This is a genomic window from Paracoccus zhejiangensis, assembly GCF_002847445.1.
Taxonomy (GTDB): domain Bacteria; phylum Pseudomonadota; class Alphaproteobacteria; order Rhodobacterales; family Rhodobacteraceae; genus Paracoccus; species Paracoccus zhejiangensis.
This window is the reverse complement of the sequence record NZ_CP025430.1, coordinates 2811374-2865719: the sequence shown is the minus strand read 5'-3', so window position 1 is coordinate 2865719 and position 54346 is coordinate 2811374. Positions and strand designations below refer to the sequence as shown.

The window sequence follows — 54346 nt, the reverse complement described above, 5'->3', positions numbered from 1 at the left end:
CATTCCCCGAACTCATCTACTTGTCCTGATCGCGCAGCTGCTGCAGCAAGGCAACGAACCGGTCGGGAATGTCATTGGCGGTTTCCTGCTCGTAGACGCGACGCAGATTCTCGTCGATCTGCTTCTCGATCTCGGCCCGTCGGCGGGTTTCCCGTTTTTCGGTCATGCTTTTGTTAAATCCAACAAGCTTGTGCGCATCATGCCCAACATGTAGGGGTTTCTCAGAGTTCCCGGGGTCCGGGCCTTTTTTTGAGGTAGTACACCTATGCCATCTGTCGATCTTGCGCAATCCATCGGTCGCGAACTGCCGTTCCTGCGGCGCTATGCCCGTGCGCTGACAGGCACGCAATCCGTTGGCGACAACTATGCTGCAGCGACGCTGGAGGCGATCCTGTCGGACCGCTCGCTGATCGAGGGTGCCAGCGACACCCGGATCGGGCTGTTCAAGACCTTCCATGCCATCTGGCAAAGCTCGGGCCAGCCGGTCGAGCAGGGTGAAACCACGGCCCGCGAAGCCCGCGCGCAGGCGCATCTGCAGGCGCTAACGCCGAACTCGCGCGAGGCGCTGCTGCTGCGCACGATCGAGGAGCTGCGTTACGACCAGATCGCCGAAGTGATGCAGATCTCGCAGGACGAGGCCGAGGAACTGATCCAGATCGCCCTGAACGAGATGGGCAGCGCGCTGCGCGGCCGAGTCATGGTGATCGAGGACGAAACGATCATCGCCATGGACCTGAAGGGCATCGTTCAGGCCATGGGGCATGAGGTGACGGGCGTCGCCCGCACGCACAGCGCCGCCGTCGATCTCGGCCGGAACAAGCGTCCCGACCTGATCCTGGCCGATATCCAGCTGGCCGACGGCTCCTCGGGCATCGACGCGGTAAACGAATTGCTGGGCGAATTGGGCGATCTGCCGGTGATCTTCATCACCGCGTTCCCCGAGCGTCTCCTGACCGGCGACCGGCCCGAGCCGGCCTTCCTGATCTCGAAGCCCTATTCCGAGGAACAGGTGCGTTCGGCGGTGTCGCAAGCGATGTTCTTTTCGTCGACCGAGGGTCTGGACGCCTGACGGCTTCGCCATCGGCGAACCTTCATAACGACAATCGGCGCGTCAGGACTGACGCGCCTGCCGCGCAGCGGCGACGCGGCGGCGGCGGGCGATCTCGACATTGATCAGCGCGCCCAGAAGCACCGAGAAGCCGGCCAGGTAGAACCACATCAGCAGCGCGATCACCGCGCCGATCGAGCCGTAGATGCGGTTATAGCTGTTGAAGCTGCTGAGATAGGCCGAAAACCCGATCGAAGCGGCGGCCCAGACCAGGGCCGCCACCAGCGCCCCCCAGGTGAAGATCGGCGTGCGCGGCGATTTCACGTTCGGGCCGTAGCGGTAGAGAATGCCGATCCCCATGATCACGATGACGAACATCGCCACCCAGGGCAGGGCCGAGACCAGCCAGGACCGGAGCGGGCCGAAGGTCATGAAATTGATGATGATCGGCAGGATGACAATGGTCGCCAGCCCCATCAGCACGATCCCGACGATGGCCAGCGTCAGCACATAGGCCAGAAAGAAGCCGAAGATGGTGGAATGCGAGCGAACGCCATAGGCAGCGTTCAGCCCGCGCACCAGCGCATCGACACCTGCACGGGCGGCGACGGTGGCGACGAGGAAAGACAGGATCGAGGCCCAGCCAATGCTGGTGCGCCCGCCCGAGAGCAGCGAGTTGATCTGGCTGTCGAGGATGTCCTGCGCGCTGTCGGGGATGAACTCATGGGCCACGCGCAGGTATTCGTTGATCACCGCCGGATCGAACCACAGGCTCCACAGCGCGATGATGGCGGCAAGGCCGGGAAAGACCGCGAACATGGCATAGAAGGCAACGCCGGCGGCGATCAGACCCATGTGGATCTTGTCCATGCGGGTCATCACCGCCGAGAGGAAGGCCCATGCGTCGCTGAAAAAGCTCAGCATGGGCGCTCCGGGGTGCGTGACACCCTCATCCGAAGCGCAGCCACAGGGCGTCGGCGCCCAGCTTGGTGACGAATTCCGCGTGTGCAGCGGCCTCGTCCTCGGTCAGGCGCGAGGGCAAGGGTTGCGGGCGGGGGCGCTGCGCGCCGGTTTGCTGGGTGGCATCTGTGCTGTCCTGCGACACCGCCGGCCCGCCAAGGATCAAGTCGGGCTGCCGGCCGCCGATCAGTTCCAGGTAGACCTCGGCCAGCAGTTCGCTGTCCAGCAGCGCCCCGTGCAGCGTGCGGTTCGAGTTGTCGATGCCGAAGCGGCGGCAGAGCGCATCGAGCGAGGCCGGAGAGCCGGGGAATTTCTCGCGCGCCAGCGCAACCGTATCGAGCGCGCGCGACCAGGGCAGGGTGGCGTGACCGGCGCGCTTCAGCTCGGCATTGAGGAATTTCATGTCGAACTTGGCGTTATGGATGACCAGCTTGGCATCCTCGCCGATGAAACCGATGAATTTCTGCGCGATCTCGGCGAATTTCGGTTTGCCGCGCAGGAAGTCGTCGCCAAGCCCGTGAACGTCGAAGGCCTCTTTCGGCATCGAGCGTTCGGGGTCGATATACTCGTGAAAGGTCCGCCCGGTCGGCAGGTGGTTCACCAGCTCGATGGCGCCGATCTCGACGATGCGGTCACCTTGTTCGGCCTCGAAGCCGGTGGTTTCCGTATCCAGAACGATTTCACGCATTGCTCAGTATGTCCTTGCAGATCTGGTCCACGGCGGCCCTTGCACCCTCGAGCGTCTCGGTCGGGATCACCCAGTCCGCCCGCGCCCTCTTTTCCGCATCCGGCATCTGCCGGTCAAGGATCATGGCAAAACTATGCTCGGTCATGCCGGGGCGGGCCAGCACCCGCTGGCGCTGCAACTCGGCGCCCGCCGAGACCACGGCGATCCCGTCCATGCCCTTTTCGCCCCCGGTCTCGAAAAGCAGCGGAATGTCGAGAACCACGATCGGCGCGTCACGGTGCTGGCGGATGAAATCGGCGCGGTCGGCGGCCACCAGCGGGTGAACGATGCGCTCGAGCCGGGCGAAGCCGGTTTCGTCCTCGGCCAGAAGCGCCTTGAGCCGGGCGCGGTCGACAGCACCATCCGTAACCGCGCCGGGAAAAGCCTGCCCCAGCGGAGCGACTGCCGCGCCACCGGTCGCATAGAGCCGGTGCACCGCCGCATCGGCATCCCAGACCGGATGGCCCAGATCTCGGAACATCTGCGCCGTGGTGGACTTGCCCATGCCGATGCTGCCGGTGAGGCCGAGACGGAAGCTCATCCGAGGACGGCAGCGCGAGTGGCGGCATCAACCTCGGGGCGCTGGCCGAACCAGCGTTCAAAGCCCGGTGCGGCTTGGTGCAGCAGCATCCCGAGCCCGTCGACAACCCGGCATCCGCGCTGCTGCGCCTCGGTCAGGAAGGGGGTCATCAGCGGCGTATAGACCAGATCGGTCGCCACCGCATCGGGTGACAACGCATCGAGCGGCACCCGCAAAGGCTGCTTGCCGGTCATGCCAAGCGAGGTGGAATTGACCACCGTCGCCGCGCCGTCCAGCATGTTGCCGACCTGCGCCCAGTCATAGACGACGACGCGGGCACCAAATTCGGCCTTGATCTGCTCGGCCCGGATCTTGGTACGGTTCGAGATGCGCAATTCCTGCACGCCGCTGTCGAGAAGCGAGGCGACCACCGCGCGGGCCGCGCCGCCCGCGCCGATGACGGCGGCGGGGCCGGCATCTGCCTGCCAGTCGGGCAGGTTCTGGCGCAGGTTGGCAATGAAACCGTAACCGTCGGTGTTGTCGGCATGGATCTTGCCGTCGGGGCGGAAGATCAGCGTATTCGCCGCGCCGATCAGCGCGGCGCGATCTGTCACCACGTCGGCCAGCGTCAACACGGCCTCTTTATGCGGAATGGTGACATTCAAACCGACGAAGCCGGCATAGGGCAGGATGCGCAGCACCTCGGCCAGATGCTCGGGCATGACCGGCATCGGGACGTAGTGACCGGCAATGCCATAGCGATTCAGCCAGTGGCGGTGGAGGCGCGGTGATTTGGAATGGGCGATGGGCATCCCGATCACGCCCGAAAGCGGGACATTGGCGATCGGCGCCGCGGAAGATGTCTCAGTCATGCTTGCGCGATGGGTCCTGGCAGCTGGGTCTGGCCGTGAAGGTAAGCGGCATTCACCCGTGGCGAAAGCGAAAACTCGCATTTCCGTGAAGCCTTTACCGTGACGGGCGAACCTGTGGATAAGTCTGTGGACGGAGAATGGTCTGAGCTTGGGATTTTTCTCCTGCCGCGGCGGGCTGTGGAAAAAGGGGCGGGACCAAAGGTGAACGCGCGGACCCAATCCACAGGAAGATGAAATCTCTCGGTGCGCTGGGGATGATGTGGACAAACCGAGTCATTCAGAGATTCTCCACAAGGCTCTCCCGTCGCAAGAATTTGGATTTAGGGGTGATTTCGCGTTATCAACAACCGCGTCCGAGATCTGCGTCAGATCGCCGTCTTGTGGATGAAATGGTCTGGAGTCCTCCTGTCCAGACTATCCACGGGCCCTACAACATCATCATTCCTTTTCTTTCTTTCTTTATGTTAGAGGGCCGGGGTCGAAAGGTGGCGCCATGACCGAGCTGTTGAGTACTTTCTATCCTTGGATCAAATCCCTGCATGTCATGGCGGTGATTTCCTGGATGGCGGGGCTGTTCTATCTGCCGAGACTGTTCGTCTACCATGCCGAGCGCGGCATGAGCGAAGGCGAACCGGGCAGCAGTTTCGTCACCATGGAGCAGAAACTGCTGCGACTGATCATGAACCCCGCGATGATCGTGACATGGATTGCTGGTCTTTGCCTCGTCTTCACGCCCGGCATCGTCGACTGGGGCTATGCATGGCCCTGGGTGAAGGCGGCGGCGGTGTTGGCGATGACCTGGTTCCATCACTGGCTGGGACGGCAACGCAAGCTGCTGAGAGATGGGCAGTCCCTGGGCGGACGCCGCTATCGGCTGATGAACGAGGTGCCGACCCTTCTGATGGCGCTGATCGTCGTCTCGGTGATCGTCAAGTTCTGAACGGTTGACTTTTCGACCCGGCTCACCTATCTCCGCTGCCAAGCCCGGCCGTCCGGTACGGGGATTTCCATACATTGATGCATGACCGATCCTGATGGGCGGGACGTGCCATATTGGTCCGAATGATGAACGAAGAACGCTTGAACCTGTCCGACCTGAAGGCCAAGAGCCCGGCTGACCTGCTGGCCATGGCCGAGGAATGGGAGATCGAGAACGCCTCGACCATGCGCAAGGGCGAGATGATGTTCTCGCTGTTGAAAGAACATGCCGAGGATGGCTGGGACATCGGCGGCGACGGGGTGCTTGAGGTCGTGCAGGATGGCTTTGGCTTCCTGCGCTCGACCGGTGCCAACTATCTGCCCGGTCCCGACGATATCTATGTCAGCCCCGACATGATCCGCCAGCACAGCCTGCGCACCGGCGACACGGTCGAGGGTGTCATCCGCGCACCCGGCGAGAATGAACGCTATTTCGCCCTGACCAAGGTCGAGCGGATCAATTTCGAGGATCCCGAGAAGGCCCGCCACAAGGTCGCCTTCGACAACCTGACGCCGCTTTATCCCAATGAGCGGCTGAAGATGGAAATCGAGGACCCGACGATCAAGGACCGCTCGGCCCGGATCATCGACCTGGTCGCGCCGATCGGCAAGGGCCAGCGCTCGCTGATCGTGGCGCCGCCGCGCACGGGTAAGACCGTTCTGCTGCAGAATATCGCGCATTCGATCGAGAAGAATCACCCGGAATGCTACCTGATCGTTCTGCTGATCGACGAGCGCCCGGAAGAGGTCACCGACATGCAGCGCAGCGTGAAGGGCGAGGTGATTTCCTCGACCTTCGACGAACCGGCCACCCGGCACGTTGCGGTCAGTGAAATGGTGATCGAGAAGGCCAAGCGCCTGGTCGAACACAAGCGCGACGTTGTCATCCTGCTCGATTCGATCACCCGCCTTGGCCGGGCCTTCAACACCACTGTCCCGTCCTCGGGTAAGGTGCTGACCGGTGGTGTGGACGCGAACGCCCTGCAGCGCCCCAAGCGCTTCTTCGGGGCCGCGCGGAACATCGAGGAGGGCGGATCGCTGACCATCATCGCGACCGCGCTGATCGATACCGGCTCGCGCATGGACGAGGTGATCTTTGAGGAATTCAAAGGCACGGGCAACAGCGAGATCGTGCTGGACCGCAAGGTCGCTGACAAGCGCGTCTTCCCGGCCATGGATATCCTGAAATCGGGCACGCGGAAGGAAGAATTGCTTGTTGATTCCAAAGACTTGCAGAAAACTTACCTGCTGCGCCGTATCCTGAACCCGATGGGCACGACCGATGCGATCGAGTTCCTGATCTCGAAGCTGAAGCAGACCAAGACCAACAGCGAGTTCTTCGATTCGATGAACGCCTGACGGGATAGGTCTTACGGGGAACCGACCGGACTGCCATGGACACGATCTTTGCAGAAGCAACGCCGCCCGGCCGGGGTGGCGTTTCCGTTTTGAGGATCAGCGGTCCCGGGGCGCGGTCGGCGGCCGAGCGGCTGGCCGGGCCGTTGCCGGTGGCGCGGCGGGCCGAGTTGCGTAATCTGCTAGACGGGGGCGAGGTACTGGACCAGGCACTGGTCCTGTGGTTCGAATCTGGGCGCAGCTTTACCGGTGAGGAAGTTGCCGAACTGCATTTGCACGGCGCGCCGGTGGTGGCGCGGCGGGTGATGGCGGCTTTGCGCGCCGCCGGGCTGCGCGAGGCAGAGGCCGGCGAATTCACCCGGCGCGCCTTCCTGAACGGCCGGCTGGATCTGGCCGAGGTCGAGGGCCTGTCGGATCTTCTGGCCGCCGAGACGGAATCGCAGCGGCGGCAGGCGATGCGGGCGGCCGGCGGCGAGATCGCCCGGATCGTCGAGGGTTGGCGCGAGCTGCTGATCCGCGCCGGGGCGCTGGTCGAGGCCAGCATCGACTTCGCCGATGAGGAGGTGCCGGAGGAAGTACCGGAGGAGGTTTTCAACCTGCTCGAGCGCCTGCGCGGCGAGATCGAGCGCGAGTTGAACGGCTATCCGGCGAGCGAGCGGCTGCGCGAGGGTTTTGAAATTGCTGTGGTTGGGCCGCCGAACTCGGGTAAATCCAGCCTGATCAATCGGCTGGCGCGGCGCGAGGTGGCCATCGTCTCGGCGATTCCGGGTACGACGCGGGATATCATCGAGCTGCGGATGGACCTGCGCGGGTTGGCCGTGACCTTCCTGGATACGGCGGGCCTGCGCGAAACCGAGGACCAGATCGAGGCGGTTGGCGTCGATCGCGCGCGGATGCGGGCCGAGGCGGCGGATCTGCGGATCTTCTTGTCGGAAAGCGGCGAGCACGATCTGACGATGTTTCGTGACGGCGATTTGACGCTCTGGTCGAAGGCGGACCTTTCGGAAGGGCGGGGCGACCTGTCGGCGGTGACGGGCGAGGGGGTCGAGACGCTGCTGCAGTCGGTCTTTGAGACCCTTTCGGTTCGCGTCGCCGATGCAGGGATCGTCAGTCACAGGCGGCAGGCCGATGCGCTGCGGGATGCCTTGCGGGCGCTGGACGGATCGCGCGCGCAACCGGAACTGCTTGCCGAATCCATCCGCCAGACGGCATTATCGCTGGAACGACTGGTCGGGCGCGTGGGGGCCGAAGATTATCTGGACGTGATTTTCTCGTCCTTCTGTATCGGAAAATAGGGATGTTTCACGTGAAACATTACGATGTCATCGTCATTGGCGGCGGCCACGCCGGCACCGAGGCTGCTGCTGCCGCGGCGCGCATGGGGGCCAGTACCGCACTGGTGACCATGCAGGAAAGCGATATCGGCACACTGTCCTGCAATCCGGCCATTGGCGGGCTGGGCAAGGGCCACCTGGTGCGCGAGATTGATGCGCTGGACGGCTGCATGGGCCGGATCGCCGATCGGGCGGGCATCCAGTTTCGGCTGCTGAACCGCCGCAAGGGCCCGGCTGTTCGGGGGCCTCGGGCGCAAATGGACCGTGCGGCCTATCGCCGTGAGGCGCGGGCCTACCTTGACGCGATTTCCGGGCTGGATCTGCTGTTCGCCGAAGTCATGTCCTTCATCCGCGACGGCCAGACGATCCGGGGCGTCACGCTTGCCGACGGCACCGAACTCAGGGCGCCGTCCGTCGTGCTGACCACCGGCACGTTCCTCAATGGACTGATCCATATCGGGGACGAGACCCACAAGGCCGGTCGCTGGGGTGACGAGGCCTCCTATGGCCTTGCTGCATCGCTGGCCGAGCTGGATCTTCCGCGCGGGCGGCTGAAGACCGGCACACCGCCGCGCCTTGATGGTCGGACCATTGACTGGTCGGTGCTGGAGAATCAGCCGGGTGATGACGAGCCGGCACTGTTCTCGGATCTGAGCAGCGAACCGGCACTGAGGCAGATCTCCTGCGGCATTACCCATACAAACGAGCGGACGCACCAGATCATCCAGGACAACCTGGGCCGTTCCGCCATGTATGGCGGGCGCATTCATGGTGTCGGGCCGCGCTACTGCCCCTCGATCGAAGACAAGGTGACGCGCTTTGCCGACAAGACCTCGCACCAGGTCTTTCTCGAGCCCGAGGGGCTGGACGATCCGACGGTCTATCCGAACGGCATCTCGACCTCGCTGCCGCGTGACGTGCAGGAGGCCTATGTTCGCACGATCAAAGGCCTTGAAAACGTTGTGATTCTGCAGCCCGGCTACGCGGTCGAGTACGACTATATCGACCCGCGCGCGCTCGAGCCGACCCTGCAGGTGTCGACCATCACGGGGCTGTATCTTGCCGGCCAGATCAATGGCACCACCGGCTATGAAGAGGCCGGCGCGCAGGGCCTGGTCGCCGGACTGAACGCGGCGGCAGCAGCAACGGGGCGCGAGCCGATCGTCTTCAGCCGGACCGACAGCTATATCGGTGTGATGATCGATGACCTGACGACGCGCGGCGTCACCGAACCCTACCGCATGTTCACCTCGCGGGCTGAATTCCGGCTGACGCTGCGGGCCGACAACGCCGATCAGCGGCTGACACCACTCGGGATCAAGCTGGGCTGCGTCGGTGCGGAACGGCAGGCGCAGTTCACCGAGAAGATGGAGATGTACGCTTTCGCCCGCACCATAGCCGAAAACGCGCGCTTTTCGCCGAGCGAGCTTGTAAAGCGCGGCATTTCGGTGCGTCAGGATGGGCAGGCCCGGTCGGTTTTCGACCTGATGTCCTATGCCGATCTGGAGGACACGGCGATGCTGGACCTCGCGCCTGAGCTGTCCGCATATCCGCCTTCGATCATCGAGCAACTGCGCAATGACGCCATCTATCACCAGTACACCGACCGCCAGGCGCGCGATGCGGCGATGCTGAAGGCCGAGGAACAGATCCTGCTGCCGGCTGACCTTGATTATGCCAGTCTCTCTGGCCTGTCCGCCGAGCTTCAGCGCAAGCTGACGGCGCAGCGACCGCGCAGTCTGGCCGAAGCCTCGCGGCTTGAGGGGATGACCCCGGCAGCGCTGACGCTGATCCTGGCGACAACCCGCAACCTCGCCCGGAAGCGCGCGGGATGAGCGATGTTTCACGTGAAACATCGGAAAGGCTTCACGACTACGCCCGCCTGATCGAGAAGTGGAACCCGAGGATCAACCTTGTCGCCCGCTCGACGCTGCAGGACATTTCTGACCGCCATATCCGGGACAGCACCCAACTTGCGGCATTGGCCGGCCCGGTGACGGGGAAATGGGTCGATCTCGGCAGCGGGGGAGGGCTGCCGGGGCTGGTGGCCGCGATCCACTATGCCGATCAGCCGGTCGATTTTCATCTCGTCGAAAGCGATCAGCGCAAGGCCACCTTCCTTAGAACCTGCAGCCGCGAACTGAGCCTTGGCCGCGTCACAGTCCACGCGGCGCGCATAGAATCGCTCATTCCCGCTGCTGCCGATATTGTCAGCGCCCGCGCGCTTGCCCCGCTGCCGCTCCTCATGTCATATGTGGATCGACACCTGAAACAGGGCGGGACGGCTTGGCTGATGAAGGGCGAGAACTGGCAGGACGAACTGCGCGATGCCCAAGCCCAATGGCAGTTCCGCTACGATGCGCATCCGAGCCAAACCCATCAAAACGCGGCAATTCTTGAGATAGGCGATATTTCCCATGTCTGAACCGATCATCATTGCAATTGCCAACCAGAAGGGCGGGGTGGGCAAGACGACCTCGGCCATCAATCTCGGTGCGGCGCTGGCCGATGCGGGGCAGCGCACCATCCTCATCGACCTAGATCCGCAGGGAAACGCGTCGACCGGCCTCGGCATCGACCCGGACCGCCGTGAAATTACCTCCTATGACCTTCTGGGAGGGCAGGCGACGCTGGCGGCGGCCGCGCTGACCACCGATGTCGAGAACCTGCGCATCGTTCCCTCGACGCCCGACCTCTCCTCGGCCGATATCGATTTCTCGCGCAGCGCCGACCGAACCCGGTTGCTGCGCCGCAGCCTGCGCGCCGAAGCCGGCGCCGACCTGGTGCTGATCGATTGCCCGCCGGCGCTTGGCCTGCTGACCGTCAATGCCATGGTGGCCGCCGATGCGGTACTTGTGCCGCTGCAGGCCGAGTTCTATGCGCTCGAAGGTCTCTCGCAACTCCTGATGACCGTCCGGCAGATACGCCAGACCGCCAATCCCGATCTGCGGGTCAATGGCGTGCTGCTGACCATGGCCGACAGCCGCAACAACCTGTCCCAGCAGGTCGAGGCCGATGCCCGCGCCACTCTGGGCGATCTGGTCTATCGCACCACCATTCCGCGCAATGTCCGCGTGTCCGAGGCGCCGTCTTTCGGCAAGCCCGTGGTGCATTATGACCCAAGCTCAAAGGGCGGCATCGCTTATCGGGAATTTGCCAAGGAATTCGCCGGGCGACTGAAGAAGATCGAGACCAAGGAGGCTGTAAATGGCTGATTCCAAACTGGGAAAACGTGGCCTCGGTCGCGGCTTGTCGGCGCTGATGGCCGATGTGGACCTGGTTCCGGCGACGGAGGCGGCCAATCGTCCCGCGACCAGCTCTGACCGCAACATGATCCCGATCGAGCAGATTTCGCCCAACCCCGATCAGCCGCGCCGCAGCTTCGAGCCCGAGGCGCTGCAGGAGCTGGCGCAATCGTTGAAGGCCCGCGGTGTGCTGCAGCCGCTGATCGTGCGGCCGCATCCGCGCGATGAGGGACTTTACCAGATCGTTGCCGGCGAACGCCGCTGGCGCGCGGCGCAGCAGGCGCAGCTGCATGAATTGCCGGTCATCATTCGCGATCTCAGCGATACCGAGGTGCTCGAGATCGCGCTGATCGAGAATATCCAGCGCGCTGACCTGAATGCCATCGAAGAGGCGGCCTCGTTCCGGCAGCTGATGGACCGTTTTGGTCACACGCAGGAGCAACTGGCCGAGGCGCTGAACAAAAGCCGCAGCCATATCGCCAACCTGCTGCGCCTCCTGAACCTGCCCGAACAGGTACAGATCTGGCTGAAAGAGGGCAAGCTGAGTGCAAGCCACGCGCGCGCGCTGGTGCCGGCACCGAATGCCGCGCAACTGGCCCGGCGGGTGATCGAGCGTGGTTTGTCGGTCCGCGAAACCGAGAAGCTGGTGCGCGACCTGATCAACCCGCCCGCCGCCAAGCCGGCCAATCGCCGTTCGGGCGAGAAGGATGCCGATACGCGGGTGCTCGAATCCGATCTCTCCGCCCATCTCAAGATGCGGGTGGCGATCAACCATGCCGCCAATGCCGATGGCGGGCAGCTGGTGGTGACCTACAAGGATCTGGACCAGCTCGACCGGCTCTGTCAGGTCCTCGGCGGCAGCGCCTGACGCAGCCGGAGCGACGGTCTAGACCGAGGGCCGGGTGACTACATAGGCGGCGATGCTGGTGCAGATGACGGCTTGCGCCAGCACCAGCCGCGGATCGATCCCCAGCCACCAGGACAGGCCAACGCCGAAGCTCATCGCGGTAACGGCCCAGAGCTTCGCTAGCCGCGAGACCGCGCCGCGCTCCTGCCAGGCACGTACAGCGGGGCCGTATTTAGGGTGATTGCGGATCTTCTCCCGCAGCCGCGGCGAGGATCGCGAGAAGGCCCAGGCCGCGACCAGCAGGAAGGGCACGGTCGGGACCACGGGCAGGGCGAGGCCGATGACGCCAAGGCCCGTGCTGAACCAGCCGATGCCAAGCCATAGCATCTTCATCTCAGTCCACCGCCAGTTCGCGCAGGATGGCGTTCAGCACCGGCCGCCCGGCTTGGGTGGCCATCACCCGGCCATCCCGAACCGTGACCATGCCCCAGTCCTGCAGCCGCTCCAGTGCCGCCGCGTCCAGTGGGCGCCCGGCCAGTTGCTCATAACGTGCCGCCGACAGCCCCTCGGCAAGCCGCATCGACATCAGCAGATATTCCGTCGCCTGATCTTCGAAGCTCAAGACGCTGCGTTCGCTCTCGCCCGAACCACGCTCCTCGACCGCCGCCAGCCAGGCGCCCGGCTGGCGATGCGCCTCGGTTGCCACCCGTCCGCCGGGCAGCGTCAGCCGACCATGCGCTCCGGGGCCGACGGCGGCCCAATCGCCCTGACGCCAGTAGATCAGGTTGTGCCGGCTTTCCGAGCCGGGCCGGGCATGGTTGGAAATTTCATAGCAGGGCAGGCCGGCAGCATCACAAATATCCTGCGTTTCCAGATACATATCTGCAGATACATCATCATCCGGCAGGCCCTTCAGCCCGCCAGCCGCATGTCTCGCGCCAAAGGCGGTGCCCGGCTCGATCGTCAGTTGGTACAGCGACAGGTGGTCGACTGCCATGCTCAGCGCCTCGTTCAGTTCGGCGCGCCAGTCCTCAATTCCCTGATCCTGCCGCGCATAGATCAGATCAAAGCTCACACGGCCAAAACAGTTCCGCGCAATGTCGAAGGCGGCTCGGGCCTCGGCCACCGAATGCAGCCGCCCCAACCGCCGCAGATCGGCGTCGCGCAGCGATTGCACCCCCATGGACAGCCGGTTCACCCCGGCATCGGCAAAGCCGCGAAACCGGCCCTGCTCGACGCTGGTGGGATTGGCCTCCAGCGTGATCTCGATGTCATTGGCAAAGCCCCAGGCGGCGCGGGCGGCGCGGATCACCGCATCCACCGTCTCGGGCAGCATCAGCGAGGGCGTGCCGCCACCAAAGAAGATGCTGTCCAGCTGCCGCGCCGGTCCCTGAACCTCTTGCCCCAGCCGGGCGATCTCGGCCGACAGCGCATCGGCCCAGCGCCGCTGGTCGATCTGGCCGGCGACATGGCTGTTGAAGTCGCAATAGGGGCATTTGGCGGCGCAGAAGGGCCAGTGGACATAAAGCCCGAACCCGCCCTGACGCCAATCCTCGCCCGCCGCTGCGGCCTCAACCAAGCCGGTCTCAGGCAAAACTGCCCTCCATCATCTTCGCCACGGCCCGCGCCCGGTGGCTCAGCGAGTTCTTCTGCTCCACCGTCATCTCGCCCAAGGTGATCTGATGCCCGTCCGGCATGAAGATCGGGTCATAGCCATGGCCCTCGGCCCCGCGCGGCGGCCAGACGACCTGACCGGGCAGGACGCCCTCGAAGACCTCGTCATGGCCATCGGGCCACATCAGCACCAGCGTGCAGCGGAACTGCGCGCTCCGGGGCAGGGGGGCGTTCACCGCCTCCAACTCGCGCCATGCGCGTTCCATCGCCATGCCGAAGTCGCGGCCTTGGCCGGTCTCGGCCCAATCGGCGGTATAGACGCCCGGCGCGCCGTCCAGCGCATCGATGCTGATGCCGCTGTCATCGGCGAGGACCGGCAGGCCGGTGGCCTCCATCGCCGCCCGGGCCTTGATCCGGGCATTGCCGAGGAAATTGTCCTCGGTCTCGACCGGCTCGCCCAGTCCCGCCTCGGCGGCGCCGGTGACGGTGATCCCCAAGGGTGCCAGCAGTGCCCGCATCTCGGCCAGCTTGCCGGCGTTATGCGTGGCGACCAGCAGGGCCTTGCCCTCGAAAGGCCTCATGCCACAGCCGCTTTCTGCGCGGCGACCAACCCCGCAACGCCGGCCTCGGCCAGATCCAGCAAGCCACCCATCTCGTCGCGCGAGAAGGTCGCGCCCTCGGCCGACATCTGCACCTCGATCAGCCGACCGGCGCCGGTCATGACGAAATTGCCGTCGGTCCCGGCCTCGCTATCCTCGGCATAGTCGAGATCGGCCACCAGCTGCCCGGCATAGATACCGCAGGAGATCGCCGCCACGTGGTCGATGATCGGATCGCTGGTCAGCACCCCGGCCTTCAGCATCTTGTTGACGGCGATGCGCAACGCCACCCAGCCGCCGGTGATCGAGGCGCAGCGGGTGCCGCCATCGGCCTGGATCACGTCGCAATCGACGGTGATCTGCCGCTCGTTCAGCGCCCTGAGGTCGACACCCGCGCGCAGGCTGCGCCCGATCAGCCGCTGAATCTCGACCGTGCGGCCACCCTGTTTGCCCACGGCGGCCTCGCGGCGGTTGCGGGTATTGGTGGCGCGCGGCAGCATGCCGTATTCCGCCGTGACCCAGCCCTTGCCGCTGCCCTTCAGCCAGCGCGGCGGGCTTTCCTCGATACTGGCGGCACACAGCACATGCGTCCCGCCCATCTTGATCAGGCACGAGCCCTCGGCATGGCCCATGATGCCGGTCTCGATTGTAATCGGGCGCAATTCGCTTAAATTCCTGCCAGAGGGGCGCATGGGCGGTCATCCTTTCCAGTGTTTCCTGCCCCATACAGGCCCGCCCCGTCATGACGCAACCCGCGAGAGGCCCGGTTGAGCCAGCAGACACAGCTTTCCGAACTCAATGAACGCTCGCGCGAGGTGTTTCGCCGCGTCGTGGAATCCTATCTGCAGACCGGCGAGCCGGTGGGTTCGCGCACGCTCACGCGCGACATGTCCGAACGGGTCAGCGCGGCCACGATCCGCAACGTCATGCAGGACCTGGAATATCTGGGGCTGCTCGACAGCCCGCATGTCTCGGCCGGGCGCTTGCCGACGCAGCTTGGCCTGCGGCTGTTCGTCGATGGCATGATGGAGGTCGATGCCGTAGATCCCGTCGACCGTGCCCGGATCGAGCAGACCATCGGCAATGACAATCCCGATACCGGCACGCTTCTGGACCGGGTCAGCACGGCGCTCAGCAGCATCACCCATGGCGCCTCGCTGGTGCTGATGCCAAAGCACGAGGCGCCGGTGCGCCATATCGACTTCGTCACGCTTGGCCCCGACCGGGCGCTGGTGGTGCTGGTCTTCGCCGACGGTCATGTCGAGAACCGGGTCTTCACCCCGCCGCTTGGCCAGACGCCCTCGTCGATGCGCGAGGCGGCGAATTTCCTCAACGCGATCGCCGAGGGCCGGACGCTGTCCGAGCTGCGCGGCCATATCGCGGCCGAGATCACCGCCCGCCGGCAGCAGCTCGACGGGCTGGCGGCGCAGCTGGTGGAATCCGGGCTCGCGCTGTGGGACACGGCGGACAATGACCCCCGGCTGATCGTGCGCGGGCGGGCCAACCTGCTGGACAGCCAGGAAGCCGATATCGACCGGGTGCGCGAGCTTTTCGACGACCTCGAGCGCAAGCGCGACATTGCCCAGTTCCTGGAACTGGCCGAGCAGGGCGAGGGGGTGCGCATTTTTATCGGCTCCGAGAACAAACTTTTCTCTCTTTCGGGTTCCTCTCTGGTGGTTTCGCCCTATATGAATGCCGACCGAAAGATTGTGGGTGCCGTTGGTGTCATCGGGCCGACGCGGCTGAATTACGGCCGCATCGTTCCGATCGTCGACTACACGGCTCAATTGGTCGGCCGGGTCCTGTCTGGCCGAAAAGGATGATGCGATGACCGATCAGAACGAATTTGCCAGTGAAGAACCGATTGAAGACCCGCTGGCCGACCCGGTGGACGAGATCGAGCGTCTGACGGTCGAACGCGACGAGATGCGCGACAAGTTCATGCGGGCGCTGGCCGATGCCGAGAACGCCCGCAAGCGCGCCGACAAGGAGCGCCGCGATGCCGAGCAATATGGCGGCACCCGCCTTGCCCGCGACCTTCTGCCGGTCCATGACGCGCTGACCCGCGCGCTGGACACCGCCGGCGACGAACAGCGCGCCGCCGCGCCCGGGCTGATCGAAGGGGTCGAACTGACCCTGCGCGAACTGGCGAACGTGTTCAAGAAGCACGGCATCACCATCCTGGCGCCCGAGATCGGCGAGCGGTTCGACCCGCAGAACCACGAGGCCATGTTCGAGGCCCCGGTGCCCGGCACCCGCGCCGGCGACATCATTCAGGTCATGGATAACGGCTTCAAGCTGCATGACCGCCTGCTGCGCCCGGCCAAGGTCGGCGTGAGCTCGACCCCGGCAAGCTAGGCCTGCAATCAGCCGAACGCCGTTCCACCTGACCGCTCGGTCAGCGAACGGCGTTCCGGCTGACGCGGTTGCTTGGCAAATGCTGATCCTTTCTGTTTAACTTCCCGGCATCTCCCCTTGCGAGCGGCAGACAGTCGTCACATCTGTCTGCTGAAAATTAAGGAGTTTCCGATGCTGAAACCGCTGTTTGCCGCGCTGGCCCTGACCGCTGCCAGCCTTGCCCCCGTGAGCGCCGAGACCATCCGGGTCGGCATGTCGGGCGGCTATTTCCCCTTCACCTTCACCGAGCAGGACAAGCTGCAGGGCTTCGAAGTCGACTTCATGAACGCCATTGGCGAAGTCACCGGCGACGAGATCGAATTCGTCACCATGTCCTTCTCGGGTCAGGTCGGCGCGCTGGAATCGAACCGCATCGACACCATTGCCAACCAGCTGACCATCACCCCCGAACGCGAGGCGAAATTCGTCTTCACCCAGCCCTATGTCTATGACGGTGCGCAGGTTGTCGTGCGCGAGGGCAACGAGGTCGGGATCAACAGCACCGACGATCTGTCGGGGAAATCGGTCGCGGTGAACCTCGGCTCGAACTTCGAGGAACTGCTGCGCGGTCTGCCCAATGCCGCCGATATCGACATCCGCACCTACGAGTCGAACATCGAGCAGGACGTTGCCCTTGGCCGCGTCGATGCCTTCGTGATGGACCGGGTGTCCACCGCACAGGTCATCGCCAAAAGCCCGGCGCCGCTGGAGCAGGCCGGTCAGCCCTTCAGCGAGATCCGCAACGCGCTGCCCTTCCGCAATGACGAGGCCGGGATCGCCATGCGCGACAAGGTCGATGCCGCCATCACCACGCTGAAGGAGAACGGCAAGCTGGCCGAGATCTCGCAGAAATGGCTGGATGCCGATGTGACCCGGCCGGCCGGTGAGGCCGCCCCCGCCAACTGATGCGCGGTCTCGACCTCGATTACATGGCCGGCCTTGTGCCGGTCATCCTGGGCTATGTCCCCAAGACCATGGCGATGGCTTCCGTCGCCATGGTTCTTGCCTTGGCTCTGGGGGCGTTGCTGGCCATTGTCCGGGTGCTGAAGCTGCCGGTGATCGACCAATTCGTCGCCGTTTTCATCAGCTTCTTCCGCGGCACCCCGCTGCTCGTCCAGCTGTTCCTGTTCTATTACGGCCTGCCGCAGCTTCTGCCGACGCTCTCCAAGATCGACGGCGTCACCGCCGCGATCATCGGACTGACGCTGCATTTCGCGGCCTATATGGCCGAATCGATCCGCGCCGCGATCCTTGGCGTCGACCGCAGCCAATGGGAGGCCGCCGAGTCGATCGGCATGACCCGCGCCCAGATGCTGCGCCGGATCATCCTGCCGCAGGCCGCCCGCATCGCCGCACCGACGCTGATGAATTACTACATCGACATCATCAAAAGCACCTCGCTGGCCTTCACCCTCGGCGTGACCGAGATGATGGGCGCCGCGCAGAAAGAGGCCGCCGGCAGCTTTCTCTATCTCGAGGCCTTCCTTGTCGTGGCGGTGATCTATTGGCTTCTGGTCGAGGCGCTGTCCTTTGTGCAGCGCGCGCTGGAACGCAACATGCAGAAGGCCTTTGCCCGATGACCACCGATTGCCACATCAGCATCGCCGGGCTGACCAAGCGCTTCGGCACGAATACCGTGCTGAACGACATCAACCTGAACCTGACGCCGGGCGAGCGCGTGGCGATCATCGGGCCGTCGGGCACCGGCAAGTCGACGCTGCTGCGCTGCCTGAACTTCCTAGACCGCCCCGATGCCGCCCGCATCACCATTGGCGATCTGTCGGTCGACGCCGCCAGCGCCACGCGCACCGAGATCCTGGCACTGCGCCGCCGCACCGGCTTCGTGTTCCAGAATTACGCGCTTTTCGCCAACAAGACCGCCCGCCAGAACATCACCGAGGGGCTGGTCACCGTGCGCGGCTGGTCCCGCGCCAAGGCCGATGCCCGCGCTGACGAGGTGCTGGCCAGCATCGGTCTGACCGACAAGGCTGACAGCTATCCCGCGGCGCTGTCGGGCGGCCAGCAGCAGCGAATCGGCATTGGCCGAGCGATGGCGCTCGACGGCGATCTTCTGCTCTTCGACGAGCCGACCAGTGCGCTCGACCCGGAATGGGTGGGCGAGGTGCTGGACCTGATCCGGCAGATCGCCGATGGTCGCCAGACCATGCTGATCGTCACGCACGAGATGCAATTCGCCCGCGAGATCGCCGACCGGGTGGTTTTCATGGAGGGCGGTCGGATCGTCGAGCAAGGCCCTCCGGCGCAGATCTTCGATGCGCCCGAGGACGAGCGCACACGGGCGTTCCTGCGCCGCGTGACCGCCGGAAACGGCAGTGCCGAGGGATAAGTCCCGGTCGCGCTACAACCTTTCTCTGACTTGTGTGAGACCCCGTTCCGGCATCAGGCTGACTTCCCATGAAGCCTAGGGAGGAAACGGGCCATGGCTAGCACTGATGGGGTCACCATTCACCCAGCCGTCGATCACGGCGTCAAGAGTGGCAATCCGAATTTCGGTGGCGGGGAACTGACCTGCCACTGCGCCAGCAATCCGGTCAAGGTCCGGGTCGGGGCACAGACCGCGCATAACCATGTCTGCGGCTGCACGAAGTGCTGGAAGCCCGACGGGGCGGTGTTCAGCCAGGTGGCGGTCGTCGGCCGTGACGCGATCGAGGTGGTGCAGGGCGCCGAGAAGCTGGAGATCGTCAACAAGGACGCGCCGATCCAGCGGCATCGCTGCAAGGATTGCGGCGTCCACATGTATGGCCGGATCGAGAACAAGGACCATCCGTTCTATGGTCTCGATTTCGTCCATACCGAACTGTCCTCCGAGGATGGCTGGTCGGCGCCGGAATTCGCCGCCTTCGTCAGCTCGGTCATCGAATCGGGTGTCGATCCCTCGCGGATGGATGGCATCCGGGCCCGCCTGCGTGAATTGGGGCTGGAACCCTATGACGCGCTGTCGCCGCCCTTGATGGACGCCATCGCCACCCATATCGCCAAACGCTCTGGGGCCTTGCCGGCCTGACCGATCTGGGCAGAACTATCCCCTGGGGGCCGCGGAAAACGGCCCCCTCGGCCATGAACACACCCGAAGGAGTTGCTAGACATGAGAACCCGCGCCGCCGTCGCCGTTGAAGCCGGCAAACCTCTTGAGGTGATGGAGATCAATCTCGAAGGGCCGAAGTCCGGTGAGGTCATGGTCGAGATCAAGGCCACCGGCATCTGCCACACCGATGAATTCACCCTCTCGGGTGCTGATCCCGAGGGCCTTTTCCCCTCGATCCTCGGTCACGAGGGTGCGGGCGTGGTGGTCGAGGTCGGGCCGGGCGTCACCACGGTCAAGCCGGGCGACCATGTCATCCCGCTTTACACCCCCGAATGCCGGCAATGCGCGTCCTGCCTGTCGGGCAAGACGAACCTTTGCACGGCGATCCGCGCCACGCAGGGGCAGGGGCTGATGCCCGATGGCACCACGCGGTTCAGCTTTCTCGATGGGCGGCCGATCTACCACTACATGGGCTGCTCGACCTTCTCGAACTACACCGTGCTGCCCGAGATCGCGCTGGCCAAGGTCCGCGAGGACGCGCCCTTCGACAAGATCTGCTATATCGGCTGCGGCGTCACCACCGGCATTGGCGCGGTCATCAACACCGCCAAGGTCGAGATCGGCGCCAAGGCCGTGGTCTTCGGCCTCGGCGGCATCGGGTTGAACGTGCTGCAGGGACTTAGGCTGGCCGGCGCCGACATGATCATCGGCGTCGACCTGAATGACGGGCGCAAGGAAATGGCGGAGCGCTTCGGCATGACCCATTTCATCAACCCCACCAAGGTCGACAACGTGGTGCAGGAGATCGTGAACCTGACCAAGACTCCCTTCGACCAGATCGGCGGGGCGGATTACAGCTTTGACTGCACCGGCAACGTCAAGGTCATGCGCGATGCGCTGGAATGCACCCATCGCGGCTGGGGCCAGTCGATCATCATCGGCGTGGCGCCGGCCGGGGCCGAGATCAGCACCCGTCCGTTCCAGCTGGTCACCGGCCGGGTCTGGAAGGGCACGGCCTTCGGTGGCGCGCGCGGGCGGACCGATGTGCCGAAGATCGTCGACTGGTACATGGACGGCAAGATCGAGATCGACCCGATGATCACCCACCTGCTGACGCTGGACGAGATCAACAAGGGCTTCGATCTGATGCATGCAGGTGAATCGATCCGCTCGGTCGTCCTTTACTGATCCTTCATCGCTGCTTAGGTAGATATACGGCGGGGCCACTGGTCCCGCCGTCGCCTTGAGATGTGAAGGAGAGCAGGATGACGCGGCACATTTGGCTGGACGACGAAGACGAAGACGAGGGTGACGACCGCCGCGACGAGAAAAGCGAGGGTCTGGGCCTGCCCGAAGGCGACAACATGGGCAAGCTCTACTTCAAGTCCCGCACGGTGATCGTGGCGGGCGAGATCAATGACAAGCTGGCGCAGCGCACCGTGGCGCATCTTCTGGCCCTTGCGGAAGAAAGCGACAAGCCGATCAACATGCTGATTTCCTCGCCCGGCGGGCATGTGGAATCGGGCGACATGATCCATGACGTGATCAAGTTCATCCGCCCCGTGGTGCGCACCATCGGCTCGGGCTGGGTGGCGTCGGCTGGGGCGCTGATCTTTGTCGGCGCGCAGCGGCAGAACCGCTTCTGCCTGCCCAACACCCGCTTCCTGCTGCACCAGCCCTCGGGCGGCATCGGCGGCACCACCTCGGACATGATGATCCAGGCCGAGCAGATCCGGCTGATGCGCGAGCGTCTGAACCAGATCATGGCCGACGCCACCGGCCAGACGGTCGAGCGGATCGAGAAGGACACCAACCGGGACTTCTGGCTGAACACGCAGGAGGCCGTCGATTACGGTCTGGTCGGCAAGATCATCCGCAGCGTGACCGAACTGGATTGACGCAGTCGGGCGGGGCGTCGCCGATGCCCCGCCCCGTCGCAATCCGGCCAATGCCCTCCCTTTGGCGCAGAAGGCCGGTTTTTCCCTTGCAGGCCCTGCGCCTCGCGCGTCATCTCAGCCGGACCATGGCCCGCACCTGCCGGCCAGGGTGGCAAACTGACCAGGGGGAAACGCCATGACCATCAGCTATGAAACCGTGTCCGAGAACCGCAGCTTCGGCGGGGTGCAGGGCGTCTATTCCCACCAGTCCCAGGCCACGGGCACCAAGATGACCTTCGGCCTCTACCTGCCCGAAGAGGCCGAGCACGAGCGGGTGCCGGTGCTGTGGTACCTTTCGGGCCTGACCTGCACGCATGAGAACGCCATGACCAAGGCCGGGGCGCAGGAATGGTGCGCCCGGACCGGCATGGCGATCATCTTCCCCGATACCTCGCCGCGCGGCGAGGGGGTGGCGAATGACGACGCCTATGACCTGGGGCAGGGCGCGGGCTTCTATGTCGATGCCACGCAAGAACCGTGGAAGCCGCATTTCCAGATGTGGCATTACATCACCCACGAGCTGCCGGAACTGGTCTTCGGCAATTTCGCCTTGGACCGCGAGGCGCAGGGGATCACCGGCCATTCCATGGGCGGGCACGGCGCGCTGACCATCGCCATGACCTTCCCCGAACGCTACAAGTCGGTCTCGGCCTTCGCGCCGATCGCCCATCCCTCGGAATCCGACTGGGGCAGGAAGCAACTGGGCGCCTATCTCGGTCCCGACAAGACGGCCTGGGCGGCGCATGACTCGACGCTGCTGATGCGGAAGCGCGGCTATCCCGGCGAGGTGCTGATCGATCAGGGCAGCAGGGACCAGTTCCTGGACCTCCTGAAGCCCGAGGCGCTGGCCCTTGCCATGGCCGAGCGTCGCCAGCCCGGACAGTTCCGGATGCAGGAAGGCTATGACCACAGCTACTTTTTCGTCCAGACCTTCATGGGCGATCACGTGCTGTGGCACGCGGAACGGCTGGCCCGATAGGGTTTGCCGGATATTCCCGATATGCCTGCCAAACTGACCCATACTTTATGGGGAATTGCCGGTGTGGTGGATTGACGCATGAGCCCCCCCGTCCAAGACTGACCCATGGACAGCCGCTGCCTCGGAGGAGGGTTGCGGACGACTGATCCGATGGTGGAGGAAAATCTATGAAATATCTGCTGACGGGCGCCGCCGCGGCCGTGCTTCTTTCTGGCACGGCACTCTTCGCGAACGAGAGCGTCCTTACCGAGACCGGCAAGCCCGAACAATGGGCCATCCAGACCGGGGACTACGCCAATACCCGCTATTCCGAACTTGACCAGATCAACAAGGACAACGTCGGCGACCTGCGCGTCGCCTGGACCTTCTCGACCGGCGTGCTGCGCGGTCATGAAGGCGGCCCGCTGGTCATCGGCGATGTCATGTATGTGCATTCGCCCTTCCCCAACAATGTCTTCGCGCTGGACCTGGCGAATGACGGCAAGATCCTGTGGACCTACAAGCCGCAGCAGGACCCCGAGGTTATCGCGGTCATGTGCTGCGACACGGTCAACCGCGGTCTTGCCTATGCCGATGGCATGATCCTGCTGCACCAGGCCGACACCACGCTGGTGGCGCTGGATGCCGCATCCGGCGAGGTGAAGTGGTCGGTCAAGACCGGTGATCCGGCGATCGGTGAAACCAACACCGCGACCGTGCTGCCGGTGAAGGACAAGGTCATCGTCGGTGTCTCGGGTGGCGAATACGGCGTGCGTGGCCGGGTGACAGCCTATAACCTCGCCGACGGTTCGGAAGCGTGGAAAGCCTATTCCACCGGGCCGGATGCCGAGATGCTGGTCGACCCGGAAAACACCATGGTTCTGGGCAAGCCGATCGGCGCCGACAGCTCGATCAACAGCTGGGAAGGCGACCAGTGGAAGATCGGCGGCGGCACCACCTGGGGCTGGTTCTCCTATGATCCCGAGCTGAACCTGATGTATTACGGGACCGGCAACCCCTCGACCTGGAACCCGGCACAGCGCCCGGGCGACAACAAGTGGTCGATGACCATCATGGCACGCGATGTCGATACCGGCATGGCCAAGTGGTTCTACCAGATGACGCCCCATGACGAATGGGACTTCGACGGTGTGAACGAGATGATTCTGACCGACCAGGACTTCAACGGCACCCCGCGCAAGCTGCTGACCCATTTCGACAGGAACGGCCTCGGCTATACGCTGGACCGCGAGAGCGGCGAGTTGCTTGTGGCCAACAAGTATGACCCGGCGGTCAACTGGACCAGCGGCGTCGACATGGACCCGGCTTCCGAGAACTATGGCCGTCCGGCCGTGGTGGCCGAATACTCGACCGAGCAGAATGGCGAGGACACTAACTCGACCGGCATCTGCCCGGCGGCCCTTGGCTCCAAGGACCAGCAGCCGGCAGCCTTCTCGCCCAAGACCAACCTGTTCTACGTGCCGACCAACCACGTCTGCATGGACTATGAACCCTTCCGCGTCGCCTACACGGCCGGTCAGCCCTATGTGGGCGCCACGCTGGCCATGTATCCGGCTCCGGACAGCCATGGCGGCATGGGCAACTTCATCGCCTGGGACAACGTTGCGGGCGAGATCAAGTGGTCGCTGCCGGAGCAGTTCTCGGTCTGGTCGGGTGCGCTGGCAACCGCTGGTGACGTGGTCTTCTACGGCACGCTGGAAGGTTACTTGAAGGCGGTTGATGCCAGCACGGGTGAGGAGCTTTACAAGTTCAAGACCCCCTCGGGCATCATCGGCAACGTCATGACCTACACCTCGGGCGGCAAGCAGTATATCGGCATCCTGTCCGGTGTCGGTGGCTGGGCCGGGATCGGTCTGGCGGCTGGTCTGACCAACCCGAATGACGGTCTGGGCGCCGTGGGCGGCTATGCCGCGCTCAGCGACTATACCGAACTGGGTGGCCAGCTGACCGTGTTCGAACTGCCGGGCGACGCGCCTGCCGCCGATGCGGCAGCGGCAGAACCCGCTGCCGAGCCTGCGGCTGCAGAAGCTGCTGCGGCTGATGCTGCGGCAGAGCCCGCAGCGGATGCTGCCGCCGAGGCTCCGGCCGAAGGCGAAGCCCCGGCAGAGGGCGAGGCGCCGGCCAGCAACTAAGACTTTGGTCCGTCAGACCAAGATTGATCTCTACAAGAGCCACCCCGAGGTTATGCTTGGGGTGGCTTTTCGCTGAAAGGATGTGAACGGTTTGAGGAGGAAACCCCACATGCAGATTACAGGTCCGCTCGCCCTCATGGCGCTTGGGCTGGTCATGGCCGGCCCGGCGCTCGCCCAGACCAGTGGCACGACAGAGACCACGCCCGCCGAGGCTGCCCCCGAGGCAGAGGCTGCCGCCGCAGACGCGGTGCCGCCGCCCACGGAAACCGAACCGGGTGCCGAGGTGACGGCCGAAGGCAATCACATCCTGCCCAATGGCATGGACATCACCGCCGACTACATGGAGAACGGCCGCTGGTACAACGCCGAGGGCATCCCGACCTTCAAGATCGACGATGACGTGGTCGATTACGCGGTCTTCTCGGGCTATCGCCGCTATCACGCGGAATGCCATGTCTGCCACGGTCCCGATGGAGAAGGCTCGACCTATGCACCGGCGCTGAAGGATTCGGTGCTGAAGATGGACTATTACGACTTCCAGGAGATCGTTGCCTCGGGCAAGAAAGAGGTGAACGCCGCTGCGAACCAGGTGATGCCGGCCTTTGCCACCAACAAGAACGTCTGGTGCTATATCGACGACATCTATGTCTACCTGCTGGTCCGCGGCACCGACTCGATCGCGCGTGGCCGTCCTGCCAAGAAGGCCGACAAGTCCCCGGAATTCACGGCGCAGGAAGATTCCTGTATGAACGGCTGATGCGCGGCGCAGTCCTTGCCCTGACCCTCATCTGTGCCGTCGCCAGCCCGGCGGCGGCGCAGGTCGCTGACCTGCGCTCGACCACCGCGTTCCGGGTCTGCGCCGATCCGGCGATGAAGCCGATGTCCGCCGAGGATGGATCGGGATTCGAGAACAAGCTGGCCGAGTTTTTCGGTCAGCTGCTGAACCTGCCGGTGACCTATACCTGGTTCCCGTCGGGTACCGGCTTCATCCGCAAGACGCTGCAGGCGGGGGAATGCGACGTGGTCATGGGCTATGCTCAGGGCGACGAGCTGGTGCAGAACACCAACCATTACTACACCTCGATCTATGGCATCGTGACCCGCAAGGATGGCGACCTGGCCTCGGTCGACCATCTGGCCGACCCGGCGCTGAAGGATCACGAGCTTGGCGTCATTGCCGGCACGCCGCCGGCGACGATCATGGCGCGGGCGGGGCTGGCCAAGGACCTGCGCGGTGGTGACCTGACCGTGGACCGGCGGGTCGAGGACCCGGTGGGCGATATGATCCGAGGGGTCAAGGACGGCACGCTGGACGCGGCTGTGCTGTGGGGTCCGCTGGCCGGACCGCAGGTCAAGGCCGATCCCGAGCTGCAGTTCACCCCGCTCTTGAAGGAAACCGCCAGCCCGAGGATGTTCTACCGCATCACCATGGGCGTGCGCCTGCCGGAACAGGAATGGAAGCGCGAGCTGAACAGCCTGATCCGGCGCAATCAGGACCAGATCAACGCCATCCTGGCCGAGGCCGGCGTGCCGCTGGTCGATGACTACGGCAAGGAACTGCTGAATTGATCCTGCGCGCTGCCATCCTTGGTCTGGTGGCGGCGCTGGCTCAACCGGCCCTTGCGCAAACATCGGGGTTCGAGATTTACCGGGGCGAGCCCTATAACGCCAAGGTTCCCGACCGGTTGAAGGGCGCCGAGACCATCGATGCCGATATGGCCATCGCACTGCACGATCAGGGCGTGGCTTTCATCGATGTCTATCCCCGAACCCGCAAACCCGAGGGTCTGCCCGAGGGCACGATCTGGCGCGAGCCGCGCCATGACACCATCCCGGGCGCGTTGTGGCTGTGGGATACCGGCTATGAACGCCAGTCCGATGCCGAGAAGGCGCGGCTTGAGGTCGGGTTGGAGCGGGCGACGGGCGGCGACAAGACCGCGCCCGTGGTCATCTTCTGCCGCGCCGATTGCTGGATGAGCTGGAACGCCGCCAAGCGCGCGCTGTCCTGGGGCTATACCGGCGTGCGCTGGTTCCCCGAGGGCACCGATGGATGGCAGGCGGCGCTGGGCGCCGATCTGGTCAAGGCTGAACCTGCCGACCCGTGAAGCTGCCGAAGGCGCGGGGACCGGCGGGCAGATCGATCTCGGCGGTCACCTGCAGCGTCGTCGCATCGATGATCTGCAAGGTATCGCTGTCCCAGTTCGCCACCGCCACGCCGCTGCCATCGGGCAGGGGGGCGATGCCCTCGGGATAGTCGCCGGTGGCAACCGTGTCGATGACGGTCAGCGCCTCGGGATCGAAGACGGTGACCGTCGAGCCATACTGATCGGTGACAAAGCCCCGCCCGCCGGCAAAGGCAACGGCATAGGGATGGCTGCCGGTCGGCAGGCTGCCCGTCAGCTTGCCGGCCACCGGGTCGATCATCGACAGGCTGTCGCCCTGCACGTCGGCGGTCCAGATACGCCCTCCATGCCAGGTGATTCCAAAGGGATGCGGTCCGGCGGTCTTGACCTGATGCAGCCGCTTGCCGCTGGCGGCCTCGAAAATGCTGACCGCATCGGCATCGCGATCCGCCGTCGCCACCAGCGCGCCATCCGGGCTGACGGCGATACCGGCGGGCGCGGCCCCGGTTTCGGCCTGCCACAGCGTCTCGAGATCCACCCCGAGGCGCATCAGCCGCCCGCCATACCAGTCGGCGACATAGACCGCGCCCTGCGGCCCGGTGGCGATGCCAAAGGCACCCTCGCCGAGATCCAGCGTACCGGTGATGGCACCGGATTCGTCCAGCACGGTCAGCCGCCCGGTATCGGCCGAGATGACGAAGGCCCGGGCGGTGGCGGGGTCATAGGCGACCGGCGCAGGCGCGCCCTCGATGGTCGTTGTTGCGATCACCTCGCGCCGGGTCAGGTCGATCACGCTGACCGCGTTGCCGTTCTGCGAGGTTACGAAGGCCAGATCCCCGGCCAGTGCGGCCGGGGCGGCTAGCGCAAGGGCGGCCAGCGCCGCCCGGATCATTCGACCTTGCCGAACTTCTCGGCCAGGGCATCCAGCCCGGCCTGATAAACGCTGGTCACCGCCGCGGTCGCATCGTCATCGGTCTGGCCGGCAGGCGGATCGTTATTCGGGAAGCCGCGATAGAAGCCGCCCTTCCAGACCACCTCGGCCTTGCCGTCCTTGTCGTTGACCTGCAGCGTCGAGGAATAGTTGGTTACCGGCAGAACCTCGACCGCGACCTCGGTGATCATGTACTTGTAGCTGCGCTTTTCGGGATTCACCGCCATCAGCTGCTCGGTGATGGTCGGATCGCCGCTGTCGGCCTTCAGATGCAGCACCCGGGTCGATTCATCCGGGACATCCGCCGGCGCGCCCTCGGGCACCATCTCGGTCGAGGCGACGGCCGGATGCCAGCTCATGTCGCCAAAATTGCCGATGGCTGCCCAGACCTCGTCGGGCGTGGCATCGAGTACCACCGACAATTCGGTTTTCAGCCGAGACGGGCCATGCGCGCCCGCCACCGTTGCCGCCGCGAAGACGATTCCCGCGGCCAGCGCCGCAATTCTTGCCATCATCGTGATTGTTCCTCCCACTCACTTCGGGCGAATGTCCTGCGCCGCAGGATGCGCGCAGCGTCTTGGCGCGTCCATCCGACAAAGGGATGAGCCAAACATTCCCGAGCAGCCCGGGAACGATTGCAGGCTTGTCACAAGCCCCCTGTGCCAGACACCATAGTTCGGGGAGGGGCCTGATGTTTCAGAGAATCATCATACTTTTGGCGGGGTTGGCCGGGTTCGCGCTGCCTGCTGTGGCCCAGCAGGCAGCAGAACCGGTTCTGATCCGCTCGGCGGTGTTGCGGGTGGACAATCCCGGCTTGCCGCCGATTTCCCGGCTGGAATTGCCGACCGAGGATCTGGGCTTTGCCGGGGCGCGGCTGGCGATAGAGGATAATGACACCACCGGTCGCTTCATGGGGCAGGATTTCGAGGCCGTCGAAGTGGCCGCCACGCCCGAGACGGCGGCGGCGGAACTGGACAAGCTGATCGGTGAGGGCATCCAGTTCGTCGTGGTGCTGGCTGATGACCCGACGACGCTGGCGCTGGCCGATCAGGCGGGCGACCGGGCGTTGATCCTGAATGCGCTGGCGCGGGGCGACAACCTGCGCGGCGCCGATTGCCGCTTCAACACCGTCCATGTCGCGCCGAGCCACGCCATGATCGCCGATGGTCTGGCGCAGTTCCTGGTGTGGAAACAGTGGCAGAACTGGTTCCTGATCAAGGGCAGCCACCCGCAGGACGAGGATCTGGCGCAGGCCTTCCAGCGCGCCGCGACGAAATTCGGCGCCAAGATCGTCGAGGAACGGGTCTATGAGGATACCGGCGGCGCTAGGCGCACCGATTCCGGCCATGTTCAGGTGCAAAAGCAGATGCCGGTCTTTACCCAGCGCGCACCGGAACATGACGCAGTGATCGCCGCCGACGAGGCCGACATCTTCGCCGCCTACCTGCCCTACCAGACCTGGGACCCACGCCCGGTGGCGGGCTCGGCCGGGCTGGTGCCGCGCAGCTGGCATCCGGCGATGGAAGCCTGGGGCGCGACCCAGTTCCAGAACCGCTTCGAGAAACTGGCCGGCCGGCAGATGCGCGAGGCCGATTACCAGGCCTGGCTGGCGCTGAGGATCATCGGCGAGGCGGCGACGCGCCAGCAATCCGCCGATCCGGCGGTGCTGAAAGAGTTCATCCTGTCGCCCGATTTCGACGTGGCCGGATTCAAGGGCCAGAAACTGACCGTCCGCGACTGGGATCACCAGCTGCGCCAGCCGATCCTGCTGACCACCGGCCTGTTGATGGCCAGCGTCAGCCCGCAGGACCAGTTCCTGCACCAGACCAGCGCGCTGGATACGCTGGGGATCGACCGCCCCGAAACCGAATGCTCGTTCTGAGGTTTGCCATGAAACACGCCCTTGTCCTTACCCTCTGCCTTGCCGCCAGCCCGGCGCTGGCCAACCGCGTCTTCGTGACCAATGAAAAGGGCAATGACGTGACCGTCATCGACAGCGAGACGATGGAGGTGATCGGCAGCTATCCCGCCGGCAACCGCCCGCGTGGCATCACCATCAGCCCCGATGGCAAGGAACTGTATGTCTGCGCCAGCGACGACGACCTGGTGCGGGTCTTCAATCCCGAGACGATGGAAGAGACCCATACCCTGCCATCGGGTCCCGATCCCGAGCTGTTCGTTCTGCACCCCTCGGGCAATCCGCTCTATATCGCCAACGAGGATGACAACCTGGTCACCGTGGTCGACACCCAGACCCACAAGGTGCTGGCCGAGATCCCGGTGGGGGTGGAACCCGAGGGCATGGGCGTCAGCCCGGATGGCAAGTTCGTCATCAACACCTCGGAAACCACAAACATGGCGCATTTCATCGATACCGAAAGCTTCGAGATCGTCGCCAATGTGCTGGTCGACAGCCGCCCCCGCTTTGCCCAGTATAACGATGCCGGGACCAAGCTTTACGTCACCAGCGAGATCGGCGGCACGGTCAGCGTAATCGACCCGGCGACACAGCAGATCACCACCAAGATCGGGTTTGACATTCCCGGCGTCCTGCCCGAGGCGATCCAGCCCGTGGGCGCGCGGGTGACGGCGGACGGCAAGACCGTTTTCGTGGCGCTTGGCCCGGCGAACCGGGTGGCGGTGATCGATGGCGAGACCGACGAGGTGATTGATTACCTTCTGGTCGGCCAGCGCGTCTGGCAGCTGGGCTTCTCGCCGGACCAGAAATACCTGTTCACCACCAACGGCAATTCCAACGACGTTTCGGTCATAGACGTGGCCGCGCGCGAGGTGATCAAATCCATTCCGGTTGGCCAGCAGCCCTGGGGCGTGGTCGTCGCACCGAACTAGATCCGTATTCATTCTGAAGGAGAACCCCGTGACCCGATTGCTGAGCCTGCTGTTCCTCTCCACCGCCTTGGCCCTGCCCGTGGCCGCGCAGGAAGCCACCGCCCCTGAAGCAACCACCGAAGCCGAGGCTCAACCCGTCGAAGGGACGGAGGCTGAAGCCGAGGAAGAGGAGGGCGAAGAAGAAGAGGCCGCTGCCGAGGGCGAGGGCGTGCTGCAGGCGGCGGGGAAATACGACTTCGGTTTCTCGGGCATCATGGCCCGCGATAACCGCGCGCTTCTGGCGCCGTTGACGCTGAGCGCCGGGCAGCCGGTCGCCTCGGGTGAATACACCATCAAGTCGGGTGGCTACTACACCATCCACATCAATGCCGACGGCACGCAGGAACTGGCGCTGTCGGGCGGCGATTTCTTCCGCGCCGTCTGGATCAACGAGGTCGTGATCAACGATATCGAGATCCGTCCGATGGGGGTGCACAGCATCGAATTTGACGATGCCGGCAGCGCAAGGATCAGCTTCATCGCCATTGTGCCGGGCCGCTATACCCTGTCGATCCCCGGCTCGACCGGCGAGACGCAACAGGCGGTGTTCAATATCCAGTAGCGCGCTATAGTCGCGCCATGACCCCGGCCCTTCAGATCAGCGATGTCAGCCACAGCTTCGGCCCGGTCGAAGCCCTGCGCAACGTATCGCTGAGCGTGCCGAGGGGCGGGTTCACCGCGCTTCTGGGGGTGAACGGGGCGGGCAAGACCACGCTTTTCTCGCTGATCACCCGGCTTTACAACAATACCTCGGGCAGCATCGCTGTCGCCGGCTATGACCTGCGCCGCCAGCCGGCGCAGGCCCTGGCGCGGCTGGGGGTGGTGTTTCAAAGCCGCGCGCTCGATGCCGATCTGACCGTGGCGCAGAACCTGATGTATCACGCCAGCCTGCACGGCATTCCGCGCGCCGAGGCCCGCGGCCGCATCGGTGATGTGCTGAGGCAGGTCGATCTGGCCGAGCGCGCCGGGGACCGGGTCAACGCCCTGTCCGGCGGTCAGCAGCGCCGGGCCGAGATCGCCCGCGCCCTGATCCACCGCCCCGATCTGCTGCTTCTGGACGAGGCGACCGTGGGTCTTGACGTGAAGTCCCGCGCCGAGGTGCTGGCCTTGACCCGTCGGTTGATCGCCGAGCGCGGTGTTTCGGCGCTCTGGGCCACGCATATCCTTGACGAGATCCAGCCCGATGACGGGCTGGTCATCCTGCACAAGGGGCAGGTGCTGGAAAACGGCAGGGCCGGGGATGTCTCGGGCGAACGGGGCCTGACGCAATCCTTCCTCGACCTGACGGGCGTGGCGGCATGAGTGATATCGCCTTTCCGCCCCGGGCCTGGGCCACGGCCTTCCTTGGCATCGCCCGGCGCGAGACGTTGCGCTTCGTGAACCAGCGCGGCCGCTTCCTCGCGGCGCTGGTCCGGCCCTTGGTCTGGCTTTTCATCTTCGCTGCCGGATTCCGGGCCGTGCTGGGCATGTCGATCACGCCGCCCTACCAGACCTATGTGCTCTACGAGGTCTACGTGACCCCCGGCCTCTGCGCCATGATCCAGCTGTTCAACGGCATGCAATCCTCGCTCTCGATGGTCTATGACCGCGAGACCGGGGCGATGCGGACGCTGCTCGTCAGCCCGTTTCCGCGCTGGTTCCTTCTGGGGTCGAAACTGGTCGCCGGGGTGATCGTCTCGATCATCCAGGTCTATACCTTCCTCGCCATCGCCTGGTTCTGGGACATCCGCCCGCCGGTCTGGGGCTATGTCGCGGTGCTGCCGGCGCTAGTCCTGTCGGGGATGATGCTGGGGGCGATGGGGCTGTTTCTCAGCTCGGCCATCCGCCAGCTCGAGAACTTCGCCGGGGTAATGAACTTCGTCATCTTTCCGATGTTCTTCGCCTCCTCGGCGCTCTATCCGCTGTGGCGAATGCGCGAAAGCTCGGTCCTGTTGCACGACATCTGCGCTCTCAACCCCTTCACCCATGCGGTCGAGCTGATCCGCTTTGCCCTCTATCTGCAGGTGAACTGGCTGTCTCTGACCGTGGTCCTAGGCTGTTTGGCGGGGTTCTTTGGCGCGGCGGTCTTCATGTATGATCCGGCCAAGGGCGCCTGGGGGCGCAGGAAGGGGGCCACATGACGCGCGTGATTGCCATGATCCTGATGCTGGGGGCCGCGCCTGCGGCCTTCGCCGCCTCGGGCACCGATCCCACATGGCCCTGCATCCAGCGCAAGCAGCCGCATCTGTCCATCGGCCAGATGTGGACGGGGCCGCAGCCCGACGAGGCGACGACCACCCTGTCCCGCGACCCCGAAATCGCGGCGCTGGCCGCCCGACTGGAACAGCGCCGCCTGCCGATCGAAGAGGCCGAGCCGCTGATCGCCGATTTTGCCGCTGAAGCCGATAATGCGAGGCTGACCGCGCTGATGCAGGCGATCCTGGCCAAGATCGAACCCGAACGCAGCGCGATGATCGAAGGCATCGCCCGCTATGGCCAGAAACAGGTCGATCTGGCGAAGATGATCGAGGATCGCCGGGCCAAGATGGCCGAGCTCGAGGCCGCCACGGAGCCCGATTTCGACGCCATCGATGCCGAGGAAGAGGCTCTGGACTGGGATCAGCGCATCTTCACCGACCGCCAGCAATCCCTGACCTATGTCTGCGAAAGCCCGGTGATCCTTGAACAGCGCGCCTTCGCGCTGGCCCGCGCCATCGCCGCGCATCTGGACTGACGTCCCGTTTTCATCTTGGCAGAAATATCCCGGGGGCGGCGGGGGCAGCGCCCCCGCTGAGGGTGCGGCTTACAGCCCCGCGCCCTCGTCCACGCCCAGCATGATGTTCAGGTTCTGCACCGCCGCGCCCGAGGCACCCTTGCCCAGATTGTCCAGCACCGCGATGACATTGGCGCAGCCATTGGCGTCGTCACCATGGACCGAGATTTCCAGCATGTTGGTGTCATTGAGCTTGGTCGGCACGATGCGGGGTCCCGCCTCTTCCGCCGTCACCACGCGGACGAATTGTGCGCCCGCATAGTGATCGGCCAGCGCCTGATGCAGAGTCGCAAGGCTGCGCCCGCCGCCCAGTTGCAGCGGCAGCTGGATCGCCATGCCCTGGGCGAAATTCCCGACTGCCGGTGAAAACACCGGTCGCGTGGTCAGCCCGGTGCGGGCGATGATCTCGGGCAGGTGCTTGTGATGCTGGTCCAGCGCATAAATGAAATGCGCTGGCGCCTCGCCAGCGTCGAAATCGGCAATCATCGCCTTGCCCCCGCCGGTATAGCCGCTGACGCCGATGATCGACAAAGCCTCGTCCTTCGCCACCAGCCCGGCAGCAACCAGCGGCGCGATGATGGCGATGGCACCGGTGGAATAGCAGCCCGGATTGCTGACATTCTTGGCCGCGGCAATGGCCTCGCGGGCGCCGGCTGCGACCTCGGCAAAGCCGTAGACCCAGCCATCGGCCACACGATGCGCCGTGGATGCGTCAATGAACCGCACATCCAGCCCCTCGGCCAGCGCCACCGCCTCGCGGGCGGCATCGTCGGGCAGGCACAGGATCGCCACATCGGCGGCGGCAAAGGCCTCGCGCCGGGCCTCGGGCTCCTTGCGGCGGGCGGGATCGACCTGGACCAGTTGGATATCATCGCGATTCGCCAGACGATCGCGGATCTGAAGACCCGTCGTGCCTGCTTCGCCGTCGATGAACACCTGATAGGCCATGCCCCATCCTCCTTCTGAATGCCCGATCTATAGGCCGATGATCGGGGCCGCACAATGGACATGAAAAATCGCCCCGCAGATCGATATCCGACCGCAGCCGCGCGATTCGCACCTGTCCAAAAGGACCACTGTCGAGAGCAGTTTAACGAACCTTAGTATCGAAGTCGATTCATCAGTCGAAACGGGGCCTTAATCGTTCCCCCTGATCCGCCTGATCCTGGCGATGCAGTGACAGTTTTAACGCGTGGAGGTTAACGCATGAACAGAATCGACGGTACCAACAACACCATCAGTTACGAGGCCATCTACGGAACTGACGCTTCGGACTGGATCTACAGTTATGACGGGTTCGACGTCGTCCATGGCGGGCCGGGGAAAGATATCTACACGCCCGGAAATGACGGCGACCTGAAGTTGTTTCGTGACTTTCAGGACGGTAGCGACCTCATTGATCTGAGCGGCTGGGGCGTGACCAGTTTTGACCAGCTCGTCATCACTGAGATTGATGCGACCAAGATCAAAATCTCCACTGCGGATGGCAGTCACTACGTCGATGTCAGTCCTATGTATGATGTCGGTCAAATCACGGTGGACGCCACTGATTTTATCTATGCTGGCACCCCGCTGCATGAATACTCGACCGGCTTCGATAATGTGTCGGTGACAGTGAACGAATATGCGCTGCATTTCGGCAATGGCGGCACGAACTGGCTGAATCTGGGCGATCTCGTCCGTGGGGCCCAGACCAGAGATGGTGGAGCCGTGGTCATCATGGATGACGACGCCCTTGGCAATGGCACCTTCACCGTAAGGGGCGTAACCCAGCATTTCTTTGATTTCCAGAATATCCGCGGGACGAATGCCCAGGACACGCTGGTCGGCGATCAGCAGGACAACAATCTGGCCGGGCTTGGCAACGCTGACGAAATTCATGGCGGCGGCGGGGATGATCGCCTGTTCGGTAATATCGGGTCCGACACGCTCTATGGCGATAACGGCGCTGATGTACTGAACGGCGGCGACGGCTATGACCAGATGTGGGGCGGTGCCGGGGCGGACAAGTTCGTCTTCGTCAGCTTCGACACGCGCAGTGATCTGGTCCGCGACTACGAGGACGGGATTGACCAGCTGGATATCAGCCAGTGGGGTGCCGACAGCATGGACGATCTGACCCTCACCGATCTGGGTGCTGGTCGCGTCCGGGTGGCGCTTGCCGATTCGTCCCTCAGCTTCGAGCTGCGAGATACCGACCGCTCGTTGCATTCCGCGGACCTCGACAGCTCAGACTTCATCTTTACCTGATCCCGCTTTTCAGCGCCTACAAGAAGGCCCGCCGGCTGCAAGCCGGCGGGCCTTCTGCCGTCTGGGCCGGAATCAGTGACGATAGAGCAGCGACCGGCCATCATGGAACAGGTGCAGCTTCTCGGGCGCGGCGGTCAGGCGTACGGTCTTGCCGCCCATGTCGCGATGGATGCCGGGCAGCTTGGCGACGACCGGGGCCTTGCCGTCGGGCTGATTGGTGCCGAAGTAATGCAGCGTCACCTCGCCCAGGGCCTCGCTGAGATCGACCTGGCCCTCGAACAGAACATCGCCGTCGGTTTCGACCATGTCCTCGGGGCGCACACCCACGTTGACGCGCATTCCCTCGTCGCCGGGCTGGGTTGGGATGGCCGCATGGGCGATGCCGCCGCCATCCAGCTGGACGGTGGTGACCTGGCCGGTCTGGACCACCTTGCCGGGCAGCAGGTTCATCGCCGGGCTGCCGATGAACTGGGCGACGAATTCGGTCATCGGCCGCTCATAGAGCTCCAGCGGGGCGCCGACCTGGGCGATGCCGCCACCGGCCAGCACCACGATGCGGTCGGCAAGGGTCATGGCCTCGGTCTGGTCATGGGTCACGTAGATCATCGTCCGGTCGGGCATCGAGGCCTTCAGCTGGGCGATCTCGATCCGCGTGGCGACGCGCAGGGCGGCATCGAGGTTCGACAATGGCTCGTCGAAGAGATAGACCTTGGGGTCGCGCACGATCGAGCGGCCGATGGCGACGCGCTGGCGCTGGCCGCCGGACAGGGCCTTGGGCAGACGGTCCAGATAGGGGGTCAGCTGCAGCATCTTGCCGGCGCGGTCGGTTGCTTCCTGGATCTCGGCCTTGGACTTGCCGGCGATCTTCAGCGCGAAGGCCATGTTGTCCCGCACGGTCATATGCGGGTAAAGCGCATAGGACTGGAACACCATGGCGATGCCGCGCTGGCTGGGTGGGATGTCGTTCATCACCCCGCCATCGATCTTCAGCGTGCCGCCGGTGATCTGCTCCAGCCCGGCGATCATCCTCAGCAGCGTTGACTTGCCGCAGCCGGACGGGCCGACGAAGACGATGAACTCGCCGGACTTGATGTCCAGATTGATGTTCCGAAGGACATGCACGTCGCCATAGGATTTGGCGACATCCTTCAAATTCAGATCAGCCATGAGCCTCCCCCTCCTCTATCCCTCGTTAATCTCGACCTGCCAGGGCGCCAGCCCCGCCGCAGGTTTGTTCGACAGGTTCGCGCGGATCTGCAGCTTGTCCTCGCCCGCCGCGCGGCGGAAGGACAGGACCGAACCCTCGGCCTTCATCGCGGTCTGATCGCCGATGCGCAGCGCCGGATGCTTCTGCCGCAGGCCGATCGACCAGCGGTAGTGGTTCAGCAGCGAATCCGGGTCATCCTCCTGCTCGCTGACCGCCAGCGCGCGATGCGCCTCGGGCACCGGTAGCCACGGCTTCACCGTCGAGAAGCCGGCATAGTCATTGGCCTTGGCCTCCCAGGCCATCGGCGTGCGGCAGCCGTCGCGGCCCTTGAACTCGGGCCAGAATTCGATGCCATAGGGGTCCTGCAGGTCCTCATAGGCGATATCGGCCTCGGGCAGGCCCAATTCCTCGCCCTGGTAGAGGCAGACGGAGCCCTGCAGCGCCATCAGCACCGTTGCATAGGCCTTGGCGGCGGCGGGGTTCAGGTTCCAGCGCGACATGTGGCGGACCACGTCATGGTTGGAAAAGGCCCAGCAGGGCCAGCCATCGGGGGCGCGACGCGCTTTCTCGTCGAAGACCTCGACGATGCGGCCGGCGGTCAGATCCTCGCCCGACAGGAAGTCGAAGACATAGGACATCTGCACGCCGTTCTTGCCGCGGGTATATTCCTCCAAGAGCTCCCAGGCTCGTTCGCTGTCGCCGATCTCGCCGACGGCGGCGGCGCCGTATTCGTCCATGACCGCCCGCAGCTTCTTCAGGAAGACCAGGTTCTCGGGCTGCGACTTGTCGAACTTGTGGCTCTGGTGGTTGTAGGGGTTCACAGCTGGCGCGGTATCCGCCCGCCGCTGCTCGGGCGGCAGGCCCGGATTGTCGCGCAGCTGCGCGTCATGGGTATAGAAGTTGATCGTATCCAGCCGGAAGCCGTCGACGCCCCGTTCCAGCCAGAAGCGGGCCACGTCGACCAGCGCCTCCTGCACATCCGGGTTGTGGAAGTTCAGGTCGGGCTGTTCCTTCAGGAAGTTGTGCAGGTAATACTGCTCGCGCTTGGGGTTCCACTGCCAGGCGCTGCCGCCAAAGATCGACAGCCAGTTGGTCGGCCCGGTGCCATCGGGCTTCGGATCGGCCCAGACATACCAGTCGGCCTTGGCATTATCGCGCGAGGATTTGCTTTCGTGGAACCACGGATGCTGGTCCGAGGTGTGCGACAGCACCAGGTCGATCAGCACCTTCAGCCCCAGCTCGTGGGCACGGGCGATCACCCGGTCGAAATCCGCCATGGTCCCGAATTGCGGGTCGATGCCGCGATAATCGCTGACATCATAGCCGAAATCCTTCATGGGACTGGTGAAGAAGGGCGAGATCCAGATCGCATCCACACCCAGCGACGCGACATGGTCCAGCCGCTGCGCGATCCCTGCGAGATCGCCCCGGCCGTCATCCGTCGTGTCCTGGAAGCTGCGCGGGTAGATCTGATAGATCACCGCGCCCTTCCACCAGTCATTCGTCGTCTTCGTCAACTTGATTGTCCTTACTTGACCGATCCGGCCAGCAATCCGCGGACCAGGTAACGTTGCATGGCGAAGAAGACGATCAGCGGCACCGAGATGCTGATGAAGGCCGACGTCGCCAGGATTTCCCATTCGCCGCCGCGCGACCCCATCATCTCGCGCAGGGCCGCAGTCATCACCCGCTGTTCATCGGTGTTGCCAAGGAACACGGTGGCGACCAGCAGGTCGTTCCAGGTCCAGAGGAACTGGAAGATCGAGAACGAGGCCAGCGCCGGGAAGGAAAGCGGCAGGATGATCTTGCGGAAGATCTGGAACTCGGTCGCGCCGTCGACGCGGGCGGATTCGATCACTTCGCGCGGCAAGCCTGCCATGTAGCTGCGCAAGAGATAGATCGCCAATGGCAGGCCGAAGCCGGTATGCGCGAGCCAGATGCCCAGATAGCCCTTGCCGATGCCGATCTCGTTGTGAAAGCGCAGAAGCGGGATCAGCGCCACCTGCAGCGGCACGACCAGAAGCCCGACCACGACCGCCATGATCAGCGCGCGACCGGGGAAACGCATCCAGGCCAGCGCATAGGCGGCAAAGGCCGCGATCAGGATCGGGATGATCGTCGCCGGGATGGTCACGGTCGCGGTGTTGATGAAGGCGCGGCCGATCCCGTCCGCCGTCAGCACCCGCGTATAGTTGGCGGTGGTGAATTTCGCCGGGGCGGTGGTGGTGGTGAAGATCCGCTCGCCACGGCTCATCTCGAAGGGGGTGGGCGAGGTCAGGCGATAGCTGCCATCTTCGTTCACCGTCAGCTCCCAGCCATCCTCGATGGTCTGGCTGCTGCCGGGCGCGAATTCAGCCGGCCGGCGGGCCGAGGTGCCCCAGCCGATCAGGTCCTGACCCTCGGTGACCAGCGAACCTTCCAGCACATAGAGGCCGCCATCCTGGGTCGCGTCATCATCGGTGCCGGTGCGGACGAAGCCCGTCTGCTCCTGCGCCGAGAAGGATTTCCACCAGCCCGAGGTCGAGATCTGGTCGCGATCGCGGAACGACGAGACGAACAGGCCGAAGGTCGGGATGGTCCAGAGGATCACCAGCAGAAGCGCGGCGATGTTGACCGACCAGGTCAGCGAGGATTTCTGTCCTGCCATGCCTTCCATCAGCGGGCCTCCTTGCGCAGGTTTACGATGTTCCAGATCATGATCGGGGTGACGAGCAGCATCAGCACGATGACGATGGCCGAGCCGCGCCCGGCATCGTTGGCCCGGAACGCCCAGTCATACATGTAGTTCGCCAGAACCTGCGTGCCGTATTGACCGTTGGTCATGACGAAGACGATGTCGAAGACCTTCAGCACGGTGATGGTGATGGTGGTCCAGACCACGGCGATGGTGCCCATGATCTGCGGCACCTTGATCTTGAAGAAGACCTGCATCGGCGATGCGCCGTCCAGAATGGCGGCTTCGATGGTTTCCTCGGGAATGCCGCGCAGCGCAGCCGACAGGATCACCATCGCAAAGCCGGTCTGGATCCACACGAGCACGATCATCAGGAAGAAGTTGTTCCACGGAATCAGGTTCAGCCAGACCTGCGGGTCGCCGCCAAGCGAGGTGACGATGGCGTTCAGCAGGCCGATCTGCGATTCACCCTCCTCGCGATATTCGTAGATGAATTTCCAGATGACGCCGGCGCCGACGAAGCTGATCGCCATCGGCATGAAGATCAGCGACTTGCCGATGCTGCCCCATTTGATCCGGTCGGTCAGCTGCGCGGCGAGCAATCCAAAGAGGGTCGAGAGGGCGGGAACGACCAGCAACCAGAACAGGTTGTTGCGCATCGATTCCCAGAATTTCGCATCGCCCAGCAGCCAGACATAGTTGTCCGCGCCGACGAACTGGCTGCCGCTGGCGTTGTGCAGCGAGGCCCAGAAACTGCCGATCACCGGATAGACCAGGTAAAGCGACAGGAACAGGATCGCGGGGCCAAGGAACAGCCAGGGGCGGATGACATTCGCGCGCCGGATATTGTCCCCGGCATTGGGTCCGCGCGGCGGGTAGATCGCGTCCAGTATCCAGTTCGAGCCCCAGAACCACGCGACGCAGCCGAATACGCCGATCACGATGGTGCTGACGGCGAGCCACAACAGATCCATCACTCGTCCCTCCGATTATCCGGGTTCAGTGACGGCCCGCCGCGGCGGGCCGCCCTTTTCTTTGTGCGTGGTGTCGGAGCGCTAGTTCAGCGTGGACCAGGCATTCTGCACGGCCGCCGTCACATCCTCGGCCGAGGCGCCGCCGACATAGTCGACCATCGCCGTCCAGAAGGCGCCCGCGCCGATCGCCGCCGGCATCAGGTCCGAACCGTCAAAGCGGAAGGTGGTCGCGTTCAGCAGGATGTCGCCAAGCTTGCGCTGCGTGTCGTCGCCATAGGCCTCGGCATTGACCGCCTTGTAGGGGGTCAGGAAACCGCTCTGGGTCATCCAGATCTCATGCGCGGCGGGGGTCTGAAGGTAGTCGATGAAGGCCTGCGCTGCCGGGTTGTCGGTCAGCATCCCGAACAGGGTGCCACCGCCCAGAACCGGCTGGCCCATGCTGCCATCGGCCGGGGCCGGGAAGTAGAAGAAGTCCGCATCCACGCCCACCTCGGTTCCCTCCGGGAAGAACGAGGGGATGAAGCTGGCCTGATGGTGCATGTAGCAGGCCGGCGGCGTCTCGAAGAGGCCCTTGGGGCTGTCGCGGAAGTCGGTCGAGCTGACGCCCGCCGTGCCGCCGGCGGCATAGCCATCGGTCTTGGCGAACCAGCCGAATTCGTCGATGGCCGCGATCACCTTGGGATCGTTGAACGGCATCGCGTTGGTGGTCCAGGCGTCATAGTCCTCGGGCGTGGCGGTGCGCAGCATCAGGTCCTCGACCCAGTCGGTCGCCGGCCAGCCGGTCGCGCCGCCCGCGGCCAGACCGATGCACCAGGGGGTTTCCCCATCTGCGGCGATCTGTTCGGTCAGCGCCTTCAGATCCTCGTAAGTCTCGGGGATCTCGTAGCCCGCATCCTCGAAGTTTTCCGGCACATACCAGACCAGCGATTTCACGTCGGCCTTGTAGGGGAAGACATACAGATGCTCGGCCCCGTCCGGTCCGGGATAGGTGCTGAAGCGGATCCAGCTGTCGCCGGCGGCATAGTTTTCCTGCAGCCAGGGGGTGATGTCCTCGCGCAGCGGCTTCAGACGGCCCTTCTTGGCAAGGTCAGCGGCCAGGCCGGGCTGCGGGAAGACCGCAATATCGGGGGGCGAGCCGGCCTCGCTGTCGATGACGATCTGCTGCTCGAAGGTGGCCGAACCGGAATAGTTCACCTTCACCCCGGTCGCTTCCTCGAAATAGGGCAGGAGCGAGGTGAACAGCTCCTGGTCAGGGCCGAGCCAGGGCGCCATGATGCTGAGGGTCTGCCCCTCGAGCCCAGTATGGGCGGCCTTGAAATCCTCGAGGCTCTGCCAGTTGATCCGGTCATCGCTGCCCGGTTCGATTACCATTTGGGCGTGTGCTGCGGTGATGGTCAGCGCCAAGGCGGCGGCTGACGTCATGAGAACTTTCTTCATTATTCCTCCCAGTTTCTTCGGCTGCACCCGAGCTTGACGCTCAGGCCGGAAGCGGTCTGTTAGCGCCAACATCCGAGAAAGTTAAGACTTTGTCAATCATTTGTTACTCCCACTCCAGCTCCTTGTAAGCGGCGGTGGCATCGCGGGCGATCGTCTCGGGGAAGTCCGTCCATCCATCTGCAAGGCCCTGAAGCTGGTCGACTATTTCGGGAACGGCGACGGACATGGGCTGCCCGGATGCGATCGATTTGCGGACCGAATCACGCAATTGGACCAGCAGATCGGCTTGTTTGGCAACAGCTTCCTGCCAGTTTTGTGCAATTTCACCATGACCGGGCACGATCACCCCGCCAGGGGCGGGGGGCTCGGCCAGCCAGTTCAACCATCCGTTGATCGAGCCATCGACCACCGGGGTCAGGCCACGAAAGACCAGATCGCCGGTGAACAGCGCTCCCGTGGTCTCGTCGCGCACCATCAGATCATTGTCGGTATGGGCGGTGAGCACCGCCCGCAGCTCCAGAACCCGTTCGCCCAGATCGATCCGGTCGCTCTCCTCCACCAGCGCGACGGGCAGGGTGATGCTGGTCCCGATCATTTCTCGCGGACCAAGGATGCGATCGAAATTCTCCAGGTAGGTCATCGCCCGCGCCTCAAGCGCCGGCGGCAGCTTGGCGCTGGCCATGACCGTCGCCCCGGCCTCGGTGAAGACCGAGGCGCCCAGGACGTGATCGGGATGCATATGGGTCAGGACCAGGTGGCTGATCGGCTTCATCGTCAGCCGCCGGATCGCGGCGTAAAGCGCCTGACCCTCGGCCCTGCTGGCGCCCGCATCGATGACCGCCACGCTGTCCCGGCCGATGACCACCGACAGGTTGGCGATCCGGCCGCGATTCTCGGCCTCGATCTGGGCGATGATTCCGCGACGAACCCAGATGCCGGGCGCAACCTCTTCCAGATCGACGGTCTCGACCTCGGTGGTCTCGCGGCAGGTCGACTTGGTGGCGGTCAGGTCGGGCCGCGCTGCGATCCACTCACCACTGATTCGCTGCGCCGCCGCAAGACAATCCTGCTGCGTCGCCGCATCGCCCTCGGGTAGCAGCAGGTCCAGGCATTGCCCGGAATTTGCGGCGACGCAGGCAGTCAAAATGAGATGGAACATGTGCCAATCTTTCCCGGTTCGTCACGATTCTCGCCGGCCCCCAGCGGCGTTGCGACTTAGGTCGCGTTGACCTGTTGCGCACTTATCCTAGCATGTGTCGGGCATAGACGAGGAGGAACCCGATGGCCTGGACTAAACCCGTTCTGAAAGAAGTCGCCTGCGGCATGGAAATCAACATGTACGCCCCGGCCGAAGACGAGCCGGTCCTGTTCTGACAAGAACGGGCCGGACATGAGAGAACGGTCCCGTCCGGCCTGACCGGGCGGGATCGTTTCATTTCGGGGCAAGATGCGGATCATCATCCTGGGCGCGGCGGCGGGCGGTGGACTGCCGCAATGGAATTGCGGCTGCGCCAACTGCAAGGCGGCGCGGGACGGGCGGATTCCGCCGATGAGTCAAAGCAGCATTGCCCTGTCCGCCAACGGGCAGGACTGGGCGATCATCAACGCCTCGCCCGATATCCGCACGCAACTGGCCGCCACCCCGGCGCTGCATCCGTCCGGGTTGCGCCAGATGCCGCTTCGCTCGGTTCTGGTGACCAATGGCGATATCGACCATGTGGCGGGCCTGCTGACACTGCGCGAAAGTCAGCCTTTCGACCTCTTCGGCACCGAAACCATTCTCGCTGCACTGGACGCCAACCCGATGCTGAGCGCGGTGAACCCCGATTTCGTGCCGCGCCGGCCCATCGCGCTGGATCAGCCCTTCGACCTTGCCCCCGGCCTGACCGCGACGCTGTTCGCCGTGCCGGGCAAGGTGCCACTCTATCTCGAGGGCGAGCAGGTCGAGACCGGGCTGATGGGCGAGAATACCGTGGGCGTCGAACTGATGGCGGGCGACCGCCGCGCGCTCTATATCCCCGGCTGTGCTGATCTGCCGGGTTGGCTCAAGGCCCGCATCGCCGCCGCTGATCTGCTGATGTTCGATGGCACGCTGTGGCAGGATGGCGAGATGATCGCTGCCGGGCTGGGCCAGAAAACCGGCCGCCGCATGGGCCATCTGTCGGCCTCGGACAGCATCCGCGCGCTGGCGCAGGTGCCCACCGGCCAGCGCATCTTCGTTCATCTCAACAATTCCAACCCGCTGACCGATCCGGCCAGCCCGCAATCGGCCGAGGCCCGCGACAGCGGCTGGCAGATCGGCCGCGACGGCATGGAGATCACCCTATGAAAGACCTTCCGCAGCAGGCGCAGAGCCGCGCCGATTTCGAGGCAAGGCTGCGCGCCATCGGCGCGGAACGCTATCACGACCGCCACCCGTTCCACGCAAGGCTGCATGGCGGTGCCTGCACGCCCGACGAGGTCCGGGCATGGGTCATCAATCGCTGGATGTACCAGTCGCACATTCCAATGAAGGATGCGGCCTTCCTGTCGCGGGTCGAGGATCCCGACCTGCGCCGCGTCTGGCGCAAGCGGATCGAGGATCACGATGGCGGCGTGACCGAGGGCGGTGGCATCCGCCGCTGGCTGGCTTTGGCGCAGGCCGTGGGGCTGAGCCCGGATTACGTCGCCTCGGGCGTGGGCATCATGCCGGCGACCCGCTTCGCGGTCGAGGCCTATGTCCGCTTCGTCCGTGACATGCCACTGCTCGACGCCGTGGCCGCCAGCCTGACCGAGCTTTTCGCCCCCAGGATCCACGCGCAGCGGATCGAGGGCCTGCTGGCTCATTACGATTTCGCCGATGACAGCAGCCTCGCCTATTTCAAGAAGCGGCTGACCGAGGCGCCCGAGGATGTGGCCTTCGGTCTCGACTATGTCCTGACCCATGCCGACACGCTGGAGAAACAAGATGCCGCCGCCGCCGCGCTGACCTTCAAGACCGATGTGCTCTGGGCGCAGTTGGATGCCCTCTGGCATGGCTATGTCGAAGGCCATATCCCACCCGGCGCATGGCAGCCCGGCGAGGGCATGGCATGACCCCGCTGATCGCGCCCGACCAGGTGCCCTACCTGCCGCGCGGGGTGAGGCTGGCCGATGACCGGGTGCGGGGTCTGCGCATCCTTCAGGCACCGGAGCGCGCGATGCAGCTTGACCAGATCGGCGATGCCATCCTGTCGGAACTCGACGGTGCGCGCAGCATGGGCCAGATCGCCCGCGACCTCGCCAGCCGATACAACGCGCCGGAGGATCAGATCGCCGGTGATATTTGCGACTTCCTGACCGGCCTGATCGAACGCCGCATGGTCTTCGTGAAGGACGCGCCATGAAGGACCTGCCCGCCCAGCCCCGCGACCTTGACGGCAATCCCGTCACACCTCGCGCGCCCATGGCCATGCTGGCCGAGGTGACGCACCGCTGCCCGCTGGCCTGCCCCTATTGCTCGAACCCGGTGGAACTGACCCGCGCCGGTGGCGAGCTGTCGCCCGCCGACTGGGCGCGAGTGTTCCGCGAGGCCGCCGATCTGGGCGTCTTGCAGGTCCATATCTCGGGCGGAGAACCCGGCGCGCGGCGCGATCTGGCAGAGATCGTCGCGGGGGCGCGGGATGCCGGGCTTTATGTGAACCTCATCACCTCGGGCATCGGCATCACCCGCGCGCGGCTGGAGGAGCTGGACAGCGCGGGGGTCGAGCATGTGCAACTGTCCCTGCAGGGTATCCGCCCCGACATGGCCGACCGGATCAGCGGCCATCCGGGATCTTGGGACAAGAAGATGGCCTTTGCCGACTGGGTCACCGAGATCGGCTTTCCGCTGACCATCAATGCCGTCGTCCATCGCCAGAACATGGAACGCCTGCCCGAGATGATCGATCTGGCCGAGCGTCTGGGCGCAAGGCGGATCGAGGTGGCGACGGTGCAGTTCCATGGCTGGGCCGATCTGAACCGCGCCGCGCTGATGCCCACCCGCGAACAGGCCGCATTCGCGCGGCAGGTGGTGAATGACGCGCGCCTGCGCCTCAGGGGCCGCATGGTCATCGATTACGTCCCCGCCGATCACCACGCCATCTATCCCAAGGCCTGCATGGGCGGCTGGGGCTCGACCGGGCTGAACGTCACGCCCGACGGCACGGTGCTGCCCTGCCATGCGGCGCAGTCGATCAAGGGCATGGCCTTCGAGACCGTGCGCGAGCGCAGCCTTGCCGAGATCTGGAGCCTCTCGGACAGCTTCAACGCCTTCCGCGGCACGGCATGGATGCCCGAGCCATGCCAGACATGTGAGCGGAAAACCGTGGATTTTGGCGGCTGTCGGTGTCAGGCTATGGCATTGGCGGGCGATGCGCGGGCAACTGATCCGGTCTGCTCGAAATCGCCGCTGCACGAACAGGTCGTCGCCCGGGCCGAGGCGGATGCCGCCAGCCCGACCGAGGCGCTGATCTATCGCCGCATGACGAAAGGAGGTTGACGATGCGACCCTTTCTGACCCTGGCCTTCCTCGCGCTGGCCACCCCGGCACTGGCCGAGGACAACCCGCTGCAACCCTCGGCCACATGGGACGATCTGCGCGAAAGCGTCGTCGGCCTGACGGCCGAGCCGCCCGTCGATCCGGCGGTGTTCGACCTGACCGCGCCGATCCGCGCCAATGACGCGGCGCTGGTGCCGATCCACATCACCCAGCCCGCAGGCGGCGCGGCGATCACCGACCTGACCGTTGTGATCGACGAGAACCCGGCCCCGGTCGCCGCCGAATACAGTTTTGGCCCGGCGCTGATGCCGCTCGATTTCGAGGTGCGGATGCGGGTGAACGCCTATTCCGACGTGCGCGGCATTGCCACCACCGAGGGCGGCGACACGGTCATGGCCGGGCGCTTCGTGAAAGCCTCTGGCGGCTGTTCGGCCCCGGCGGGCAAGGACATGGCGGCGGTGGCCGAGACGATGGGCCAAATGCGCTGGAAATCGGTCGCCGAGGAGGGCCGCACCATCGGCACGCTGATGATCCGCCATCCGAACTTCTCGGGCCTGCAGCGCGACCAAGTGACGCTGCTGAACATCCCCGCACATTTCATCGACAAGCTCGAGGTGCGGCAGGGCGAGGAGCTGCTGTTCACCATGTCGGCGGGCATTTCGGTCAGCGAGGACCCGGTTTTCCGCTTTGGCTATGAGCCGAATGGCCAGCCGATCTCGGTCCATGTCGAGGATACTGAAGGGCAGGTCTGGGACCAGGTCTTCGACGCCGCCGGCTGAACCCGGCCATTGCGCGCCCGCGCGGCCTCGCGCATCCTGCCTGCCGAATGCAGCGCGAGGCGGCGATGATCCGGGCCCATCTGGCAACCTTTCCCATCCGGTCCGGCATCCTGATGCAGACGGTCCAGACGATCCTGCCACAGGTGGACCGGCTGTGCCTCTGCCTGAACCAGTACGACGCGATCCCCGCCGAGCTGAAGGGTGACGCCAAGATCGAGGCGATGATCCCCGAGCGTGACCTGAAGGATGCGGGCAAGTTCGCCTTCCCGCCGGCGCCCGACGATTTCGTTTTCACCATCGATGACGACATCCTCTATCCGCCCGACTATGTCGCCCGCACGCTGGCCGGGTTCGACCTGCTGGATCCCGACGACAATGTGCTGGGCTTCCAGGGCAATGCCTGGGTCTACAAGAAGCAGACCGATGAATCGTTGTGGCGGAATTTTCTCTTCCACAAGCCGGCGCAGCACATCACCAAGGTGGACATTCTGGGTACCGGCACCGCCTGCATGCTGGGCCGCAACCTGCCCGTGCTGGACGAGGTGATCTCGGCCGCCGGCTTCGTCGATCTGCGCCATGCCCGACTGCACGCCCGCGCGGCGCGCAGCATGTGGATCCTGCCGCGCGAGAAGGACGAGATCGCCAGCAACATGCAGCACGCCTATTGGCGGACCTCGCTGTTCAACAGCGTCCATCGCGCCCGCCCGCCCGAGATGCAGCGCGAACACCGGCTGATGATGCAGGAGCGCACGCCGCTCTCCGGGCTGAAGCTGGAACAGGTGCTCAAACGCCGGGCGAAGGCGGCGCCTGCTGAAGCCGGGCAGGCTGGCCCGACAGCGTGACCGCGCTGGCGCCAAGCCGCGCCGGCTCGCCCGCGTCATGGGTGACAAGGATCAGCCCCGCCCCGCTGCGATCCAGAAGCGCGGCGGTCAGATCGATCATCCGCGCCGCCGTCTCGGCATCGAGGCTGGCAAAGGGTTCGTCCATCAACAGGATATCTGGCCGCGCGGCAAAGGCGCGGGCCAGCGCCAGCCGGCGCTGCTGACCCAGCGACATTTGCCGCGGAAACTGCCCCTCGCGCCCCGCCAGCCCGACCTCGCCCATCAACTGCCGCGCCAAGGCAGGATCGCAGCCGGTGGGGATGGTGATGTTCTCCAGCGCGCGCCGCCAGGGCAGCAGCGTCGGTTCCTGAAACACCACCGCCAGCCGGTCCTCGCCACTCAGCCGCCCGCTGAATTCCCGGTCCAGCCCGGCGATGATCCTGAGCAGCGTCGACTTGCCGATGCCCGAGGGTCCGAGCACCGCGATGCGCTGGCCGCGTTCCACCTGCAGGACCAGCGCGCCCAGTACCTTGCGTTCGGCGAAATGCTTCTCGGTCAGATCAAGCCTCATCGCGCCTCCAGCGGTTGGCGCGTGCTTCCCAGGGGCGCAGGATCATCAGGTCGATCAGCAGCATGACGGCGACGAAGGCCAGCGCCCAGGCCAGCACACCCGCCACGTCGAAGCTGGAGAAGAGAAGGTGGATCTTGAACCCCACCCCGTTCGAGCGGCCGAGGAATTCCACCACCAGCACGATCTTCCAGATCAGCGAGATCCCCGCGCGCGCCGCCCCGGCGATATAGGGGGCCAGTTGCGGCAGGACGACATGGCGCAGCCGCTCCAGCCGGCCCATGCGAAAGGCCGAGGCCATGTCGTCCAGATCGGGGCGCAGCGCGCGGCTGCCCTCGCGCAGCATGACGGTGACGACCGGGATCTTGTTCAGCGCCACGGCGGTGATCGCAGCGACCTCGTTCAGCCCGATCCAGATATAGGCCAGGACGATCGTCACCAGCGCCGGGATGTTCAGCGCGATCACCAGCGCCGGGTTCAGCCAGTGATCGGCGGTGCGGAACCGGCCCATCCACAGCCCCAGCGCAATGCCCACGGCCATGGCGATGACAAAGCTCGCGAGCACCCGGAAGAGGGTCATCCCGGCGTGAAACCACAGTTCGCCCGAGGCGGCCAGCGTCCAGATGCGCGCGGCCACCACCCAGGGCGCGGGCAGTATTTGCGGCCGCTCGGTCAGTTGCGAGGCCACGGCCCATAGGACCAGCATCGCCAGAACCGAGAAAAGCCCCGGCAGCAGACCGGGGCTTTGCCAAATATGTCTCGGCGCCTTATTCACCCGACCAGAACAACCCCTCGGGCAATTCGGACAGGCCGCCGGTCAGTTCCTCGCCGCCAAGTTCGGCCATCACCGCGAACATCGCCTGCGCGTTCTCGGCATTCACCGGCCCCTCGGGCGGAATGCCCGCACGCCAGCCCTCGCGCAGCGCCTCGAACTCGGCATCATTGGCGGCGTTCATCATCGGCCGGATCGCCTCCCATGCGGCATCGTCACTGGCCAGCAGCGCCTTGGCCTGCTGCGAGGCGGCGGCAAGGCCCTTGGCCAGATCGGGATGCTCGGCAATCCACGCATCACGCAGCACGAAGCCCAGAAGCGGGGTGGTCGGGTCCAGCCCCAGATCGGTCGCGGCCTGTTCGACGCTGATCACCTCGCGCATCCCCGCCGCCTTCATCTTGGCGAGGAAATGCCAGAAATTGATGGCCCCATCGACCTCGCCGGTCTCGGCCGCGTTCATGATCACCGGCGGCGCGCCAAAGACCTGTTCGGTCACCGCCGCCAGATCCTCGCCATTCTCCTTGGCATTCCAGGCGCGCAGGATCAGCCAGCTTTTATCCACCGGCCCGCCGGCAATGCCGATCTTCTTGCCCTTCAGGTCGGCAAGCGTCTGCACCGGGCTGTCCGCCGGCACTACGAGGCTGCCCACCGCGGTCGAATAGGGCAGGAAGGTGAAATCCGCCCCCTGCGCCCGCTGCTGCGCCACCCAGAGGAAATCCGAGACGATGGCATCAACCTCGCCGCCCTGCATGGCGACCTGCGTCGCCGGGTTGCCGGCCAGCGGCAGAAGCTCCAGCGTGAAGCCGTTGGCGGTATCGAAACCCCGGTCCTTGATGGTCTGGAGTTCCCAGTTCACCGTGCCGTTTTCCAGCGTGCCGATCTCGATCACCGGCAGGCTCGCCTCTTGCGCCTCTGCCACGCCCGCCCAAAGGCAGGCCGCAAGCGCCAGTTTCGCCATGATGTTCATGATCGGTAGCCTCCCCTTCACCCGGTCCGGTCGGTTCGAAACTGGCATGACCGCTGCCCGCCGCCAATAGCACGTTGGTTGTATGGGACTTGCTTTGCAGGGACACGCCCCTACAATCGATGCAGAAACGGGGCCGGTGAAACAAGGTTTCGATCATCAGGGGAGGAATCAGACCATGCCGGCAGAGCCCGAGGCGGAAACGCCCGTATCGCCGTTTCGATTGTCCGCCGATCAGGTGAAGGAGATCCTGATCGTCGATGACCACCCGCTCATGTGCGATGCGCTCGCACTGACGCTGAAGATCAGCTTTGGCCTGAAACATGTCCGCACCGCCCGCAGCCTCGCCGCCGCGGTCGAACAGATCCGCTCGCAGGGCGCGCCGGATGCGGTGATCCTCGATCTGAACCTGCCCGATGCGCGCGGGGCCGAGGGCATCGTCACCCTGCGTCGGCTGCTGCCCGATGTGCCGATCACCATGATCTCGGCCGATATCGACGCGGCCCAGGTCCAGGCCTCGCTGTCGGCGGGGGCGCAGGGCTATATCAGCAAATCGCTGGGGCGCGAGTCGCTGGTCGACAGCCTGCGCCGCATGTGGAACGGCGAGCAGGTGACGCCCGAGGGCTACGAGCCGGAACTGGCCGAGGAAGAGGAAGAAGCGCGGGCCGATCTGGCGCGGCGCTTTGCCAGCCTGACACCGCAGCAGATGCGGATCCTGCGGCTGATCTGCCAGGGCAAGGCGAACAAGGAAATCAGCTACGAGCTGTCCATCGCCGAGGCCACGGTCAAGACCCATATCACCGCCATCATGTCCAAGATCAACGCCCGCCGGCGCACGCAAGCCGTGCTGCTGGCCAATTCGGCGAAACTCTTCGAGGCCGGATGATGCAGGACGGCGCGGGTCCTCCCTACGGGCCGCGAACCGTCCAGATCGACTCGGCCGATCCGGGTGGCGCCGCGCGGCTTGTGGCCGAAATGGCCGGGATCGACCCGGGGTTGGTGATCATCTTCGGCTCGCCCCGCGATGCGCTGGCGCCCCTGGCGCGCGCCCTGCGCGCCGCTCTGCCCGACAGCCGGGTTGCGGGCTGTTCTTCGGCGGGCGAGATCGGCTGCCATGGCTATTGCACCGGCCAGATCGTCGCCATCGGTTTTCCCCGCCAGAGCTTTCGCGCCGAGATCGAGGTGCTGCGCAATCTGGCGCATATCCCGGTTTCGGACTGGATGGCGCAGTTGCGCCGGCGGCACACGGCCTTTGCCGGCGACCGCGACAAGGCGCAGTTCGGGCTGTTGTTCTCGGACGGGCTGGCCGGCAAGGAAGAGGTGCTGATCGCCGCCATCGAGGCCGCGCTGCCGGCCATGCCGGTCTTGGGCGGTTCGGCGGGCGACGGGCTGGAATTCACCCGCACCTGCCTCATTGCCGATGACGAGGTTGCCTCGGATATCGCCGTTTTCGTCATGGTCGAGACGCTGCTGCCAGTGAGCGAGGTCTCCTTCGCGCATTTCAGCGCCACCTCGACCCGCGCCGTGGTGACCGCCGCGATCCCCGATCAGCGCATCATCCTTGAACTGAACGCCGAACCTGCGGCCGAGGAATATGCCCGCCTGACCGGCATCCCCGAAGCAGCCCTGACCCCCAGCGATTTCGCCCGGCATCCGCTGCTTCTGCGTATGGGCCGCCGCCACCATGTCCGCGCCATCCGCGCCCGCACCGAAGATGGTGGGCTGTCGCTGATGTCGGCGATCGATGTGGGCACGGTCCTGACCCTTGGCCGGGCCGAGGATCTGACCCATGGTTTTGCCAGCGCGCTCGAGGCGCTTCCGCGCCGCCCGCTCATGGTGCTGGGCTTTGACTGCATCCTGCGCCGACTGGCCTTGGAACGCGCCGGGCTGATGGGCGCCATGTCCGACCTGTTTGCCCGGTTCAACATCATCGGCTTCAACACCTATGGCGAACAGCACAGCGCCATGCATGTGAACCAGACCTTCGTCGGCCTCGCCATCCTGCCCCCGGCCTCGCCATGATGCTGCGCCAGGAGGACAGCCCCGAACGCCGGGCCGAGAAACTGGGCCGTATCGCCGATGTGCTGATCGAGCGGGTGGACCGGCTGGAGGAATCGCGCGGCTCGGCCTGGTCGATGTTCCAGGCCGCCGTGGCGCTGGAACAGGAGGTCACCACCCGCACCGCGCAGCTGGAACAGGCTCTGGCCGACCTGTCACAGCGGAACCGTGAACTGGCCGTCGCCCGCGCCTCGGCGGAAGAGGCCAACCGCTCCAAGACCCGTTTCCTGCGCGCCGCCAGCCATGACTTGTTGCAACCGCTCTCGGCGGCGCGGCTGTTTCTGGACGCGCTGGCCGGCACCGACATGGATGGGGGCCAGCAAGAGATGGTGGCGCGGCTGACCGGGGCCTTTGAATCGGTCGAGCAGCTGATGCACGCGGTTCTGGACATTGCCCGGCTGGACAGCCAGCGGATCGAGTTCCACCGCAAGCCGGTGGCGATGGACCCGCTGTTCGTGCGGCTGGCCGATGAATATGGTCCGATGGCCGAGGCCAAGGGGCTGCGCCTGCGCTTTGCCCCCACGCGGGCAGTGATCGACAGCGACCCGGTCTTCCTGCGCCGCATCGCGCAGAACCTGATCTCGAACGCGATCAAGTACACCGCGCGGGGCGGGGTGCTGGTCGGCATGCGCCCGCGCGGCCCGCTGAGCTGGCTTGAGGTCTGGGATACTGGCCCCGGCATTCCCGCCATCGACCGCAATCGCATCTTCGGCGAGTTCCAGCGGCTCAATCAGGACAGCGGTGCCACCGGCATGGGGCTGGGCCTCTCGATCGTGCGCCGCGCCTGCGCCAAGCTGGGCCATCCGCTGAAGCTGGACAGCGAGCCGATGCGCGGCACGGTGTTCCGCGTCGGCCTGCCGGTCGCGGTTCATGCCGACCCGCATGGCCCCGCAGCGCGTCACGGCCAGACCGGGGCGCTGCGCGGGCGGCTGGCGATGATCGTCGAGAACGACAGCGGGATGCGGCGTGGTTACGAGGTTATCCTGCAGGGACAGGCCAGCATGGTCGTGCGCCTGGCCGGCAGCACCGCCGAGGCCTTAGCGACCATGGGCGAGGACCCGCCCGACGTGATCCTGGCCGATTACAATCTGGACGATGACGATACCGGTATCGCCGCCATCAACGCGCTGCGCGCCGCCGCCGGCCACCCGATCCCGGCGGTCATGGTCACCGCCCGCCGCGACCCCGACATCGCCCGCGCCTGCGCCGATATCGGCGTGCCTCTGCTGGAAAAGCCGGTGCGCCCGGCCGATCTGCAGCTGATGCTGGAACAGCTTCTGGCGTGACCACCTGCGACCTAGGACGGAGGCTCCGCCCGCAAGCCTTGCCCAAGGCGCTTGGCCGCGCCAATCTGCCACCCGGTTCGGGGAGGAATCGCATGAAGAAAACCATCTGTCTCGCGCTGGCGCTGCTGCTGGCCCCCATTGCGCCAGCCCATGCGGGCGAGGCCGGCGATGCGGTCTTTGCCGAACGCGGTCCCTGGTCCTTGGGCGACAAGACCCTGGTCTGGTCCGAGACCGTCAAGGGCCCCGAGGCCGAGGGCTTTCGCGCCGTCGAGGGCGGCACCCTGACCCTCTCCGAGACCATCGACCCCTCGGACGGCAAGCCGGTCTTGCAGATCAACCACGATTCGAACGATTTCGAGCGCAAGGTCGGCCCCTTCCCGATCTCGGGCGGTGATCCGGTGCTGACTTTCTTCCTGGAGCGCACTGCACGCGACATGGCCGCGCTGACCGGCGGCAGCCCCTTCTATATCCGCAACCGGATGAAGGATGCGCTGTTCGGTGCGGGCAGTCTCAGCCGCGACGGCGACACGGTCGAGGCGCGGTTCAAGCCGTTCGAAAGCGATCCGAATGCGGCCCGCATGAACGGCTTCGAGACGCTGGAACTGGTCTTCACCATCGGTGGCCCCAAGGCGCCGATCCGCGAGCTTCTGGCCCAGACCGCCGGTGACAGCCCCGGCTATGTGAACCATCTGGTGATGCAATGAGGCGGGCGGCTGCGCTGCTGGCCGTCCTCGCCGCGCCGCTGGCCGGACCGGCTGCCGCGCAGGAGCTG

The 54346-nt window shown here is 64.9% G+C and carries 61 protein-coding genes and 1 pseudogene (2 of these 62 cut by a window edge); 40 read left to right on the top strand and 22 right to left on the bottom strand.

Going from position 1 to position 54346, the window contains the following annotated elements; genetic code table 11:
- Positions 1-16: the 5' end (the start) of an RNA polymerase sigma factor gene (locus tag CX676_RS13795; protein WP_101753140.1), read on the bottom strand. 587 nt of this gene lie to the left of the window's left edge; 16 of the gene's 603 nt are visible here — the first part of the coding sequence; the start codon lies at positions 14-16; its stop codon lies beyond the left edge, outside the window.
- Positions 17-166 (bottom strand): NepR family anti-sigma factor, encoded by a 150-nt coding sequence (locus tag CX676_RS13790; protein ID WP_101753139.1) that lies wholly within the window; start codon positions 164-166, stop codon positions 17-19. It abuts the gene before it with no gap.
- A gap of 99 nt (positions 167-265) precedes the next feature.
- On the opposite strand from CX676_RS13790, the gene CX676_RS13785 reads away from it, so the two are divergent.
- Positions 266-1069: a response regulator gene (locus CX676_RS13785; protein WP_101753138.1), complete on the top strand. Its 804-nt coding sequence runs from the start codon at positions 266-268 to the stop codon at positions 1067-1069.
- Between the two features lie 42 nt (positions 1070-1111).
- Here CX676_RS13785 and CX676_RS13780 read toward each other — a convergent pair whose 3' ends face one another.
- From CX676_RS13780 to CX676_RS13765, 4 genes are read right to left on the bottom strand one after another with little or no spacing between them, the layout of a single operon-like run.
- Positions 1112-1972: a YihY/virulence factor BrkB family protein gene (locus CX676_RS13780; protein ID WP_101753137.1), complete on the bottom strand. Its 861-nt coding sequence runs from the start codon at positions 1970-1972 to the stop codon at positions 1112-1114.
- A 25-nt stretch (positions 1973-1997) separates the two neighbouring features.
- Positions 1998-2696, bottom strand: a complete 699-nt coding sequence (dnaQ, locus tag CX676_RS13775) for a DNA polymerase III subunit epsilon (RefSeq protein WP_101753136.1) — start codon at positions 2694-2696, stop codon at positions 1998-2000.
- The gene (gene coaE / locus CX676_RS13770; protein WP_101753135.1) at positions 2689-3276 is read right to left on the bottom strand and encodes a dephospho-CoA kinase; all 588 of its coding nucleotides are present in this window, start codon (positions 3274-3276) and stop codon (positions 2689-2691) included. Before coaE ends, dnaQ begins: the two co-directional genes overlap by 8 nt.
- On the bottom strand, positions 3273-4127 hold the full coding sequence (locus CX676_RS13765; RefSeq protein WP_101753134.1) for a shikimate dehydrogenase: 855 nt from the start codon (positions 4125-4127) through the stop codon (positions 3273-3275). The genes coaE and CX676_RS13765 overlap by 4 nt, the downstream gene beginning before the upstream one ends.
- Before the next feature lie 493 nt (positions 4128-4620).
- Here CX676_RS13765 and CX676_RS13760 point away from each other — a divergent pair, with 493 nt between their 5' ends.
- From CX676_RS13760 to CX676_RS13730, 7 genes are all read left to right on the top strand, one after another.
- Positions 4621-5067, top strand: coding sequence for a CopD family protein (locus CX676_RS13760; RefSeq protein ID WP_101753133.1), 447 nt, complete (start codon positions 4621-4623; stop codon positions 5065-5067).
- 125 nt (positions 5068-5192) lie between these two features.
- Positions 5193-6464 carry a transcription termination factor Rho gene (rho, locus tag CX676_RS13755; RefSeq protein WP_101754340.1) on the top strand — a complete coding sequence of 424 codons (1272 nt, stop codon included), beginning with the start codon at positions 5193-5195 and terminating at the stop codon, positions 6462-6464.
- Between the two features lie 35 nt (positions 6465-6499).
- Complete coding sequence (gene mnmE, locus CX676_RS13750) at positions 6500-7756, top strand: tRNA uridine-5-carboxymethylaminomethyl(34) synthesis GTPase MnmE (protein ID WP_101753132.1); 1257 nt, start codon at positions 6500-6502, stop codon at positions 7754-7756.
- Positions 7757-7758: 2 nt separating this feature from the next.
- Positions 7759-9630: a tRNA uridine-5-carboxymethylaminomethyl(34) synthesis enzyme MnmG gene (mnmG, locus tag CX676_RS13745; RefSeq protein WP_101753131.1), complete on the top strand. Its 1872-nt coding sequence runs from the start codon at positions 7759-7761 to the stop codon at positions 9628-9630.
- A complete protein-coding gene (gene rsmG, locus CX676_RS13740) occupies positions 9627-10220 on the top strand; it encodes a 16S rRNA (guanine(527)-N(7))-methyltransferase RsmG (RefSeq protein ID WP_101753130.1) in 594 nt (197 codons plus the stop codon). The genes mnmG and rsmG overlap by 4 nt, the downstream gene beginning before the upstream one ends.
- Positions 10213-11010 (top strand): ParA family protein, encoded by a 798-nt coding sequence (locus tag CX676_RS13735; protein ID WP_101753129.1) that lies wholly within the window; start codon positions 10213-10215, stop codon positions 11008-11010. The genes rsmG and CX676_RS13735 overlap by 8 nt, the downstream gene beginning before the upstream one ends.
- Positions 11003-11908, top strand: coding sequence for a ParB/RepB/Spo0J family partition protein (locus CX676_RS13730; protein ID WP_101753128.1), 906 nt, complete (start codon positions 11003-11005; stop codon positions 11906-11908). The genes CX676_RS13735 and CX676_RS13730 overlap by 8 nt, the downstream gene beginning before the upstream one ends.
- 18 nt (positions 11909-11926) lie before the next feature.
- Here the strand turns inward: CX676_RS13730 and CX676_RS13725 are convergent, their stop codons facing one another.
- From CX676_RS13725 to rph, 4 genes are read right to left on the bottom strand one after another with little or no spacing between them, the layout of a single operon-like run.
- Positions 11927-12280: a YbaN family protein gene (locus CX676_RS13725; RefSeq protein ID WP_101753127.1), complete on the bottom strand. Its 354-nt coding sequence runs from the start codon at positions 12278-12280 to the stop codon at positions 11927-11929.
- Between the two features lies 1 nt (position 12281).
- On the bottom strand, positions 12282-13481 hold the full coding sequence (gene hemW / locus CX676_RS13720; protein WP_232816458.1) for a radical SAM family heme chaperone HemW: 1200 nt from the start codon (positions 13479-13481) through the stop codon (positions 12282-12284).
- Positions 13474-14082, bottom strand: coding sequence for an RdgB/HAM1 family non-canonical purine NTP pyrophosphatase (rdgB, locus tag CX676_RS13715; protein ID WP_101753126.1), 609 nt, complete (start codon positions 14080-14082; stop codon positions 13474-13476). Before rdgB ends, hemW begins: the two co-directional genes overlap by 8 nt.
- Positions 14079-14792, bottom strand: a complete 714-nt coding sequence (gene rph / locus CX676_RS13710) for a ribonuclease PH (RefSeq protein WP_101753125.1) — start codon at positions 14790-14792, stop codon at positions 14079-14081. Before rph ends, rdgB begins: the two co-directional genes overlap by 4 nt.
- Positions 14793-14867: 75 nt before the next feature.
- Here rph and hrcA point away from each other — a divergent pair, with 75 nt between their 5' ends.
- The 13 genes and pseudogenes from hrcA to CX676_RS13645 all read left to right on the top strand — a co-directional run bounded on the left by hrcA (position 14868) and on the right by CX676_RS13645 (position 26696).
- Entirely contained in the window at positions 14868-15923 is a 1056-nt protein-coding gene (gene hrcA / locus CX676_RS13705; RefSeq protein ID WP_101753124.1) for a heat-inducible transcriptional repressor HrcA, read from the top strand.
- A gap of 4 nt (positions 15924-15927) precedes the next feature.
- Positions 15928-16458, top strand: a complete 531-nt coding sequence (locus CX676_RS13700) for a nucleotide exchange factor GrpE (protein WP_101753123.1) — start codon at positions 15928-15930, stop codon at positions 16456-16458.
- Between the two features lie 171 nt (positions 16459-16629).
- Positions 16630-17403 (top strand): amino acid ABC transporter substrate-binding protein, encoded by a 774-nt coding sequence (locus CX676_RS13695; protein WP_101753122.1) that lies wholly within the window; start codon positions 16630-16632, stop codon positions 17401-17403.
- On the top strand, positions 17403-18077 hold the full coding sequence (locus tag CX676_RS13690; RefSeq protein ID WP_101753121.1) for an amino acid ABC transporter permease: 675 nt from the start codon (positions 17403-17405) through the stop codon (positions 18075-18077). Before CX676_RS13695 ends, CX676_RS13690 begins: the two co-directional genes overlap by 1 nt.
- Positions 18074-18844, top strand: a complete 771-nt coding sequence (locus CX676_RS13685; protein WP_101753120.1) for an amino acid ABC transporter ATP-binding protein — start codon at positions 18074-18076, stop codon at positions 18842-18844. Before CX676_RS13690 ends, CX676_RS13685 begins: the two co-directional genes overlap by 4 nt.
- Positions 18845-18937: 93 nt before the next feature.
- Entirely contained in the window at positions 18938-19522 is a 585-nt protein-coding gene (gene gfa, locus CX676_RS13680) for an S-(hydroxymethyl)glutathione synthase (RefSeq protein ID WP_101753119.1), read from the top strand.
- Positions 19523-19603: 81 nt separating this feature from the next.
- Positions 19604-20731, top strand: a complete 1128-nt coding sequence (locus CX676_RS13675) for an S-(hydroxymethyl)glutathione dehydrogenase/class III alcohol dehydrogenase (protein ID WP_101753118.1) — start codon at positions 19604-19606, stop codon at positions 20729-20731.
- A gap of 77 nt (positions 20732-20808) precedes the next feature.
- On the top strand, positions 20809-21441 hold the full coding sequence (locus CX676_RS13670; RefSeq protein WP_101753117.1) for an ATP-dependent Clp protease proteolytic subunit: 633 nt from the start codon (positions 20809-20811) through the stop codon (positions 21439-21441).
- Between the two features lie 175 nt (positions 21442-21616).
- Positions 21617-22459, top strand: coding sequence for an S-formylglutathione hydrolase (gene fghA, locus CX676_RS13665; protein WP_101753116.1), 843 nt, complete (start codon positions 21617-21619; stop codon positions 22457-22459).
- 167 nt (positions 22460-22626) lie between these two features.
- Positions 22627-24423: pseudogene (locus tag CX676_RS13660) on the top strand (methanol/ethanol family PQQ-dependent dehydrogenase); the annotation flags it as partial.
- A gap of 277 nt (positions 24424-24700) precedes the next feature.
- A complete protein-coding gene (locus CX676_RS13655) occupies positions 24701-25348 on the top strand; it encodes a c-type cytochrome, methanol metabolism-related (protein ID WP_232816457.1) in 648 nt (215 codons plus the stop codon).
- On the top strand, positions 25348-26160 hold the full coding sequence (locus CX676_RS13650; protein ID WP_101753115.1) for a quinoprotein dehydrogenase-associated putative ABC transporter substrate-binding protein: 813 nt from the start codon (positions 25348-25350) through the stop codon (positions 26158-26160). Before CX676_RS13655 ends, CX676_RS13650 begins: the two co-directional genes overlap by 1 nt.
- Positions 26160-26696: a rhodanese-like domain-containing protein gene (locus CX676_RS13645; protein WP_101754337.1), complete on the top strand. Its 537-nt coding sequence runs from the start codon at positions 26160-26162 to the stop codon at positions 26694-26696. Before CX676_RS13650 ends, CX676_RS13645 begins: the two co-directional genes overlap by 1 nt.
- Here CX676_RS13645 and CX676_RS13640 read toward each other — a convergent pair.
- Positions 26671-27606 carry a YncE family protein gene (locus CX676_RS13640; RefSeq protein WP_101753114.1) on the bottom strand — a complete coding sequence of 312 codons (936 nt, stop codon included), beginning with the start codon at positions 27604-27606 and terminating at the stop codon, positions 26671-26673. The genes CX676_RS13645 and CX676_RS13640 overlap by 26 nt on opposite strands.
- A complete protein-coding gene (locus tag CX676_RS13635; protein WP_101754336.1) occupies positions 27603-28157 on the bottom strand; it encodes an SRPBCC family protein in 555 nt (184 codons plus the stop codon). The genes CX676_RS13640 and CX676_RS13635 overlap by 4 nt, the downstream gene beginning before the upstream one ends.
- A 179-nt stretch (positions 28158-28336) precedes the next feature.
- Here CX676_RS13635 and CX676_RS13630 point away from each other — a divergent pair, with 179 nt between their 5' ends.
- Genes CX676_RS13630 through CX676_RS13605 form a run of 6 tightly spaced genes read left to right on the top strand, consistent with a single transcriptional unit; the run spans position 28337 to position 33247 of the window.
- Complete coding sequence (locus CX676_RS13630; protein ID WP_101753113.1) at positions 28337-29527, top strand: ABC transporter substrate-binding protein; 1191 nt, start codon at positions 28337-28339, stop codon at positions 29525-29527.
- A gap of 8 nt (positions 29528-29535) precedes the next feature.
- Positions 29536-30495: a YVTN family beta-propeller repeat protein gene (locus tag CX676_RS13625; RefSeq protein ID WP_101753112.1), complete on the top strand. Its 960-nt coding sequence runs from the start codon at positions 29536-29538 to the stop codon at positions 30493-30495.
- 28 nt (positions 30496-30523) lie between these two features.
- Complete coding sequence (locus CX676_RS13620) at positions 30524-31096, top strand: hypothetical protein (protein ID WP_101753111.1); 573 nt, start codon at positions 30524-30526, stop codon at positions 31094-31096.
- Positions 31097-31113: 17 nt separating this feature from the next.
- Entirely contained in the window at positions 31114-31836 is a 723-nt protein-coding gene (locus tag CX676_RS13615) for an ABC transporter ATP-binding protein (protein WP_101753110.1), read from the top strand.
- Complete coding sequence (locus CX676_RS13610; RefSeq protein ID WP_101753109.1) at positions 31833-32654, top strand: ABC transporter permease; 822 nt, start codon at positions 31833-31835, stop codon at positions 32652-32654. Before CX676_RS13615 ends, CX676_RS13610 begins: the two co-directional genes overlap by 4 nt.
- Positions 32651-33247, top strand: a complete 597-nt coding sequence (locus CX676_RS13605; protein ID WP_408634463.1) for a hypothetical protein — start codon at positions 32651-32653, stop codon at positions 33245-33247. Before CX676_RS13610 ends, CX676_RS13605 begins: the two co-directional genes overlap by 4 nt.
- A gap of 69 nt (positions 33248-33316) precedes the next feature.
- On the opposite strand, the gene argC is transcribed toward CX676_RS13605, so the two are convergent.
- The gene (gene argC, locus CX676_RS13600; RefSeq protein ID WP_101753107.1) at positions 33317-34234 is read right to left on the bottom strand and encodes an N-acetyl-gamma-glutamyl-phosphate reductase; all 918 of its coding nucleotides are present in this window, start codon (positions 34232-34234) and stop codon (positions 33317-33319) included.
- Between the two features lie 258 nt (positions 34235-34492).
- On the opposite strand from argC, the gene CX676_RS13595 reads away from it, so the two are divergent.
- On the top strand, positions 34493-35536 hold the full coding sequence (locus tag CX676_RS13595) for a calcium-binding protein (RefSeq protein WP_101753106.1): 1044 nt from the start codon (positions 34493-34495) through the stop codon (positions 35534-35536).
- A 72-nt stretch (positions 35537-35608) separates the two neighbouring features.
- Here CX676_RS13595 and CX676_RS13590 read toward each other — a convergent pair whose 3' ends face one another.
- The 6 genes from CX676_RS13590 to CX676_RS13565 form a co-directional block, all read right to left on the bottom strand.
- The gene (locus tag CX676_RS13590) at positions 35609-36703 is read right to left on the bottom strand and encodes an ABC transporter ATP-binding protein (protein ID WP_101753105.1); all 1095 of its coding nucleotides are present in this window, start codon (positions 36701-36703) and stop codon (positions 35609-35611) included.
- Between the two features lie 15 nt (positions 36704-36718).
- Entirely contained in the window at positions 36719-38260 is a 1542-nt protein-coding gene (locus CX676_RS13585; protein ID WP_232816456.1) for an alpha-amylase family glycosyl hydrolase, read from the bottom strand.
- Between the two features lie 11 nt (positions 38261-38271).
- On the bottom strand, positions 38272-39399 hold the full coding sequence (locus CX676_RS13580; RefSeq protein ID WP_101753104.1) for a carbohydrate ABC transporter permease: 1128 nt from the start codon (positions 39397-39399) through the stop codon (positions 38272-38274).
- On the bottom strand, positions 39399-40391 hold the full coding sequence (locus CX676_RS13575; protein WP_101753103.1) for a carbohydrate ABC transporter permease: 993 nt from the start codon (positions 40389-40391) through the stop codon (positions 39399-39401). Before CX676_RS13575 ends, CX676_RS13580 begins: the two co-directional genes overlap by 1 nt.
- A gap of 81 nt (positions 40392-40472) precedes the next feature.
- Entirely contained in the window at positions 40473-41828 is a 1356-nt protein-coding gene (locus tag CX676_RS13570; RefSeq protein WP_101753102.1) for an ABC transporter substrate-binding protein, read from the bottom strand.
- A 103-nt stretch (positions 41829-41931) separates the two neighbouring features.
- Complete coding sequence (locus CX676_RS13565; RefSeq protein ID WP_101753101.1) at positions 41932-42987, bottom strand: quinoprotein relay system zinc metallohydrolase 2; 1056 nt, start codon at positions 42985-42987, stop codon at positions 41932-41934.
- 122 nt (positions 42988-43109) lie between these two features.
- Between CX676_RS13565 and pqqA the strand changes: the two genes are divergently transcribed.
- The 7 genes from pqqA to CX676_RS13530 all read left to right on the top strand — a co-directional run bounded on the left by pqqA (position 43110) and on the right by CX676_RS13530 (position 47947).
- A complete protein-coding gene (pqqA, locus tag CX676_RS13560; protein WP_101753100.1) occupies positions 43110-43202 on the top strand; it encodes a pyrroloquinoline quinone precursor peptide PqqA in 93 nt (30 codons plus the stop codon).
- A 73-nt stretch (positions 43203-43275) separates the two neighbouring features.
- A complete protein-coding gene (gene pqqB, locus CX676_RS13555) occupies positions 43276-44157 on the top strand; it encodes a pyrroloquinoline quinone biosynthesis protein PqqB (RefSeq protein ID WP_101753099.1) in 882 nt (293 codons plus the stop codon).
- The gene (gene pqqC / locus CX676_RS13550) at positions 44154-44903 is read left to right on the top strand and encodes a pyrroloquinoline-quinone synthase PqqC (protein WP_101753098.1); all 750 of its coding nucleotides are present in this window, start codon (positions 44154-44156) and stop codon (positions 44901-44903) included. Before pqqB ends, pqqC begins: the two co-directional genes overlap by 4 nt.
- Positions 44900-45193 (top strand): pyrroloquinoline quinone biosynthesis peptide chaperone PqqD, encoded by a 294-nt coding sequence (gene pqqD / locus CX676_RS13545; RefSeq protein WP_101753097.1) that lies wholly within the window; start codon positions 44900-44902, stop codon positions 45191-45193. The genes pqqC and pqqD overlap by 4 nt, the downstream gene beginning before the upstream one ends.
- Positions 45190-46326 (top strand): pyrroloquinoline quinone biosynthesis protein PqqE, encoded by a 1137-nt coding sequence (gene pqqE / locus CX676_RS13540; protein WP_101753096.1) that lies wholly within the window; start codon positions 45190-45192, stop codon positions 46324-46326. Before pqqD ends, pqqE begins: the two co-directional genes overlap by 4 nt.
- Before the next feature lie 2 nt (positions 46327-46328).
- A complete protein-coding gene (locus tag CX676_RS13535) occupies positions 46329-47105 on the top strand; it encodes a quinoprotein dehydrogenase-associated SoxYZ-like carrier (RefSeq protein WP_101753095.1) in 777 nt (258 codons plus the stop codon).
- A gap of 65 nt (positions 47106-47170) precedes the next feature.
- Complete coding sequence (locus CX676_RS13530) at positions 47171-47947, top strand: hypothetical protein (protein WP_157935934.1); 777 nt, start codon at positions 47171-47173, stop codon at positions 47945-47947.
- On the opposite strand, the gene CX676_RS13525 is transcribed toward CX676_RS13530, so the two are convergent.
- The 3 genes from CX676_RS13525 to CX676_RS13515 form a co-directional block, all read right to left on the bottom strand.
- Positions 47889-48497, bottom strand: coding sequence for an ATP-binding cassette domain-containing protein (locus CX676_RS13525; RefSeq protein WP_101753093.1), 609 nt, complete (start codon positions 48495-48497; stop codon positions 47889-47891). The genes CX676_RS13530 and CX676_RS13525 overlap by 59 nt on opposite strands.
- Positions 48487-49200 carry an ABC transporter permease gene (locus tag CX676_RS13520; protein ID WP_101753092.1) on the bottom strand — a complete coding sequence of 238 codons (714 nt, stop codon included), beginning with the start codon at positions 49198-49200 and terminating at the stop codon, positions 48487-48489. Before CX676_RS13520 ends, CX676_RS13525 begins: the two co-directional genes overlap by 11 nt.
- Before the next feature lie 61 nt (positions 49201-49261).
- The gene (locus tag CX676_RS13515) at positions 49262-50224 is read right to left on the bottom strand and encodes an ABC transporter substrate-binding protein (protein WP_232816657.1); all 963 of its coding nucleotides are present in this window, start codon (positions 50222-50224) and stop codon (positions 49262-49264) included.
- Between the two features lie 184 nt (positions 50225-50408).
- Between CX676_RS13515 and CX676_RS13510 the strand changes: the two genes are divergently transcribed.
- From CX676_RS13510 to CX676_RS13490, 5 genes are all read left to right on the top strand, one after another.
- Positions 50409-51116 carry a response regulator transcription factor gene (locus CX676_RS13510; protein WP_101753090.1) on the top strand — a complete coding sequence of 236 codons (708 nt, stop codon included), beginning with the start codon at positions 50409-50411 and terminating at the stop codon, positions 51114-51116.
- Positions 51116-52252 (top strand): FIST N-terminal domain-containing protein, encoded by a 1137-nt coding sequence (locus CX676_RS13505; RefSeq protein WP_101754334.1) that lies wholly within the window; start codon positions 51116-51118, stop codon positions 52250-52252. Before CX676_RS13510 ends, CX676_RS13505 begins: the two co-directional genes overlap by 1 nt.
- Complete coding sequence (locus CX676_RS13500) at positions 52249-53574, top strand: ATP-binding response regulator (RefSeq protein WP_101753089.1); 1326 nt, start codon at positions 52249-52251, stop codon at positions 53572-53574. Before CX676_RS13505 ends, CX676_RS13500 begins: the two co-directional genes overlap by 4 nt.
- A 92-nt stretch (positions 53575-53666) precedes the next feature.
- Positions 53667-54278, top strand: a complete 612-nt coding sequence (locus tag CX676_RS13495; RefSeq protein WP_101753088.1) for a hypothetical protein — start codon at positions 53667-53669, stop codon at positions 54276-54278.
- Positions 54275-54346, top strand: partial view of a hypothetical protein gene (locus tag CX676_RS13490; RefSeq protein WP_101753087.1) — the beginning only. 273 nt of this gene lie beyond the right edge of the window; only the first 72 of its 345 coding nucleotides appear in the window; the start codon lies at positions 54275-54277; its stop codon lies off the right edge, out of view. Before CX676_RS13495 ends, CX676_RS13490 begins: the two co-directional genes overlap by 4 nt.

What these genes read in the sequence shown, in the direction of transcription:
- CX676_RS13790 (WP_101753139.1), bottom strand. Translation starts at nt 166, where the DNA reads ATGACCGAAAAACGGGAAACCCGCCGACGGGCCGAGATCGAGAAGCAG.
- CX676_RS13785 (WP_101753138.1), top strand. Translation starts at nt 266, where the DNA reads ATGCCATCTGTCGATCTTGCGCAATCCATCGGTCGCGAACTGCCGTTC.
- CX676_RS13780 (WP_101753137.1), bottom strand. Translation starts at nt 1,972, where the DNA reads ATGCTGAGCTTTTTCAGCGACGCATGGGCCTTCCTCTCGGCGGTGATG.
- dnaQ (WP_101753136.1), bottom strand. Translation starts at nt 2,696, where the DNA reads ATGCGTGAAATCGTTCTGGATACGGAAACCACCGGCTTCGAGGCCGAA.
- coaE (WP_101753135.1), bottom strand. Translation starts at nt 3,276, where the DNA reads ATGAGCTTCCGTCTCGGCCTCACCGGCAGCATCGGCATGGGCAAGTCC.
- CX676_RS13765 (WP_101753134.1), bottom strand. Translation starts at nt 4,127, where the DNA reads ATGACTGAGACATCTTCCGCGGCGCCGATCGCCAATGTCCCGCTTTCG.
- CX676_RS13760 (WP_101753133.1), top strand. Translation starts at nt 4,621, where the DNA reads ATGACCGAGCTGTTGAGTACTTTCTATCCTTGGATCAAATCCCTGCAT.
- rho (WP_101754340.1), top strand. Translation starts at nt 5,193, where the DNA reads ATGAACGAAGAACGCTTGAACCTGTCCGACCTGAAGGCCAAGAGCCCG.
- mnmE (WP_101753132.1), top strand. Translation starts at nt 6,500, where the DNA reads ATGGACACGATCTTTGCAGAAGCAACGCCGCCCGGCCGGGGTGGCGTT.
- mnmG (WP_101753131.1), top strand. Translation starts at nt 7,759, where the DNA reads ATGTTTCACGTGAAACATTACGATGTCATCGTCATTGGCGGCGGCCAC.
- rsmG (WP_101753130.1), top strand. Translation starts at nt 9,627, where the DNA reads ATGAGCGATGTTTCACGTGAAACATCGGAAAGGCTTCACGACTACGCC.
- CX676_RS13735 (WP_101753129.1), top strand. Translation starts at nt 10,213, where the DNA reads ATGTCTGAACCGATCATCATTGCAATTGCCAACCAGAAGGGCGGGGTG.
- CX676_RS13730 (WP_101753128.1), top strand. Translation starts at nt 11,003, where the DNA reads ATGGCTGATTCCAAACTGGGAAAACGTGGCCTCGGTCGCGGCTTGTCG.
- CX676_RS13725 (WP_101753127.1), bottom strand. Translation starts at nt 12,280, where the DNA reads ATGAAGATGCTATGGCTTGGCATCGGCTGGTTCAGCACGGGCCTTGGC.
- rdgB (WP_101753126.1), bottom strand. Translation starts at nt 14,082, where the DNA reads ATGAGGCCTTTCGAGGGCAAGGCCCTGCTGGTCGCCACGCATAACGCC.
- rph (WP_101753125.1), bottom strand. Translation starts at nt 14,792, where the DNA reads ATGCGCCCCTCTGGCAGGAATTTAAGCGAATTGCGCCCGATTACAATC.
- CX676_RS13700 (WP_101753123.1), top strand. Translation starts at nt 15,928, where the DNA reads ATGACCGATCAGAACGAATTTGCCAGTGAAGAACCGATTGAAGACCCG.
- CX676_RS13695 (WP_101753122.1), top strand. Translation starts at nt 16,630, where the DNA reads ATGCTGAAACCGCTGTTTGCCGCGCTGGCCCTGACCGCTGCCAGCCTT.
- CX676_RS13690 (WP_101753121.1), top strand. Translation starts at nt 17,403, where the DNA reads ATGCGCGGTCTCGACCTCGATTACATGGCCGGCCTTGTGCCGGTCATC.
- CX676_RS13685 (WP_101753120.1), top strand. Translation starts at nt 18,074, where the DNA reads ATGACCACCGATTGCCACATCAGCATCGCCGGGCTGACCAAGCGCTTC.
- gfa (WP_101753119.1), top strand. Translation starts at nt 18,938, where the DNA reads ATGGCTAGCACTGATGGGGTCACCATTCACCCAGCCGTCGATCACGGC.
- CX676_RS13675 (WP_101753118.1), top strand. Translation starts at nt 19,604, where the DNA reads ATGAGAACCCGCGCCGCCGTCGCCGTTGAAGCCGGCAAACCTCTTGAG.
- CX676_RS13670 (WP_101753117.1), top strand. Translation starts at nt 20,809, where the DNA reads ATGACGCGGCACATTTGGCTGGACGACGAAGACGAAGACGAGGGTGAC.
- fghA (WP_101753116.1), top strand. Translation starts at nt 21,617, where the DNA reads ATGACCATCAGCTATGAAACCGTGTCCGAGAACCGCAGCTTCGGCGGG.
- CX676_RS13655 (WP_232816457.1), top strand. Translation starts at nt 24,701, where the DNA reads ATGCAGATTACAGGTCCGCTCGCCCTCATGGCGCTTGGGCTGGTCATG.
- CX676_RS13650 (WP_101753115.1), top strand. Translation starts at nt 25,348, where the DNA reads ATGCGCGGCGCAGTCCTTGCCCTGACCCTCATCTGTGCCGTCGCCAGC.
- CX676_RS13640 (WP_101753114.1), bottom strand. Translation starts at nt 27,606, where the DNA reads ATGATCCGGGCGGCGCTGGCCGCCCTTGCGCTAGCCGCCCCGGCCGCA.
- CX676_RS13635 (WP_101754336.1), bottom strand. Translation starts at nt 28,157, where the DNA reads ATGGCAAGAATTGCGGCGCTGGCCGCGGGAATCGTCTTCGCGGCGGCA.
- CX676_RS13630 (WP_101753113.1), top strand. Translation starts at nt 28,337, where the DNA reads ATGTTTCAGAGAATCATCATACTTTTGGCGGGGTTGGCCGGGTTCGCG.
- CX676_RS13625 (WP_101753112.1), top strand. Translation starts at nt 29,536, where the DNA reads ATGAAACACGCCCTTGTCCTTACCCTCTGCCTTGCCGCCAGCCCGGCG.
- CX676_RS13615 (WP_101753110.1), top strand. Translation starts at nt 31,114, where the DNA reads ATGACCCCGGCCCTTCAGATCAGCGATGTCAGCCACAGCTTCGGCCCG.
- CX676_RS13610 (WP_101753109.1), top strand. Translation starts at nt 31,833, where the DNA reads ATGAGTGATATCGCCTTTCCGCCCCGGGCCTGGGCCACGGCCTTCCTT.
- CX676_RS13605 (WP_408634463.1), top strand. Translation starts at nt 32,651, where the DNA reads ATGACGCGCGTGATTGCCATGATCCTGATGCTGGGGGCCGCGCCTGCG.
- argC (WP_101753107.1), bottom strand. Translation starts at nt 34,234, where the DNA reads ATGGCCTATCAGGTGTTCATCGACGGCGAAGCAGGCACGACGGGTCTT.
- CX676_RS13595 (WP_101753106.1), top strand. Translation starts at nt 34,493, where the DNA reads ATGAACAGAATCGACGGTACCAACAACACCATCAGTTACGAGGCCATC.
- CX676_RS13590 (WP_101753105.1), bottom strand. Translation starts at nt 36,703, where the DNA reads ATGGCTGATCTGAATTTGAAGGATGTCGCCAAATCCTATGGCGACGTG.
- CX676_RS13580 (WP_101753104.1), bottom strand. Translation starts at nt 39,399, where the DNA reads ATGGAAGGCATGGCAGGACAGAAATCCTCGCTGACCTGGTCGGTCAAC.
- CX676_RS13575 (WP_101753103.1), bottom strand. Translation starts at nt 40,391, where the DNA reads ATGGATCTGTTGTGGCTCGCCGTCAGCACCATCGTGATCGGCGTATTC.
- CX676_RS13570 (WP_101753102.1), bottom strand. Translation starts at nt 41,828, where the DNA reads ATGAAGAAAGTTCTCATGACGTCAGCCGCCGCCTTGGCGCTGACCATC.
- CX676_RS13565 (WP_101753101.1), bottom strand. Translation starts at nt 42,987, where the DNA reads ATGTTCCATCTCATTTTGACTGCCTGCGTCGCCGCAAATTCCGGGCAA.
- pqqA (WP_101753100.1), top strand. Translation starts at nt 43,110, where the DNA reads ATGGCCTGGACTAAACCCGTTCTGAAAGAAGTCGCCTGCGGCATGGAA.
- pqqB (WP_101753099.1), top strand. Translation starts at nt 43,276, where the DNA reads ATGCGGATCATCATCCTGGGCGCGGCGGCGGGCGGTGGACTGCCGCAA.
- pqqC (WP_101753098.1), top strand. Translation starts at nt 44,154, where the DNA reads ATGAAAGACCTTCCGCAGCAGGCGCAGAGCCGCGCCGATTTCGAGGCA.
- pqqD (WP_101753097.1), top strand. Translation starts at nt 44,900, where the DNA reads ATGACCCCGCTGATCGCGCCCGACCAGGTGCCCTACCTGCCGCGCGGG.
- pqqE (WP_101753096.1), top strand. Translation starts at nt 45,190, where the DNA reads ATGAAGGACCTGCCCGCCCAGCCCCGCGACCTTGACGGCAATCCCGTC.
- CX676_RS13535 (WP_101753095.1), top strand. Translation starts at nt 46,329, where the DNA reads ATGCGACCCTTTCTGACCCTGGCCTTCCTCGCGCTGGCCACCCCGGCA.
- CX676_RS13530 (WP_157935934.1), top strand. Translation starts at nt 47,171, where the DNA reads ATGATCCGGGCCCATCTGGCAACCTTTCCCATCCGGTCCGGCATCCTG.
- CX676_RS13525 (WP_101753093.1), bottom strand. Translation starts at nt 48,497, where the DNA reads ATGAGGCTTGATCTGACCGAGAAGCATTTCGCCGAACGCAAGGTACTG.
- CX676_RS13520 (WP_101753092.1), bottom strand. Translation starts at nt 49,200, where the DNA reads ATGCTGGTCCTATGGGCCGTGGCCTCGCAACTGACCGAGCGGCCGCAA.
- CX676_RS13515 (WP_232816657.1), bottom strand. Translation starts at nt 50,224, where the DNA reads ATGGCGAAACTGGCGCTTGCGGCCTGCCTTTGGGCGGGCGTGGCAGAG.
- CX676_RS13510 (WP_101753090.1), top strand. Translation starts at nt 50,409, where the DNA reads ATGCCGGCAGAGCCCGAGGCGGAAACGCCCGTATCGCCGTTTCGATTG.
- CX676_RS13505 (WP_101754334.1), top strand. Translation starts at nt 51,116, where the DNA reads ATGCAGGACGGCGCGGGTCCTCCCTACGGGCCGCGAACCGTCCAGATC.
- CX676_RS13500 (WP_101753089.1), top strand. Translation starts at nt 52,249, where the DNA reads ATGATGCTGCGCCAGGAGGACAGCCCCGAACGCCGGGCCGAGAAACTG.
- CX676_RS13495 (WP_101753088.1), top strand. Translation starts at nt 53,667, where the DNA reads ATGAAGAAAACCATCTGTCTCGCGCTGGCGCTGCTGCTGGCCCCCATT.